Consider the following 41,089-nt stretch of genomic DNA (forward strand, 5'->3'; position numbering starts at 1 on the left):
CCACGGCTACAATAGCTAGGGTGGGGGGGATGGGGGGGGTGTTGGCGGTGGCGTTGTTGAGCGACACATTGCCACTTACAAAGGGTACACCAAGCACATGGCGTGCTTCTTTGAGTCCCAAACACATTTGTTGCAACACCCACGCCCCATGCCCATCCATCGCCCCCAAGTTGATCGAATCGCTAAAGCCAAGCACCTTTGCGCCCAACCCTTGTAGCTCTTTAGCGGCTTGCAAACATAGATTTTTGCTGTCCTCTTTGGGCTCTTGCAGGGCGGCAGGCGTGGAGCTAGCCAAAGCAAGGCATAAATGTTTGTTGATTTGGGGCAGCCAAATTTTAAAAGGGGGCAGGGAGGATAGCTCTACCTCGTGGGGGCTTAGGCGGGGCTCTTGTTTAGTGCTTAGTAGGGTGGTGGGGGGCTTTAAGGGCAGGGGCAAAGTTGCAAGCTCTTGGTTTTGATACAAGGCTTTAAGCACACGCTCTTTAGTCGCCACGCCCACCACCTGCGCCTCTAAGCCGTGCCTTTGTGCCACCTGCAGGGCTTGCTCTAGCTTGGCAGGCTCTAGGCATAAAAGCATGCGCTCTTGGGTTTCGTTGAGTAAAATTTCTAGGGGATCTAAATCCTGCACGCTTGGGGCATTCTCCAGCTCTAAAATCGCCCCAACTCCCCCACGCGTTGCCATTTCCACACACGCCACACCAAGCCCCCCCGCCCCCAAATCCTGCGCCCCGAGCACGCCTATATCGGTATAAATTTCTAAGCATGTGTCTATGAGCTTAGCTTGCAGGTGCGGATTGCCTGTGGGCACGCTCGATCTTTGCTCTTTTTGAAGTTCTTTGCTGCTCATGCACGCCCCATCCACGCCCACGCCCCAAGCCACGCGCCCAAGCAGCACAAACACCCCACCAGCGCGCGCGCTTGACCCCACTTGTTGCGCTAAAGGCACGAGCCCTAGACAAAAGGCGTTTACCAAAACATTGTGCGTAAAGCCCTCACTAAAGCCGCCCTCACAGCCTAAGTTTTGCGTGTGGGTGTGCTTGGCGTAGTCATTAAAGCCCGCTAGGGCTTCTTGGTGGTGGGGGGTGGTCTTAGCAGAACGCAGCAGGGCAAAGCAGGCTAGGGGTCTTGCGCCCATGCTCAAAAGGTCGCGCTGCACGCCGCCTAGCCCTGTAGCTGCGCCCTCATAGGGGTTTAAAAAGCTCGGGTGGTTATGCGATTCGATTTTAAACGCCGCGCCTAGCCCCCCGCCTAAATCCACCACCCCCCCGCTGTTATCTAAATCCACTCCAAAATCTTTTAAATGGGCTTTACTAGAGCGGTAGCTGCAATGCTCGCTCCAAAGAGCCGCCACTAGGGCGCGTTCGAGTGCGCTAGGCGGACGGTTTAGATGGGTGCTTAGGGCTTGTAAATCCTCTAGGCTTAGGGTGTTTGGCATATGCGTCCTTAAAGGTTTTGACCCACTTTAGCAAAGCCTAGCTAAGAAACGCTAGAATTACATTAAGGAGTTTGTATGGGTCTTTTTGTTTTGCAGTTTTTGGTCTTGTTGGTGGCTCTGTTCCTTGGCGTGCGGCTAGGGGGGATGGGGATTGGCTTTGCGGGGGGGCTTGGCGTGGTGGTGCTCACTTTGGGACTTGGTATGGACGCGGGGGCGATCCCATGGGATGTGATTTTGATCATCATGTCCGTGATTGGGGCGATTTCGTGCATGCAATTGGCGGGGGGTTTGGATTACTTGGTCTTGGTAGCAGAGAAGATTTTACGGGCAAACCCTAAATACATCAACTACCTAGCTCCCTTTGTCACCTACGCCCTCACGCTTCTAGCGGGCACGGGGCACACCTCGTTTTCGGTGCTGCCTGTGATTGTGGAGGTGGCAAAGGGACAGAAAATCCGCCCCTGCCGTCCCTTATCTTTGGCGGTGGTGGCTAGTCAAGTGGCGATCACGGCTAGCCCCGTGTCCGCAGCGGTGATCACCATGAGTGCCTTTGTAGAGCCCCTGGGCGTGTCTTACCCGCTTCTACTTGGCCTTATCATCCCCTCAACTTTTCTAGGTTGTGCACTCACGGCATTCCTTGTGAGCGCGTTTTTTCCCAGCCACTTAGAGGGAGCAGTAGCGGTGCGCTCTACAGAAAATAAAGAGCTACCAAGGGGCGCGCGTTTGTCGGTGTGGATTTTTGTGACGGGGATTGTGGCGGTGGTGCTTTATGCCACGGCGATTTCTAAAAATGTGGGCTGGATCACGCCTGTGCATTTGCCCCGCAATGGCGCGATCATGGCGCTTATGCTCACCATCGCCGCGTTTATTGTCTTTTTTTGTAAGCTTAAATGCAATGCGCTCGTGCAGACAAGCACCTTCAAAGCGGGGCTTAGCGCGTGTGTGTGCGTGCTGGGTGTGGCGTGGCTGGGCGACACCTTTGTAAAAGCCTACATTGAGCCGATCAAAACCCACGCCGCTGCTTGGATCACGCATTACCCCTTTTTGCTGGCAGTAGGGCTGTTTTTTACAAGTATGCTTTTATACTCACAGGCGGCAACCACAAAAGCACTCATTCCCAGCGTAATTTTAGCCATGGGACTCACCCCAGAACACCCGCACGGCGTGGCAACCATCATCGCCTCCTTTGCCGCCACCTCAGCCCTCTTCGTGCTGCCCACCTACCCGACTTTACTAGGGGCGGTGCAAATGGACGACACGGGCAGTACGCAAATTGGCAAGTATGTGTTTAACCACCCCTTTTTAATTCCCGGGACCTTAGCCATCGCCTTTTCTGTGGGCTTTGGGTTTTTATTCACCTCTCTTTGGCTGTAGCTGGTGAAGGGGTTAGCTGTTGGGGGTTTCGGAGGTGGGCTTCTTACTAAAGAGCGATTCAAGCATGCTAAGGCCCACTTTTTCGGGTACTCTAGGCGCGTTCTCTTTGGGCTCAAGCACTTCAAAATCTATATCAAAACCTGTGAGCATGCATGCCAAGCGCACATTCACCCCATTGCGCCCAATCGCCTTGCTCTTTTGATCGCCATAGAGGGTAACTTGAGCGTTTTTCTTGCCCTCTTCGGTTTCACTCAGTTTGATTTTAATGATTTGGGCAGGAGAGAGGGCATTGGCGATGTACATTTCGGGGATTTCATTATAATGCACGCAGTCGATGCTCTCGTTGCAAAGCTCTTTACTAATGGCGTTGATCCTAACCCCCTTCACGCCCACGGTCGCGCCGATCGGGTCGATTTGGTTATTGTGTGAGCGTAGAGCCAACTTAGCGCGATCGCCCGGAATGCGCGCGATCCCCATGATCTCTATCTCTTCATCGGCGATCTCGGGCACTTCTAGGCGCAACAATGCCTCTAAGAATTTGGGCGTGGTGCGCGAAAGCTCTAAGATTAAACCCTGTTTGCTAAAGCGCACATGCTTTAACACCGCCCGCACGCTATCACCCACCTTAAAGCTCTCCCCCTTAATGCGGTTTTTGAGTGCCAAAATCGCCTGCAAGCCATCGATCTCTATGTAGGTGTTTTGCTCGCTATCCACATCCAGCACCACCCCACTCACAATGGTGTTTAACATCGCCTTGTATTTTTGAAAATACTGGTCTTCTAGGCTCTTTTGTATGTTGTATTCAAGGTCTTTAAACAAGGCATTGACCGCCCCCCGTTTCATGTCCTTAAGGCTGATTTCATAGTGCAGCAAATCATCGGGCTTTAAAGTCGGGTCGCTCTTATGCGCTTGGCTAAGGGCGAGCGTGTTTTTAGGGTCGGTCTCTAGCCTCGGGTCGTCATCAGCACATACCTGCACCACATGCAAGAGCGTTAAATCCTTGTTCGAGTCGTCAATGACAAAATGCGCCTGCGCGTCCAAGCACTCCTTGGCAACTTTTAAAATGCTGTTTTTGACGACATCTTTAATTGTGTCTAAGCCCAAGCCCTTTTCATAGGCAATCAGCTCGACTATGTCTAGTATTTTCTCCATTAACATCCTTGGGTGATTTAAATCGGGGGTAAGGTGCCATTATAGCAGAATTTCTTTTTAAAACTTAGGCAAAGGCACTTGGGTGGCAAAATTAAAGTGCATTTCGCCAAGCCCGTCTATCTCCATATCCATTTTTGCGTCCTGCTCGGAGATATAATCCAGCTTTTTGAACGCGAGCAGGTAGCCCCTTGCGTATTTGTTCGTGGTGTAAAGGATTTTGTCGTATTCGTCCTTGTCAATGGGGCGCACCCACATGGGTGTGTATTCTTTGTTGTTCGAGCCATACAGCACATAGCTAATGCCCCCGTTTTTATACACGCTTTTATCTTGGGCAAACAGCTCCACAAAGAAAAACTCCCTTTGGTGGTAGGTGACTGGATCCACATCGTTTAAATGCGTGATAAAGACGCTTGCCACGGGGCGCAGGTTTTTAATGATTTCGCCCTTTCTAGTCGCCTGTGTGCGCTTTTCTTCAATGTAATTGGGCATGTAAGCCGTATCAAAGCGCTCTTCACACCCGCTAAACAACACAAAAAAAACCAAAAACAACCAACGCATGCCCTTATTTTAGCCCAAAATCTTATAAATTTACGCCCTTTGCCGATTTAGCCCCTATGGACTATAAAAGCGTGTTTCAAAAAAACGGAGTCTTTGTCCCTTTTGTGGTGCTGGGCGATCCTTGCTATGAAGAGAGTTTTAGGATTGTTAAAACACTCATAGACGCGGGAGCGGACGCTTTAGAGCTGGGCTTTGCCTTTAGCGACCCTATGGCCGATGGCGTGGCGATACAGGCAAGCCACTTACGCGCCCTAAAGGCGGGCGCAAATATGCAAACAAATTTTGAACTCTTGGCGCAAATCCACAGCTACAGTCCGCAAACGCCCCTCGGACTCTTGCTGTATGCCAACTTGATCCACCGCTATGGCGTGAAGAGTTTTTACGCCAAATGCGCGGATTGCGGGGTGGCAAGCGTCTTGGTTGCCGATTTGCCCCTAGCCGAGAGCGCGCCTTTTATTGCAAGCGCAAAAGCGCACAACATTGCCCCCATTTTCATTGCTGCCCCGCACACAAGCCATAAGGATTTAGAGCAAATCGCCAATCTTACCAATGCCTATGTCTATGTGCTGGCGCGCGCGGGCGTTACGGGAGCGGGCGAGAGTTTAGGCACGGACGCAAAGGGCGTGATCGCTCAGCTTAAGTGCGTTAAAGATGTGCCTTGCTTGCTAGGCTTTGGCATTTCTAAGCCCGCCCACGCCAAAGAGGCTCAAGACATGGGGGCAAATGGAGTCATTTGTGGCTCAGCGGTGGTGCAAATCTTAGAGCAGGATTTAAACAATCCCCCCCAAATGCACGCCAAATTAATGGACTTCGTGCAGGGCTTTAAAGCTTCGTGTTGAGCCGTTTATAGTAGTGCATGGCGATCGCCATTAGGGTTAAAAAAGGTCCTAGTACCCCCGCTTCGGGCAAGAACACCCCTGAGATGCTAAACTTTCCCATGGCAAAGAACAGCCCCCACAGTACCAACGAGAGTAGGATGAATTTTAAACTTAGCAGGGCGAGGTTTTCATAGCGGGCGAGTTTGGGCGTGTGGTAAGCGATGAGAATCGCGGTTAGGGGCACGAAAAAGGGCAGTAGGATCGACACATATAAAAAGCCCCGGATTTTCTTGGTGTCCGCCTTTTGGCGATAAAGCACATGCAAGGAGCGCAGTGCGTCCGTGATGGACACGGCGGGTTTGTTTTGATAAATTGTGTCAAGCACTTTGGGGCGAAAGCCCTTAAGCGTCTTTAGCACGGGCAGTTTTTGTACCTTAAGCCCCTTGGGACCTAGCACAAAGGGGTTAGGCAGGGTTAAAAAGCTCACGCCACGCAAAACCCAAAACTTGCCTTCAAAGTTGGCACTTGGGGCTTGGGCGAAGGTTTTGAGTTGCTTGTTTTGCAGGGTGAAGATTTTAACATTGCTCGCGCTCTGCAACAAAGGGTTGATCTTACCAAAATAGACATAGTCGTTGTTGTATTTCACCAAAAGATTTTGGGAGATGTTGCCCGCATTGTCTTTATAAATGATCGCTTCGGCTTTCTCCTGCATATAGACAAAGGGCGTAGCACTCAGTCCAACGAAAATGATGATGAAAAGGGCGTTGATGGCGAGCATGGGTTTTAGGATTTGCTTGATGGGATAGCCAATGGAGAGCAGAGCGGTGTATTGGTTGGAGTGGATGAAGGCGGTGTAAAAGAGCACAAGGGCTAGAAGCAGGGATAAGGGCAGAGTGTAGTTGAGTGCATATAGCCCGTCATAGACAAAAAAAAGCAAGAGTAAGTTAGCAGCGGTGGGGAATTTTTCGGCGTATTGCAGGCTGTCGATGCCGATGAAAAAGAACTCAAGGGCACATAGAATGATGCCAAAATATTTGAGGTAGTAAGAGCCCACAAACACCCACAAGCGCATGGGCTAGGCTCTGCGGGTGAATTGGTTTTGCATGGCGTAAAAATCGCCCTTTTCTAGGTAAAAGAGCAGGGCTTCTTTGGCGTGTTCTAAAATTTCGTTTAAAAGGGGCCGCTCTTCTAAGCTAAAACGCTCCAAAACATGCGCAATGACTCCGCTCTTGCCCCGGCCGATCCCGATTTTCATTTTATAAAAGGGGTGGGTGCAATGCGCCATGATGGACTTGAGCCCATTATGCCCCCCACTGCTCCCCTTGGCTTTAAAGCGCACCGCCCCCAAAGGCAAGTCCAAGTCGTCATGCACCACTAAAATATTTTTGACCCTGTGTTGAGACAAAAAGGCTTGCACGGCTTGCCCGGAGTTGTTCATGTAGGTGGTGGGCTTTAATAAATAGGCTGTACCTATCTTGGTGTAACTGCCTTGATAAAGTTTGGAGTGTTTAAAGTTTACATGGAAGCTTTGCGCCAGCAAGTCCAAAATATCAAAACCCACATTATGGCGGGTATGGGCATAGGTGGCTGTGGGATTGCCTAGCCCCACCAAGAGCATTACTTCGCCTTAATGACCCCGACAACGGCGTTATTTGGGTTTTCTAGCACCTTCACATGGGCGGGCACTTGTAAATCCCTGATTAAAATCGCATCCCCCACATCCAAAGCGGACACATCCAGCTCAAAATGGGCGGGCAAATTCTCAGGCATGCACTCCACTTGCACACGGGCTTTGGAGAGCATTAAAATGCCCTTGTTTTTTAAACCCACGGGGGTGCCGGTGGTTTTAACGGGGATCAAGAATTTAGACTTCAAGCCCTTTTGGAGCACCAATAAATCCACATGGATCAAGGCGCTAGTAACGGGGTCTTTTTGGTAGGCCTGCACCACGACATTGTAACTGGCTTGCCCGATTTTCACCATAAAGTCTAGATTGGGTTTATGTTTGACAAAGCGGATAAAGTCGTTGATCTTAAAAGTGGCGTGGACATTCTCCATGCCCTTGGCGTATAAATTCGCCATCAAAACACCTTCTCTACGCAACGCTTTTTTGGCGGATTTACTAAGCGCGCCCCTAGCTTCACCTTCTAACATGGCTGTCCTTCTGCATCAAAGATTTAAGCGTGGATTACCCACAAGAACAAGCGAGAATTTTAATCTTAAACAACTTAGACAACGCTTATATGCAACACATATGCCCGTTTTTTGGCTTTAAAATGCTAGTATGTGGCATGCCAAATCGGGTTTTCAAATATTTTAGCATCCACAAAAAGCGTACCCTCGCATGCGCCTTTTTCATGGCAATGACTCCTCTTAAATCTAAGAACTTAAGCTACATGTCTTCGGCTTTTGAAATTGGCATGGTTTATCTCAAACCCTTAAACACCAACAAGCCCATGCAGGGAGCTTCCATCACTTGGGGCTATGAGATCAATCCCAAAAACTCGTGGCTTTATAGCCGTTATTATATTTTCCTAGACTATGGCAATGTCTTGCTTGGGCAGGCTTCCAAACAGGCAAATTTATTCACCTATGGCGTGGGTGGAGAATTGATGGTATCTTATAACAGAAACCCTATCAACTCATGGACCATCTTTTTTGGCTTGCAACTGGGGGCAAATTCGTGGGTGACCAACAACAGGGTTTCGGATTTGATTGAGAACACTTGGAACTCATTTAAGGATTTTTCGTTTAAGCCTGCATATTTTCGGGCAATGGGGACTTTCGGGGTGCAGTTTCGCACCATTGTAACTTGGCACATTGTGGATGTGGAAGTGGGCATGAAGGTGTTTTTAAACCCCGAACCCCAAAGCCCTTTTGAAAGGAATCTTTTGTTCTTCATTTCGCACGCTTGGCACTTTTAGCCTCGCGTGATGCTAGCAACTCAAAAGTGGTTAACCTTAGATTAACCACTTGAGATTAACATCCCGAAGCGTCTCCAAATTTTGAAGGAAGAGCAGAGTAGCAAAACAACAGCAACAGCAAAGGTCGCCTTCTCCAACAGCTAAGAAGACAGCCCGTTTCGTAGTGCTTAGGCCTTCTAGTTTATCGCATGCTAGGTGCTTAAAACACGGGCACGATTCTACAATAAATATATGTTTTTGTCAAGTTTCAAGGGATTTTTTGCCAAATAATACGCTTTTTTGGGTATTTAATACCCAAAAGATAAAAATTAGACAGATTTTAAGCCAAAACCCTAAGCACACCCCCTAAAGCACGATATAAGCCCCCTAGCAATCTTCCTAGCAAGTCCCGCTAAAACCAAACCACGCTTGAAATAGAGCTCTTGTGTAAAGCCCAAAACCCCATAATAAGTTACACAAGCCCCTATAGCCAACCCCTTTAGCAAGCCATGTCAAGTTCTACAACCAAATATTTGACAAGATAGTCCCCGAGAGCCATTAAAACCCCTAGCCCAAAAGTTTTAGGGATGGAAGAAACAAAGTGCTCTACGCCCATACACAGAACAGAAGAGCGCAACAAAAACGCTATGTACTCGGGTAAAACCCCGCTTTATTCATCCTTTAGCGTGTAGGCGATGGGGATTCTTAGGCGCACGCTTTGTTTGGGGATGGGAAAGAGCCTTGAAGCCTCTTTAACAGCTTGCAGAGCAGCGTGGTTTAAGATGTCCGAGCCTGAGCTCTTAGAGATTTTAATGTCCGTGGTGGTGCCATCGGTATTGAGCACAAATTCCACCAGCACCTCGCCCTCAATGCCTCTGATCATCGCCATGCGTGGGTAGCGGTTCTTAGAGGAAATCGCCATTTGGATTTTCATCAAGAAGGCATCGCTCACGCCTTGATTGTATGCCATGGAGCTGGTTTTTGCACCTTGGGAAGTTTGGTTAGACGCTTGGGTCTTTTTAGGCTCTTTCTTGTTTAAATCCTTGTCTTTTGCCTTTGCCTCTTCTTTTTTGGGTTCAGGCTTTGCCTCTTCTTTTTTGGGTTCAGGCTTTGCCTCTTCTTTTTTGGGTTCAGGTTTGGGCTCTTCTTTGGGCTTGGGCTCAGGTTTAGGTTCTGGTTTTGGCTCGGGCCTAGGAGTGGGTTTGGGTTTAGGCTCTGGCTTTGGTTTAGGCTTGGGTCTATGGTGGGGGTGGGGTTTTGGCTTAGGTTCTTGTTTGGGGGTTTGTTTGGGTGGGGTGGGGGCTTGCTGAGTGTGTTCAAGATGGGCGGCGTGCGTGTCGATACTCGCAAGGCTCATTGTGATGCTTCTATTGCCCGATTGAGCTAAGTTTTCAATATGGTCCGGGAAACCCACAAGGAAAATCCCAAAGCCCAGCGCGTAGACCACGCTTGTGATGACAAAGCTTACACGGGTGGAAGACCTACTTTTTTTCTGTAGAGATGGAGAAATTTTCATGGTTTAGGTCTTTGAGAATGTCGATGATTTCGATAAAGGTGCCAAACTTCGAGTCTTTATCGCTGCGCAAATCCACCAAAGTTTTGGAATCCAGTGATTTGATGAGTGCGCGCAGCTCCTCCACGCTTTTGGGCTTATCGTCCACAAAAATCCCATCGTTTTTATCCACCACAATCGTAACTTTCTTCTCTTGGGGAGGAGCTTTTTGCGCGCTGCTCGCACTGGGTAAATTAACCTTAATTTTGCCCTCGGCAATGAAGGTAGACACGCTCAACACCAACGCCAACAACACCAACATCACATCGATGAAAGGCACGATGTTGAGCCCATCGCCCCTCCTTAGTTTAGAACGCATTAGGCACTCTTTTTAAGGCTTAAGCGGAATTTTTCGGACAGCACATCGCTTTTGCGTAACATGGCGTTGTAAACCACAAGCGTGGGGATCGCCACAACGAGCCCAAAAGCGGTCGCCTTCAGAGCTAAGGATAAGCCTAGGGTGATGGCTTTAGCATCTAGTCCCGTGGAGCTGGTGCTCATATCATAAAATGTAACCATCACGCCCAGCACTGTACCCAAAAGCCCGACATAGGGGGCGTTGGAGTAGACAATATAAAGGGTCGTTAAATTCTTGCTCAAGTCCAAATCAAGCTTGTCTGGGTCGTCATATAGGCTAAAATCCAACTTGCTATAAAAAATGATCCGCTCAATGGTAAACCACATCGCCACAAAACTCATCACTCCAAGTGCCATAAAAATGCCAATATCCACATATTCGCCAATCAATTTAACAGATAAACCTGAGATCATGTAATCCCCTATTTACGGAAGTTTTAAAAATGTGGATTATATTCACTTAGTAATAAAATGTCAATAAAAATATTTTCCAAATAACAACAATAATAAGTATGATTTTGGATTTTGTTTCGTAAAAAACGCAACAAATCATAGAAGCAAAACCCACATTCTGAATCGCCTCTAAAATTGTGGGCTCATGGATGTTGCCCCGGTGTTTGCCGGGGGTGGGGGTTAGCCTTGGTGCTCGTCCCCGTGGTGGTGATGGTGGTGGTGATCACCGCCGTGATGGTGGTGATGGTGGTGGTGATGCCCACCATAGTAGTGATGATGGTGATGGTGGTGGTGATCACCATGCCCTTCGTGATCGTGGCAACATCCACCTTCATTGTGATCATGACAGCATTCGTCGGCCATAAAATCCTCCAAAAATAAAATTACTCTAGATCTCTCTAGGTGGCTCCATTTTACATTAGAAAAGCCACTTTTTGGTAAATCGCGCAAAAACACCATGCACTCTTTTTCAAGAGTGTAAAGGGAATAACGTAGGGTTTTAAAGCTTGGAGTTTGGGGGTTTGGGGGCATTAAGTATTTAAAGCATTCTTCAAGTACCCGTGCGCTCTCTTGCGCCCTCTTGAAGTTGGCTTGTAGCATGCTTAGGCTTGAGGGGTCCTTGGGGGGGGTATCGTGGGCTTTTAAGACATCGCTTTGGCTATCTCTCTCAGCACAAAGCCATGAGAAATTAATGTTGTGTTGGGTGAAAACCTCGGTAGCTTGGTGGCGGATTTGTTTTAAACGGAGGGCTAAATCTCGATGGTTGTATAGATAGCGTAAGATGTCTTCAACCACCCGCACCCCCTCCTTAAAGCGGTTTAAATTCGCGTCTAAAAGACGGCCGATTGGCTCAGTCGTTGCGCCCCCCCATAATGCCTAGGATTTGCAAGAGAGACACAAAAATGTTTAAGAAATCCACATACAACGCCACCGCCGCTTCTACAGGACTTTCATAAAGCCCGCGGATAATGTTTTGGGTGTCGTAAGCCACAAAGAGGCTAAAGAGCACCACGCATACACCCGCAATCGCTACTTGCATCATGGGTGAACCCAAAAAGAGGTTGATGAGGGAGGCCACCATCACCACAATCACGGCAATGAAAAGCATTTTGCCCATGTTGGCAAGGTCGTTCTTAGTTTTGATGGCATAAATGCTCATTACACCAAAAACAATGGTGGTCATGCCAAGGGCTTGCCAAATGGCTGCTGCGCCTGATTTGGCGATCACAAAGCCCAGCAAGGGCACTAAGGTGATGCCTGATAAAAAGGCAAAAGCAAAGAGCATGAGCAAATTCACCGTGGGCATGGTACGGGTGAACATCAAGCCAAAGAAGGCAGCGATTTCGCCGATGAAAAACGCCCACTTATATTGTACAACCACCTGAAAATGCATCATACCAATGAGCGCACCGATGGTGGCTAGAAGTAGACTAGCTGCAAAGAATTTATAGGTGGTTTTGACAAAATTGACCAGAGCGGTGTCGCTTTGCTGGGCGTAAGAGGGCGCACTTTCATGCGCTTGCGACCTATCGTACAGAGAAGCCATATAAATCTCCTTTTATAAAAAGTGGCAAGATTCTAGCCAAATCCCCTTAATACCTTGCTTAAAATGTCACTTGTGGGCTGTGTCAAATAAGGGGTTTAGCAAACTTAAAGACAGCTTGGTGGGGCAGTGTTCTTAAAATGTACTAAAAATTGCTAAAATAGGGGCTGTTTTGCTTAAGTCCTAGCAAAAAACAGGGCTTTAACTTACGAAAAGGGGCGTTGCTTTGGTGGTTGCGATCAATGGGTTTGGGCGGATTGGGCGTTGTGTGGCGCGCATTTTATGCGACAAGCATCCCGGGGCGTTAGTGCTGATCAACGACCCTGCAAATTTAGACATCTTATCCTATCTTTTCAAATACGACAGCGTACATGGGATTTACCCTAAAGAGGTGCAAAACCAGGAGGGACGGCTCTTGGTGGGCGCGCAGAAAATCGCCTTTAAGGCATGCAAAGACCCCAAAGATTTAGACTTGTCTGGGGTGGATGTGCTTTTAGAAACTTCGGGGTATTTTTGCGCTCCAAAGGCTTTAGAGGTGTTTTGCCAGCAGGGGGCAAAAAAAGTTCTTTTGGGTGCACCCTTTGAGCCACACACCGCCTTTCTTGCTAGAGAGGCAACTTTTGTTTTAGGAGTGAATCACAAGAACTACCAAAACCAGTCCATCATTTCTAACGCTTCTTGTACTACGAATGCCCTAGCCCCCATTTGTATGCTCTTAGATAGGCATTTTGGTATTGAAAGCGCGCTTCTCACCACCATACACAGTTACACCAAGGGGCAGGCCTTGGTAGATGGCGCACTAAGCAACGACAAACGCCGCAGCCGTGCCGCGCACAATATTGTCCCTACCACCACGAGGGCGGCCAAAGCCTTGTACCTTGTGTTGCCGAATTTGGAGGGTAAGATGCATGGGCGCAGTGTGCGCGTGCCAACCATGGATGTGTCCATGGTGGATTTGAGTGTACAATTAAACGAGGAGGCGAGCACGGAGGCACTCATAACCCTGTTTAAGAAGGCGAGTCAACAGGAATTAAAGGGCATTTTAGAAGTGGATAGCCACTATCAAGTGAGTGGCGACATTATCGGCAATGCAGCAAGCTGCGTGGTGGTGGAGGACATGCTTTTTAGCTTAGGCAAGCATGCTAAAATCATGGCGTGGTACGACAATGAGTGGGCATATGCCAAACGCCTCGTGGATATGGCATTTTATATCCACGGCGTAAATCTTTAGCCCCAAACTAGAGGGTGTTGAGGCTCTCCATGATGGAGGGGTGGGTATAGATCATGTCTTTGAGGATGAAAAAGGGCAGGTTTTGGTTGATGGCAAGGCTAAAGAGGTTGATGTATTCGTAAGATAAAGGGCAGTGTAAACTCGCGCCCAAAATGCGCTCTGTGTGTTCTTCTACGAGGACTTGCAAGAGCCCCGTAGTGTCTTCTAGCACCCTTGCTCCCGGGATGGCCGCCGTTTTGAGGCTGTGAGTAGAAAACACCTTGTCTTTCACTTCGTACGCCCTTAAGCCTACATGGCTGTAGGGGGTTTCAATGTAAAGCACTTCGGGCAGGACATGGCGGTTTTGGGTGGAGCGTCTTTTTGCACCATAGAGGTGGTCATAAACGATACGGAAATCATCGAGGCTCACATAAGTGAACATAGGTCCACCCTTGACATCGCCGATAGCGTAGATATTGCCTTCACCTTGAGGGTTTGCCACCAAAAACTCATTGGTTAAAATCTCTTGTTTATCGCCTAGAACAACGTCCGCGCGCTCAAGCTGCAAAGTGGCGGTGTTGGGTACGCGCCCCGTGGCCAACAAGATCGCATCGGCTTTAAGGGTCTTTGCCTGCTTGTCTTGGGTGTAATGCACGCAATTGTCTTCAATGGCGTTTAAAGTGGTATTTGTGATGATTTGCACCCCCTTTTGGCTTAGGGATTGGTGGATGCTTTGGCTAAAAATAGGGTCTTCCTTGGGGAGAAATTCCGAGCCACGCACCAGCACGCTCACCTTGGTGGTGTGTTTGCTAGAGGTGCGCCCAAATAAGTTAAACATGCTCGCAAACTCCAAGCCAATATAACCCCCGCCCACCACGACTAAATGCGCGGGTAAGTTTGCCAGCTGCATTAAAGAGGTGCTGTCATAGACTTTATCAGAGTGGATGGGCACTCTAGGGATGGTTGAGATTGAGCCCGTGTTGATGACAATGTACTGTGCGCTGATTTCTTGACAACTGTCGTTATGATAAAGCATTAAGGTGTGGCTGTCTTTGAAGCTTGCCATGCCGTCAATGACTTGCACCTTCGCATCCAGCAGGGCTTCATAGTTCTTTTGGCGCAAAAGGGCGGTCAATTTGTTCTTGGCTTCTATGGCTTCTTTGTAGCCTGCTTGCCCCTTTTTGTGGGTGGCTAAATGCAAGAGGGTTTTAGAGGGGATACACCCGACATTGATGCAAGTCCCGCCGTACATGTCCTTATTGGCTTCCACGAGGGCGACTTTTTTGCCTAGCTTGGCGGCAGCGACGGCTAGAGTCTTGCCCCCTTTGCCAAACCCGATCACCACTAAATCATATGCAAATTGCATCGAAGCTCCTTTGTTTTTACAATGCTAGCATGCTTATTACAATAGCCAGGCTTTTGTCCACCCCCTTTCTATATTGTTAAAAACCCTTAAATTGTAATATCTAGCACATGGGGATCGACAAGTTGCTCGAGTTCTTCGGTGTTCTCTACCGCTCTTTCTAGCTCGCTGTCGCTGTAATAATGCCCGTGGTAGCAATGTTTCTTGTCCTTGCCTTGTTGGCAACGGTCATCGGCGTTCTCTTGGGGGGAGCCTTGCTCTTGCGATTCTTGTTGCCCTTGATTGGTGGGATGGTGGGGGGGCTCTTCCTTATCTGGGCTCACGGCCTTGTTTTCTTCCAAAGCGCGGGTGGCTTCGACTTTTTGTAGCCGTTCCAAAAAGACTTGTTGGTCAATCTGCGAGATTTTAGGTAGGGCGTTTTGATTGACAATGGAGCTGTAGGGGGCGTTTTGGTTGATGTAGGTGAGGTTACCCGGGATGGATACAGGCATGCAAACTCCTTTAACTAGGCCACACCTAGTTGGCTAAAGCCTAGCCTTATATCGGCAGTTTGCTCTAGCGGTGGACTTTGCGTAGGATGAAGTTGAGTAAATCGTAGCTGTCTAAAGATACGGTGAAATACACTTGGTAGGAGGATTGCGTGGTGTGGTAGTTGCTCATGGTGTTGTAGACAAATTGGGTTTTAATGCTCGCAAAAGAGCTCCTAAATTCATAGTAGATGTCAAAGCGGTTATACAAGGGGGCTTGGAAAAAGGCGACTCCGCGGTAAATTGGCGTGGGGCAGTAGTTTTTAGAGACCATGCAAATGTTGTCTATGTAGGTGCTGTTGTAGATATGTTCGTAGGCGTTCTGCCCGTATTTACTCGCAAAGAATAAATCAGTGATTCCAAAGCCCTTAAATTGCATGTTGGCTTGGGTGAAAAAGCCATTGCTTATCCTAAAATCGCTGTTCATCTCCATTTTACGTAAACGCTCTAAACTCGCAAGCACCCCTATAGAAAAATCCAATTTATCCATGAAGGGGGCGGCGTATAAAAGGTCGCTCTTGGCGTAGAATTGGTAGTAGAGGCGATCAAGCAGGTAATGCCCGCCACGGGGGATATTGCCCGAAGTGTTGGGCCAATTTAACAAGAATTGGTCTTCCACATGGAAGTACTCGGCATTGCCCCCTAAGATCAAAAACCCCTTTAAGGTCTTTAACTCGCTATAGCCCATAAAACTAAAGCGGTCCATGCCATTGCCTAGGGCGTTGTGCCCGAATTTACAGGTGTAGCAGTTGCCCCCAAACCAATCGAGCATGAACTCGGCTTCTAGGTGGGTGGATTTGAAGGGGTTTTTGGGCGGACGGTATTGCAGCAAAAAGCCCCGTGCATTCGGGTCTATGAACCAATAATAGGGCGCAAAGACATTTAAGGGATAGTGTCCATTGAGGTATTTTCTAGGGAAAATCCCCCCATAGAAGTTAAAAGAATGCCCTCTTGCTTGGTAGTAGAGTGTGGGGCCCCATTTAGAGGGGAAATTCATTTGGTAGGTGTGGATGTTTTGAAAAAAGAACGCCCCCACCATGAGCTTTTGCTCCACACCCCTGGTGTTGAAGGCGAAACCAAATTCAGGGGTCAAACGGGTGTTGAGCGTGGTGTTGGTGTTTGGCCAATAGGTCGTGTAACCCTCGTGGTCCATGATGAAGAGATTAAAGCCCAAATTGTAACGCAAATGCTCAGCGATGCCAGAGGCATGCAGACTAAAGCACAGGAAAGTGTAAAACAACCAAAAAATGCGGGATTTTAGGGAGAACATGGCAATCCTTTAAGCCGATAAAAGGCGCATTATACTATAATGATTAACTTTATTAGAAAGGAGAAACGGATGTTCCACGAGTACCGGGAAGAAATCAAGGAGCTCAGCAACAAAAACCCCCACTTCCACAAGATTTTTGAGGAACACAACGCTCTAGACGATGAGATCAGCACTTTAGAGGCGCACAACACCGATGAGCTCAAAGTCGTTGCTCTCAAAAAGAAAAAGTTGCATCTGAAAGATGAAATCTACCGCATGATTCAAGAACACAAGGGCACCAACTAGAGGTTCTTTAGGATTTTATAGGCTTCCATCACTTCCAAGAAGCGTTGCTTGCGTAGGTTGTGTTGGGGCTTTTTGGAGGGGGTGGTATCTGGGTGGTAGAGTTTGGCTAGCTCTAAATAGCGGTGTTTGATTTCTTCTTTAGAGTGCATCACCCCTAAGCCTAGCGTACGCAAGGCTTTTAAGATCAATTCTTCTTGTTTTGTTAAAAAAAGTTTCTGTGTGGGGTAGATGAATTGAATATAAGCGTGCTTGAAATGCGGGTTTTTCAACGCCATCAACACCTGCAACGCGTCCAAATGGGCGTGGGTTTCGTGCAAGAAATCCCTTTTATTGCCCTTGTCCTTAAAGGGAGTTTCGAGCAAAATAAAGGGGGCGAACAAGCTATGCAAGAACTCTCTAGCCAAAAAATGCGTGTAGTAAAACACCAGCCGAGAGTGCATGTAAATGGTTTGGATTTCTACTTTAGGCACAAGGGTCAAGAGGGGTTTAGTCCTGATTTTTGGGATATAGCTCTCTTTAAACACCACGGGTAAGTGGGCGTTGCTTAAGATTTTTTCAAGCAAGAGGTTAAACATTTCGGGGGAGTTGAAGGGGTGCATGGCGTATTCGGCATAAAAGAGGCGGTTTAATAAATAGGCTTTTTTGAGGCTTGTTTGTTCTAGCAAAATCAAGGTGTGTTTAAATTTGACATGCTCAGAGAAATGTTTTTTAATGTAAATGCTCGTTTTGGCATACAAGGAGGGGTCTAGACACACTTCGATGAACTGATTAGCAGGTGTAGCTCTTTGGGGAGCGGATAGGGTTTTTGCTAACTTCGTTTTGATTTGCATGGTGTATTATAACATATTTTTTTAATGTAGTTTTCGTGAAATGTCCCACGCTTGATCTCGTAGCGCACCACAAACGCTGCCACAATCAAGGCCAAAAATTGCGAGAGTGGGTAGGCGATCCAAATGCCTTGAATGCCCATTAAACGACTGAGAATCGGCAACAAGAGCGCGATGAACACGATCGTTTCGCAAATGGTGATGAGAAAGGAGCTCTTGGTGCGCTGGATGGACTGGAAAAAGATTGCAGAAAAGAGGTTGACTCCTAAGAAAATATGCCCAGCATAGAAAATATTCATCGCACTCTTGGTGTCTTGTAAAAAGTTTGGATCATTGGCCAATTGTTCCACTCCCACATAAAGGCGGATCAAATAAGTGTCCCCAAAATAAAAAATCACATACAACCCCAAAGCCACGCAAAGAGAAGCCTTGAGTCCAAAGAGAAACACGGCTTTGACGCGATCGATATGGCCCGCGCCGTAGCTAAAGCTGGCGATGGGCTGAATCCCCTGCCCGATGGCGAGCAAGGTTGTCCAAAACACAATCCCATTGTAGGCGACGATCGCATAGATGGATACATCCCGTTCATTAGTGGTGTGCATGATGGTGTGGTTAAACAAGAGCATCACAATCGCCGCGCTGAGCTCAGATACACTTTGGGGCAGGCCACTCTTGGCTGAGGAAATCACGCTCGCCCAGTTGAAACGGCGCACAAAGTATAATTGCCCCTTTTTCAAAAGAAAATGCGAGAATAAGACAAAGAATCCCACTGCATGCCCGAGCACCGTGGCGATTGCGCTCCCGCATATACCCACTTCAAAGATATAGAGCAAGAGGTAATTCAAGAGCACATTGGTGAGAGAGCCCACCAGCATGGCGATCATCGCCAAAATGGGGCGTTTGTCGTTCACCACAAAGACATCGGCGAGCGGGTGCAAGACCATAAAAACCGCTCCTATCAAGATCACCTTGATATAAATGGACACCATTGGCAAGAGCAAGTCTGAACTGCCCAGCATTTTGGCAATTTTGTCGCTAAAGGGCACCAGTGCCCAGCTGACGATTAAAATGCTGATGGCAACAAAATAAAAAACCGAGCTAAAAACCAAACGGGCGCGTTTAATGTGGTCCTTGCCTAAGAAATACGAAGCGATCGAGGCCGCCCCCAGCCCAAAGAGCAATTCATAGGCAATCAGGGTGGGGAAAATGGGCCAGCACACCCCCACAGCAGCCAAAGCATTCTTGCCTAGCTTGTTGCCCACAAACATGCCATCAATTATGGAGTAGGTGGAGAGCGAGATCATCGAAAAGGCGAGGGGGATAAAATAATAGAAAAAAAGCCTGGGGATCGGCGTGGTTTTTAGATCAACAGCCACACGCCCCCCTTGTGTGTTCCCTAGCGTTTAGAGAATTGTGGGCTACGGCGCGCCTTGCGTTTGCCATATTTTTTACGCTCCACAACACGAGAATCCCTAGTCAAAAGCCCCTTGGGTTTTAAAATAGCCCTAAAAGCCGTGTCGTAAAGATTCAACGCCTTAGAAATGCCATGCCTTAAAGCTTCAGCTTGGGCACTGTAGCCACCCCCAAAGACCACCGCTTTCACGCTCACCAAGCCCTCTTGTTTGGTGAGTACCAAGGGTTGCATGACCTTCATTTTGATGGACTCATGTCCGCCTAGCCATGTGTTTAAATCCATGCCATTGATGTCTAGTTGCCCATCCCCATGCGTGAGCCAAACCTTGGCGATCGCGCTCTTTCTTTTGCCTGTAGCGTAAATTTTTGCCATCTACTTAATCCTTTTTGCCCACTTGAGCCGTGTGGGGGTGTTTTTCATCTTTATAGACTTTCAGCTTTTTAATCATCGCGCGCCCGAGTTTGGTTTTAGGCAGCATGCCCCGCACTGCTAGATAAAAGAGTTTTTCGGGGTTTTTCTCTAGCATTTCTTCTAGGGTTTTACTCTTGGTGCTGCCAAAATAGCCGGAGTGGGTGAAGTATTCTTTATCCTTGAGCTTACTCAAGCTAGAGAACCTCACATGGCTAGCATTGACAATCACCACAAAATCCCCGCAATCCACATTGGGGGTAAAGCAAGGGCGGTGTTTGCCCCTAAGTAGGGTCGCCGCTTTGGTGATTAGCCGCCCAAAAACTTGGTTTTTTGCATCCAGCACAACCCATGCGCGCTTGATGTCTGTATTTTTCATGGACTTAGTCAGTTGCATCCCGTATTCCTTGTCGAATATCAAAAACGCCCATTCTAGCCTTTTAAACTTAAGAAAACTTGAATTTAAGTAAAGTTAAAGCTAAGCCCTTGCCACACAGCACACGCTTTTTAATAGGATATTTTCTTTTATAAAGTGTAAGCTATGTTAATCTTTGTGCTCTTTTTTCCACACCACATGCCCATTCATGCCATGCTTTTCATACACGCTTAACACCTCCTCTAAAAAGGCGACAAGCTCTAACTCGCCCGCCTCTCTTGCGCTCTCTAAGAGGCGTAAAAACATTTTCTTGCCCGTTTCTGTTTGATTGAAGTTCTTTTTTAAGAAATTATGTTTGGCGCATAGGGTTTGCCCATTTTCTAAAGTGGCTAACCCGCCTAAATCTTTGGGTTTGATGTGATCGACATGCAACTCCATGCCCTCCTTTTGCCCAGCTCCACAGATCACGCAAGCATAGCCGTCCCGCTCTAAAATTTGCTTTTTTAAAGCGGGGCTAAAGTCCTCCAAATGTGGGTACGCCACAAAATCAGGGTCGTAACAATACACACCCTTAGAAACTTTGATGAGTTTGCCCTGCTGGTGCAAGCTTCTAATACCTCGATCCGGGTCCCTAAACACCTTGCCTGTGCGCTTTTTATATTCTTGCACCACCCAATCCACCACTTGCGGGTGGGCGATGTCTTGCTTAGGGTGCGCTTTAAAAAACTCCATGATTAAATCTAATTGCCCCATAAACTCCTCTCTTTAGCCACTTCCCTTAAAAACCGCTCTTTGGCTAGGGCACAATAGCTTTGATCCAGCTCTAAACCCACAAAGGCGCGTTTGTTAAAATGAGCTTCTAGCATGGTCGTCCCGCTCCCGCTAAAGGGGTCGCAAATGGTGTCGCCCACAAAACTAAAGAGTTTGATGCAGCGGCGGGGCAACTCCCTAGGGAAGGGGGCGGGATGCCCTATGCGCTTCTTAGACTCCCCATTAAACTGCCAAAGCCCATTTGTCCAAGCCATAAATTCCTCTTTAGAAATGTCGCTAAGCCCTTTATGCGTCTTGCGCCATGTGCGCTTGTATAAAAGCACGATGAGCTCCACGGGGGCGATGACATAGGGGGCGGACGCGCTAAGCCAGCTGCCCCACGCCGTGCGCCTAGAGATATTGCCTTCGTTCCAAATAATGGTGCTGTGGTAGCTCCACCCCACTTTTTTAGCCAAAGTGATTAAATCCGCCCCCACGCTCTGCTGTCCGCCCTTGTTCTTGTCTAAGGGGATGTTTAAACATAACCGCGCACTGTCCTTGCTCCATAAATAGACATTTTCTAGCCACGCGGCGTTGAAGTCCACATACTCTACATAGCTTTGGCTATCTTCATTGCTGCTATAGGCAATGCCCACATTGTAGGGTGGGGAGGTGATGGTGCAATCTAGACTTTCTTGTTCTAGGGCTTTTGTGTCTAGGGCATTGGCGTGGTGTAAAGAGATGTTTTCGTGGCTAAAATAAAGGCTCATAGATTGTTTAAAAAGGCTTCTACTTGGATTTGCAAGTGCTTTAAATCCTTGGAGTTGTCTAAGATGTAGGGGCTTAGGGCGCGCTTGGTTTCAATATCCATTTGGGCATCTAGGCGCTTTAAAATTTGCTCGTGGCTTAGTTTGTCCCTCTTAGCCACTCTTTGGATTTGTGTCTCTTTGGGCGCATAGACCAAGACGATTTGCGCAACGCCATAAGTCTTTTGCCCCTCGATCTCAAAATACAGCGGGATGTCTAAGAAATAGGGCTTTTGGCTTGTCTCTAGATTGTGGGCTTGTTGCAGTAAATCTAGGCGGATCTTAGGGTGCAAAAACGCCTCAAGCTTTGCCCTCTGTGTCGGGTCACTAAAAACAAGCGCACCCAGCTTAGGGCGTGAGACTTGCCCCCCCTGGCTAATGCCCTCGCCAAAAATTTCAATCAACTCCTTTGCGTGCTTTTCTAACAAGGCATGGGCACTCTTGTCTGCGTCTATGATGGTATGCCCGTGCAAGGCAAGCAGGCTAGCGGCCGTGCTTTTGCCCGTGCCAATCCCCCCGGTGAGTACAAAGGCGTGTTTGAGGCTCAATTTTTAAACAGTCCTAAATGGTCTTGGTGTAGCCATTGAGGCTGGGCAAAGGCGGCGGTGTGGATGTCCTCGTTGTAGTGGCTAAGGCCCTCCAACATATCCACGCGTTGCAAGATCAAATCCGCTAGAGGGTGGGCCTGCTTGGAGGCAAAGAAATAATGCGTGCTAAAGGGTGTGTAGGGGCTAGAAAATGGCATTAACACGCTAAAGTGGGGGGCAAGTTCTTGCACGCCCTGTTTAAAGGCTTGTGGCTCTAAAAGGGGATTTGGTGCACTCGCAATTAAAATCCCCTCAACGCCGAGCATGCGCTGCAAACCATCAATTTGGTGGGCGTTTAGGGGGTTTAAAGAGAAAATCAAGTCGTATTTTTTCACCTCCAGATCTAGGATTTTAGAAACTTGCTTAAAGTGGGGGTTGGCTTTGAGTGTGTCCAAGTGGGGCAAGAAGTCTTTTAGCCCCTCTAAGAGCTCCCCCTCTTCTTGCACGAAATCCACTTTTAAGCCTTCATGGCGCAACAACTCAAAGGCGATCTCGGTGTTAAAGCCCCCTAAAATCAAGGCTTCTCTAGGGCGTGGATGCGTGCAACCCGCTATGTGTGCTAAAAGCTCGGCCTCCAAATGGGGGTGGGCTTGCAAGAGCAGTCCCCCCTGTTGCCCCGTAATGTGGGCGATTTGCCCCATTGTTGAATGGTAAAAGGTGGCTTTACAACTCTTGCTCTCTAGGGTTTTGATTGGCTCAAGTGCAAACATTAAAACTCCTTGCGGGGGTCGTGTGCGCCATACATCATGTGGCTTGTGGAATTGATGACAATCGCGTTTACATCACCCATCACGGGTTTGACCACAATGTGGTAGCCCATTTTTTCTAGATTCTCTTGCACATCTTTAGCCATGCCATAAGGTTCTGTGCGGATTTCATCAGGTAACCATTGCATGTGAAATCGTGGTGCGCTCACAGCCTGAGAAATGTCCATTTTATGATCGATGACATTGCTGATGACTTGTAACACCGTGGTGATGATGCGCGCCCCCCCAGGGCTGCCCACCACCATAAAAACTTTATTGTTTTTAAGCACAATGGTGGGGGACATGGAACTTAGTGGGCGTTTTTTAGGTTCGATGGCGTTGGCCTCTCCGCCCACAAGCCCGTAAAGATTGGGTGTGCCCGGTTTAATGGAGAAGTCGTCCATTTCATCATTCAACAAGAAGCCCGCTCCATTGACAGCAGCCGCACTGCCGTAGTAGTTGTTGATGGTGTAGGTGATGCTCACCGCATTGCCCCATTTATCCGCTACAGAATAATGCGTGGTGTTCTTGCCCTCGTGCAACTGCCCGAGCCCGGGGTCGATTTGGCTACTTGGGGTGGCTTTGTCTGGCTGGATGTGCGCATAAATTTCTTTGGCATATTCCTTGCTGGTGAGCTTGTCTAGGGGGATGGTGATGAAGTCGGGATCGCCCATATACACGGAGCGGTCGGCGTAGGCTTGGCGCATCGCTTCTGCCATGATGTGGATGGTTTGGCTAGAACCAAAGCCGAGTTTGTGCAAGTTGGCGTTTTCTATGGTGTTTAAAATTTCAATCACATGCGCGCCACCTGAGCTAGGGGGACCCATAGAGATGATTTTATAGCCTCTATAGCTGCCAACTACGGGCTTACGCCACACAACATTGTAGGTGGCAAGGTCTTTTTTGGTGATGATCCCGCCATTTTTGCGCATGTCTTCCACGATCAAATCTGCAATTTTACCCTTATAAAAAGCATCTATCCCTTGCTTTTTAATGAGAGTCAAGGTCTTGGCAAGGTCTTTTTGTACAAACAAATCCCCCTCTTGGTAGGCCACCATGCCTTTTTTTAAAAAGTATTTGCGGCTGCTGGCATACTTGGCAAAGCGGGGCTTGTTATCCAACATGGTTTGCCCCTGCCTTTGAGTGAGCCTAAAGCCGTTTTGGGCTAGGTCAATGGCGGGTTGGATAAGGGTGGCAAGTTTACGCGTGCCGTATTTTTTACGCAACGCCTCCAAGCCCGCCACGGTGCCGGGCACACCCGCAGCCAAGTAGCCATCGGTGCTTAGATTGGGTACGACATTGCCCTTTTTGTCCAAATACATGTTCTTGGTGGCTCTTAGAGGGGCTTTTTCTCTAAAGTCTAGGGTGATGTTTTCCCCATTGGCTAAATGCACCACGGCAAAGCCCCCCCCCCCCAAATTGCCCGAAGAGGGGTGTACCACCGCCAGCGCATAACCGATCGCCACTGCCGCATCGATGGCATTGCCCCCCTCATCTAAAATCTTTTGCCCAACCTTATCAGCTAAGGCGTGGCTGGTAAGAGCCAACGCTCGCCCCTTAATGGGGGGGTAGGCTGCCCCAAAAACCAAACTTACATTGACGATTGCAACTGCGCATAAACGCATAAAGACATGCATGCTTGCCTCCAGGAGTTAAAATAAAACGGCCATTTTAGCATAGATTGTTTGATCTAAGCCCTCATGCAAATTAGGCTATAATGGCGTATCCATTTGAAAGGATGCCCCTTGAGTCTTGCACTGAAATACCGCCCCAAGCATTTTAATGAGTTGGTGGGACAAGAGAGTGTCGCTAAAACCTTGAGTCTTGCCCTGGAGAATGGGCACTTGGCGCACGCCTATTTGTTTAGCGGGCTTAGGGGTAGTGGCAAGACGAGCAGTGCGCGCATTTTTGCTAGGGCTCTGCAGTGTGCCAAGGGGATTAGTTCCACGCCTTGCGATACTTGCCCCTCTTGTGAGCAGAGTTTACAAGGATCGCATTTAGACACCATAGAGATGGACGGCGCGTCTAATCGACGCATTGAAGATGTACGCGGGATCATTGAGCAGAGCAAGTACAAACCCTCGTTGGGGCGTTTTAAAATCTTTATCATTGATGAAGTACACATGCTTACCAAAGAGGCCTTCAATGCCCTATTAAAGACCCTAGAAGAGCCCCCTGCTCATGTTAAATTCATTTTAGCCACCACCGACCCCTTCAAATTGCCCGCCACCATTTTAAGCCGCACGCAGCAATTCCACTTTAAAAAAGTCCCCATGAAGGCGGTTGTGGCACATTTGAAGTTTATTTTTGAAAAAGAGGGTGTGGGCTATGAAGAAGCTGCCTTAGAAATGCTTGGGCGCAGTGGAGGTGGGAGTTTGCGCGACACTTTAACCCTGGCCGAGCAAGCAATTAGTTTCTGTAACCAAAGCGTGGACGCGCTAGCCACAAGCCAAATGCTCGGACTTGTGGATACAAAAGTTTTAGAAGAGTTTTTTAATGCCCTAGTAGCCGGGGCAAGTGTAGAAAACCTTCTACAGACTTTAGCCGAGTATGACACCGCAATGGTCTTAGAGGAGATGGCGCGTTTTTTAAAAGAGGCCATGCTTGGCCAAAAGTTGCCCTTAAGTGTGCTCGAGCCCTTTATGAGCGCGATCGCCCAGGCACAACCCCTGCTTAACTATGGGGCGGATGGGGATTTTGTGCTCACATTGAGTACACTCAAAATGCAAGCCAGTTTGCAACAGAGCACGCCCCAAAGTCTAGCTCCCACTCAAAGCCCCACGCTAAAAAGCACCCCCCAAGCTCCCCAAACCGCCCATAAAAGCCCGGCCCAAACCACGCAACCCCCACAAGCCGACCCTAAGGAGTTGTTTCAACAACTCACCGCCAAGATAGAGAGCGCAAATGCCAAACTGGGTAGGGTGTTTCGGGAGCTTTTGGTGTTTAAGTCCTTTGATCAAGGCGTTTTATCCCTGCACTCTAACGCTGATGAGAGTGCAAGTTTGCTCTTGCGCGAGCATTATAAAACCTTGATTGTGCCCTGTTTAAAAAAAGTCTTTGGGGCAAACGCGCGCATAGAAACCGACAAATCTAAGCCAAGGCCCCTAGAGCAGTTTAAAGAAAACAACCCCTCCTTAATGCAGGCGATGCAAGACAAGCTGGGAACCACCGATGGCAAGGTGGAGGACTGCTAAATGCTAGACATGCACGCCACGCTCGAACAAATTCCCCAAGTGGTGCAAGCCCTGCAAGCGCATTTAAGCGCGCATGCTTTGGTGTGCTTGCAAGGGGATTTAGGCAGTGGCAAGACCACTTTTGTGCAGTATTTTTGTAAAACCTTAAGTGCCCCCCCCGCCACTTCGCCCACCTTTAGCTTACTACACTTTTACAAAACCCCCAAGCTTTGCATTTACCACTATGATTTTTACTTAAAAGGCTTTGAGGAGCTGCACGCGTTGGGGGTGTTGGAGAACTTGGAGCAGGAGGGGGTGCATTTCATTGAATGGGGGGATTGTTATTTTCTCTCTTGGCTTAAATCCTGCGGCTTTAGCCCCCTAATCTTAAGCCTTGAGCGTAGCGATGAAATCTGCCATTACAAGCTTACCCATGGATAAACTCAAAGCCGAAAACTTAAGTAAACAAATTAAAAAGACCAAAATCGTGCATGATGTGTCTTTAGAAGTGGAGAGCGGACAGGTGGTGGGGCTCTTAGGGCCCAATGGGGCGGGCAAGACCACGACTTTTTATATGATTTGTGGCCTTTTGCAACCCAGCGGAGGCAAGGTGTATTTAAACGATATTGATTTGTCTAGCTACCCCCTGCACCAACGCTCGAATATGGGGATCGGTTATTTGCCCCAAGAATCGAGCATTTTTAAGGATTTGAGCGTGCAGGATAATTTGATGCTCGCCGCGCAAACGACCTTTAAAAGCAATAAAGAGGCGCTTGAGCGTATTGAAGAGATGTTAAACGCCTTTAATATCCAAGCCATAAGAGAACGGCGGGGCATGTCTTTAAGCGGGGGAGAGCGGCGGCGTGTGGAAATTGCACGGGCTTTAGTGAAAAACCCCAAATTTATTTTGCTAGACGAGCCCTTTGCCGGAGTCGATCCCATCGCCGTTTTAGACATACAAAAAATCATAGAGCATTTGGTGGAGATGAATATCGGGGTGCTGATCACCGACCACAATGTGCGCGAAACCTTGAGTGTGTGCCACAGGGCGTATGTGATTAAAAGCGGGGCTTTGCTCGCTAGCGGGAGCGCCACGCAAATTTACGACAACCCTTTAGTGCGTAAATACTACTTAGGGGAGAACTTTAAGGCTTAAAATGCTACGCGCCCGCCCCAATCTCAAAAATAAACTCTCAGCGACCCTGAAAAGCTGGCTGCCTATTCTACAAAGCGACCCTTTAGAGATTGAAGAAACTTTATTAAACTGCGCCAAAGACAACCCCTTTGTACGGGTGCAAAGCGGCATAAGCACAGATTTTAGCAGCCACAAGTTCTATAAGCCTCCTAAAAACGCCCTAGGCGATCAAATCGAGCGCCTGAGTGTCCGCCAAAAGAGCCTACACGAAACCTTAAACGAGCAGCTCTTACCCCCCCTCTTTCCCACCCCCATGTCCTTAAAAATTGCCGGCGACATCATCGAGAATTTGAGCCCAGAGGGGTATTTTGAGGGCGACACACAGGCGCAGGCACTCAGTCTAGGCGTGGAAGTTGCCGACTATGAAAAGGTGCGCCAACGCTTTGCCTATTTAGACCCCCCGGGTGTGGCTGCGCGCGATTTGCTAGAAAGTTTTGCTTTTCAGCTCACCCAGCACGAGGAGCTAGACATACCCACCTATGAGCTGTGCGCTCAAATCCTCAAAGATTTAGAGCAACACCAACAGCACCGCCAACACCCTCTATATGCCAAGGCGATGCAAGTGATCACCTCTTTTAAAAACCCCCCCGCCCTAGATTTTGCCGAAAGTCTGCCCCCCATTGTCCCGGACATTTTGGTACTAGAGGAAGACGGCGGCATTAGCGTGCAGCTCAATGAGGGCTATTACCCTAAAGTCGTGCTCGAGCAGGGCAAAATCGCCGCAGACAATGGGTATTTAAAAGAAAAGCTTAAAGAAGCACGGGACTTGGTGGATGCGTTGCAAATGCGCCACCAAACAATCCAAAAAATCGGGCTCATGCTCGTGGAGTACCAATACGATTTTTTCAAGGGCGGGACGATCAAGCCTATGCGCTTGGTGGATTTAGCCGAAGAATTTGGCTACGCCGCCAGCACCATTTCGCGCGCGATTTCTAATAAATATTTGGCGTGCAATCGGGGGGTCTTTGCGATTAAAAGCTTCTTTGCCACCGCCTTAGAGGGGGATGTATCTAACGCCGCCATTAAAGAGTTCTTACTGGAGCTTATAAGCAAAGAGGACAAGCAGCACCCCATGAGCGATTTAAAGATTTTAGAGCTTGTGGAAAAGCAATTTGGGCTTAAAATGGTGCGCCGCACGATTACGAAGTACCGCAAGCTTTTAAATATCGCCAGCTCCACCGAGCGCAAAAAGCTTTATGGCATGGCCTTGGATTTAACATAGCATGCTAGAATCACCCCTCGCAAAAGGAGTTGCATGTCCGCTGGATTGGATTTAAATTTGAGTGATGCCGCCTTGTTGGAGTTGTTCAACGCTTACAATGGATGCGGCAAGAGGCAGGCGGCGGGGGTGGCGCACATGCACTTTTGCCCGCATAGCGTGCAGGACTATTTGAGGGCATTTAGCCTGTATAAACAGATTGTGCTCGGCCATTGCCGCAACGGGCAGGTCTTCCATCGCCTAGCCCAAATGTATGAAAAGGGGCAGGGCGTGGTTAAGGACATACAAAAAGCCCTGTCGTGCTATCAGGGCGTGGTGCAGGTGGGGGTGAAGACGCAATGGATTTATATCCACGCCCTAACAAAACTCATTGCGGCTTATGAGATGGGCGATGGCGTGGAGCAGGACTTGCAAAAAGCCCTGCACTACCAAAACAAGTTGAGCGAGGCGAAGTTAGAGGTTACCAAGTCCTATTTGCGCCTTTACCTTAAAAAGCCCAATCCCAGAGCAAAGCGCAGACTCTCTTTTTGAACTTGAAATAAGGATGCCCATGCTAGAGGATTTGTCCCATTTATCTTTGCACTTGAGTGATGATGCTTTGTTAGATTTGTTTAACCAATACAATGGGGAGCTGTGCGGTGCGCCCCACATGGTGCAAGAGTATTTAACAGCATTTGAGTACTTTTGTAAAATCGCTCGCAAGGAAAACGACTTCGGCTATGAGTTCTATGCTCTTGGCAGAATGTACGAATTGGGGCAGGGCGTGGCGCAAGACCAGAAGAAGGCCAGGGGGCTTTACACAGAAGCGATCAAGCACTACCAAACCTACCAAGAGGGTGGACTCGAGAACAAGCACACCCAGGCCATGCAAGACTTGGAACAATGGCTTTAAATATCCATCCCAAAGCCCGAATCTGAATCCCCATCGCTGTGGCGCATGGGACGTTTGGTGAAGGCGGTGTCGTGGTGGGTGCGCCCACAGCCTAGCTTATGGTGGTCGTGGCGATGCCTCTGAGTGCTTAGGGAGTCTTGGTAACGCCTAGCATAAGTTTTATTGACTTCTTTTTTCTCGCGGTTTAAAGTCGCCACAAACGCCCCATCCACAAGGGGCATATTCACTTCAACGGGCTCGCCTGACAATTTTTGCAACACGGCGGGTTTAGGAGAGGTTTTAATGCCGGGCAAAACGGTCACAATTGCGCCAAATTTCGCCACCACTTGCTGGAACTCCCGCAGGTCTTCGTGTTTTAGTTGCCGTATCAGCAAATCCATGAGAGACTCCTTCCAATGAAATGCCTTATTTTAGGATACTAAAACTAATCAATGGTAATTTTAGTCTAAAGTTTTAGACTAAACGGGCGTGGTACTTCTCCACAAAAAACACGGGATGGTAGCCCATTTTTGCCTGCCTTAACCCCTCAATGCCTAGATCCTCTTCTCGATTCACATGCACACAATCAGCAAAGGCGTGAGCCAAGAGCTGTTGGTTGATCATTTGGTAAGCTCCCCTAACGCCCGGGTCTGCCTTTTCAATGTGAATTACCGCCATGTCTAGGTTTAACTTCTCCCCAAAGCTCATCGCCACAATGCGCCCCTCAGTCTTAATCACCCCGCCAAAGAGGGGCAAGCTCTCATAAATTTTAAGCACACTTAAAATTCCCATATGTTCGTGTGTGAGTCCTAAATCGCTAGGGTCGTCTAGCTTGTGCCACTCCTGTAAGGCGTGTATGAGCTCGGGGATATTTAAAGGACTGATGGGCTCGTAGCTGTAGTGGGGGTAGAGCTTTAAAAAAGCGTTGAGGTGGTTTTTCTTTTTATGGAACTTTTTGCCACTTAGGGCAATAAGCTCAGCCACACTGTAGACATAGTCAAAGCGATCCCGCTTAGCTTCATAACTAAAGGCATTGGGATAAAACTGCTCTAGCTCCTCTTTATGCGTGCTTTGTAGGGCTCTAAATTCCAAGACTTCTTGTTGCGCTTTGGCGTGGGCGATGAGTTGCTCGAGTGCTGCCCTTTTATCGCCCGCACCAATGGGGTAGAAGTAAAAGGGGGCTTCTTTGGGGTAGGCGGTTCTTATCACCACACAGCCCTCCACAAAGGCTAGGCTAATCTCTCTTGCGCTCTGCCACAGATATAAATTCGTAAAATTGACATCGCTCACAAGGAAATAGTCCGCTTTTAGGGCGGCATCGAGGCGGTCTTTTCGCGCCAAATTTAGGGGGTTAAACTCCACATGCTCTCCGTGTGTTGGAATAAGTACCTAAAACCATGGGCTGTAAGTGTGCGGGCAATTCTTGCGCCATATCCACTTCCAGCAAGCAACCCAATTTTGCCGCCACAAAGTGGGGGTTATTGCAGGATTTTAACAAGGCTTGCACTTCTTGGGTGTGTGCGGGCTCAAAGAAAAGTGCCTTGCGTGTAGGCTTGGTTTGTACCAAAAAGCCAAAACGCCCTATAAGCAAGCACCACGCCCCCCCCACTTTAAAGCTGTGCGCGACCTCTAATTCCTGTTGCTTGACGAGCTTAACCAGTGCTTTTAACCCCTCAGCATAGGCGCAAGTTTTACGCACCTCTAAAAGCCCATAATCCACCCTCTTAGATAAAATTGCCTGAAAGAGTTTTAGGGGGGTAAAAAGGCTTAATTTTGCCTGCTGGCCTAAAATGCGCCTAGCAATGTTCGTATGTGTGCTGATGCCCACTTGTTCGGGGAACACCAGCCCCCTAGACACACCCAAAATCTCAGTATAGACGCTCTCAAGCCGCCCCCCAACTTTGGCAAAAATTTCGGCTTCTCTTAGGGGGTTATAGATACTAAGCCCGGTTTGGTGTTTGTTTTTAGCAATTTGCGCGCTTAAAGCTAACCGGGCGTTTAAAAGTTGAACTAGGCTCGTGTCGATTTGGTCGATTTGCGCCCGTTTGGAGACGATGCCCTCCCCTTTTAAATGCCCCATTTCGTGTTTAATCAAGTCAAAAAAGTCTTCTCTCTCTTTGAGTGTGCGGACTTTACCCCCTTGAGTGCCTAGCTCTAAAAGATTGGGGCGGCTGTTGTAGTGGCTTGCCATGCTCGCCCCATAGGCCCCCACCTTTTCAAACACCAATAAATCCCCCCGCTCCAGCTTGGGCAATTCCACCCCCTTGATGAAACAATCCGCGCTCTCGCAAATGGGCCCGACCAAGTCATAAGCCACCAGCGCGTCCTCCTTGGGCGTGAGTAGACGCACGGGGTGGGTGGCTTGGTAGAGGGCGGGGCGCATAAAATCGTTCATTCCCAAATCCACAATGGCAAAATTCTTGCGCTTGTTGGACTTTGTGTATTGCACCTTGGTAACCAAAATCCCATGCTCGGCTACAATGCGCCGTCCCGGCTCGCAAATGATGGTTAAATCCAGCCCCTTTGTGGCTTGAAACAAGGCACTGGCATAACTCTCTAAGGCGATGGGTTCTTGCGTGGGATTGTAAGCCACGCCAAGCCCCCCACCAATGTCAAAGAATTTAAGCTCTATGCCGCTGGCGATTAAAAAGCGCGCAAAACTCGCCATTTTTGCAAAGGCTTGTTCTAGGGGAGCAAGTTGCAAGAGTTGCGAACCAATATGAAAATGCAAGGCGATGGGCTCTAAAAAGGCGGATTGCTTGGCAAACATGAACATTTGCACTGCCTCCTTTTCCTCTACGCCAAATTTATTCTCCCACAACCCTGTAGAGATATAGGGGTGAGTGGCCGGGTCAATGTTAGGATTGACGCGCACACTGATGCGGGCTTTTGTGTTTTGCTCTTTTGCGATTTGCTCTATGAGCCTTAGCTCCTCAAAGGACTCCACATTTAAGAATAAAATCCCCTCCTCTAGGGCTTCTTGTATCTCGCTCTCAAGCTTACCAACCCCACTAAAGATGATTTTATAGGGAGCAATGCCCGCTAAAAGCGCACGGTGGACTTCATAAATAGACACACAATCTGCCCCCGCCCCCGCCTTAGCTAAAATCTCCAAAAGGGCAAGATTTGAATTGGCCTTAAGGGCGTAGCAAATGAGCGATTTACGCCCCCTAAAGGCCTCCTTAAACGCCAAAAAGGCACTTTGTACGCCGTCTAAATCGTAGAGATAAAAGGGGGTTTTATCCGCCAAAGCGGCAATTTGTGCGGAGTCTAACACTAAGAGATTTTTCTTGCCGCAAGTACTTTTAATGCGTGGGCTTCGCCGATTTCAAAGGCTTTTTTATTCAGCTCCACCACCTTAGCGGGGACTTTAGAGGCCATGGTTTTTAAGACTTGTTCCTTAGCCACACAGCCTGTTAAAACGACCGTGATCGCCAACGCCACCACCGATTGTGTGATGATATTGCCGACCTCTTCTTTGGCAATGGTGATGATGGGAAGTTGGTAGAGCTGGAATTTCTCCATGTCTTCTTGGGTGGGTTGGACTAAATTAGGATCCACCACCACAACCCCCGCCTCTTTAATATCTTTTTTAAAGAGCTGGTAACTACTCTGGGCCACTGAGAGCATGAAATCAATCTCACCCTCTTGGGCATAGGGGTAAATGATTTCTGTAGGGCTTAAGATAATGTCCACCTTGGTGGGCCCGCCCCTCACTTGGCTCGTGTAGGTGGAGGTTTTCGTGCCAAAGCCCCCGGCCGCAATTTGCGCTTCGGCTAAGATTTCGCCCGCTAAAAGGACACCCTGACCGCCCACGCCTGTAAATCGTAATTGTGTCTGCATTGGGACTCCTTAGGCTTTTTTCGCTTGGGCTCTGTCGATCACGCCCTGATACGCTTGGCAATACTCTATTTTGGAGGCATCTTGTTTCAATATACCCGTGGGGAATTTGCCCACCCGCTCCTCTAGGGTCATTTCTTCATATTTGCGACGGCTCACCAAGCGCGACTCGATCCATTTTAAGGTCTGCGCCGCTTCGCCCATTTTGTTTTTGCGCCCTAGGTTAATGTGGCAGTTGCTGTGCACATCCACGAAGCTAAAGCCCTTGTGGCTAAAGGCATCGGCAAGGATGCGCTCTAATTTTTTAGGCTCTAGCACACTCTCACGCCCTACAAAGCTCGCCCCCGCCGCTATTGCGATTTCGCAAGGATCAAAGCTGTTGTCAATGTTGCCTCCCTGGGCAGTTACGGTCCACATGCCATTGGGTGTGGTGGGAGAAGTTTGCGAATTTGTCAAGCCGTAGATAAAGTTATCCACCAAGACTAGGTTTAAATCGATGTTGCGCCTGCAGGCGTGGATCGTGTGGTTACCCCCAATGGCAAAGCTGTCGCCATCCCCAGACACCACAATGACATGCTTAGTGGGGTTTGCCATTTTAATGCCCGTAGCATAGGCCAACGCCCGCCCATGCGTGGTGTGCACTGTATTGCAATTCACATACGAACTCATGCGTCCGCTACAGCCAATTCCACTCACAAAGCACACATCATCCATGTCCCAACCCAAAGTGTCAATGGCACGGATAATGGATTTTAAAATCACCCCATCTCCACAGCCCCAACACCATAAAGTGGGGGTTTTATCTACCCGTAAATAAGTGTCGTAGTCAAACGCCATCAAAACTCCTTGATTTTAGCCATGATTTGCTTGGGTGAGAAGGGGCGGCCATTGGCCTGCAGCAAGGCGGGAACTCTGCGCCCTAAAATGTGCTCGATTTCTTGCAGATACTGCCCCTTGTTAAGCTCCACCACCAAGATATTTTTAAACTGCTTGCCCAGCTCCTCTAAGCGTTTTTTGGGGCTAGGCCATAGGGTGAGCGGCCTAAAAAAGGCCACTTTTTTAGGATAATTCTCGACCTTGAGCTCTCTTAAGGCCTCTTTAATTGCCAATGCGCTTGAGCCATAGGCGATCACTAACAAGTCCGCCCCCTCAATACCCATCTCCTCATTGACACAAACCTCATCAAGCTTGGAGTCGATTTTATTAAAGAGCCGGTCCATCAATGCGCCTCCAATTTTTGCGTCCTCAGTGGGAAAACCAATGTGCCCGTGGTGCAAGCCCGTGATATGGTAGCGATAGCCTTTAAAGAAGGGGTTTAAAATGGCGGGCTCGTCACCGGGCACACCATAGGGCTGGTAGTCCTTAGGATCGCCCTCAAACACCCGCCGATTGACAATGTCTAAATCCTGCAAGTCGGGTAGGGACACCTTGCCGTACATATGCCCCACGGTTTCATCCAAGAGCAAGAAAACAGGAGTCATCAATTTCTCCGCCAAGTTGAACGCCCGGATTGTTTCGGTGTAGGCTTCGGCTAAACTTCCCGGGGCCAAAGCCACGGATTTAAAATCCCCATGCGTGGGATGCTTTAAGAAATTGACATCGCCCTGGGCCACCCGTGTGGGCATTCCTGTAGAAGGCCCTGAGCGCATCACATCCACAATCACTAGAGGCGTTTCCGTCATAAACGCATAGCCCATTTGCTCCACTTTGAGCGAAATCCCCGGCCCTGAGCTTGCCGTCATCGCCTTCACCCCGCTCATGCTCGCGCCCAGTGCCACAGAAATGCCTCCGATCTCATCCTCCATTTGGATAAAATGCCCCCCATGGACAGGCAACAATCCACTCATCGCATGCATAATGTCCGAGCTTGGCGTGATGGGATAACCCCCAAAGAAGCGGCAACCCGCCTCGATCGCCGCCTTTGCGACTAACTCATTGCCATCAGAGATCACCTCTCTCATTTGCCCCTCCCCTCTTGCACGCTTTCTTCTAAGAGCATATAGTTGTTCGCCCGCACCCTGTTCCCCCTCTCCTCAGCTTCTTTAGACACTTTTGCAAATTTAAACTCCTTCTTCTCTGCCACATAAATGGCAAAATCGGGGCAACCCAGTTCGCATTTGCAACACCCGATACAACTCTCAGGGTAGGCTACCTTGGCGACTTTACCCAAAATGTGCGCGGGCTTCAAGCCCATCCCCAAAACCCCCGCAGGACACACCGAAACGCATAAATCACAACCCTTACAACGGACTTCGTTGACCCAAACAGGCACGCCCTCAGGGGCTTGCATTTTCGCCATTTCATCTCCTTAAAGACCCTTAATGAAATCCGCCCAAGATACTAGCATTAAATATCTAAAGCAAAACTAAGTTAAGGCTAAAACTTTGGGATCGCCCGGACATGCTCTTTGTAATTCACGCTGAATTTATGTGTCCCCTCTTTGGTTTTGACAAAGTATAAAAAAGGCGTTTTGGCCGGGAATAGGGCGGCCTTAATCGCCTCCAATCCCACACTGCCTACCGGCTCTTTAGGCAAGCCCTTATGCTTGTAGGTGTTGTAGGGGCTGTTGTCGGTGGCGATGCGCTCGTGGGTGATTTTGGTATGGGAGTACTTCCCATAGTTTAGTGTCCCATCCATTTGCAAGGGCATGCGCCTTTTCAAGCGGTTGTAAATCACCCCAGCAATTAAGGGCATCTCTGCAGCATTGGCCGCCTCTTTTTGGATAATAGAGGCCACAATTAGGGTTTGTTGCCACTTCTTGGGGTCGTAACTGCCAAGTAATTGCTTGCTTAAAGCTTGGTAGTGTTTTTGGCTGTGTTGTATGAGATAGTCTATGAGAGTTTGCGCCGAAATGCCTAGGGTGAATCTATAGGTGTCGGGGACAATTGCCCCATCAGCCCAAAGGGCTTTTTCATTGTAGACCTGCTCTAAATCTTGCACCTTGAGCGCAAAGGTCTTCGCCAAGTGTCTTAGAAAAAAATATAAGGTTTCTCCCGGGATTAAAGTGATGTCTTGATACACTGCCTTAGACAAGCTTAAAGCGTGCAAGAAGTCCCCCTTGGCGATGGTGTTATTCGGGCTTACAGGGATTGCCACATATCCCTTTTTAGGCATGTGCCACAGGTGCAAGACAGACATGAGGCGTAAAATCCATAAATCTAGGCCATTGACTGCGGGCGTGGGGTTTTCTAGGGCATGCAGATGGCTTAGAGCACTTTTTAGCGTACCCTTGGGTATGTAAATAATTGCGTAAGATTTTATGGGTATACTTAAGTAAAACAGCAATGAAAGCGTAATGATAAAAGCCATCTCCAAGAGGATACTACGCCCCCTTTTTTCTGTTGGGCTTGTGGCTGTTTTATTTGCCATTTTGTTTCTTGTGTTAAAAAACGGAATTTATATCTCCTCCATGCATTTTGGTGGGCTCAAAATAGAGCGATTCTATCTAAAACTGAATAATAAATTCTTGCTAAGGGTGGGGCAGTTAGACATCATCGAACTCGTCAAGCACAAGCCCAATAGAAGACCCCCCACCATCGCCACCATTGTGCGCTACATCCAATACGGCATGTGGGCGGTGGATTATTTTGAAAACATCACCATCCAAGAAATCGACATCAAGCCCAACATCAAAGCCCATGTCTTTTTTAACGGACACCGCTATGAATTTACCTTCCCCGACATGGTGAGCGGGCAGTTTGACCTACAAGAGAAAGGCCGCCAAGAATTGCACCTAAACATTAATTACTTAGACTCCGAGCCCTACCATGTACATCTTATAGGGCAGGCAACCTATGCTAAACGCACGGAACAATTAAACTTTAAGCTGCAAGTCTCCCCAACACCCATCCCAAATATTAGACCCTCAAAATTAAAAATTTCCGTGCAGGGTTTGACCGATTTTAAGTCCGTGGCTCTTAGGCTTAGCTCCAACAACATCAAACACATCGATTTTTTAAAGCCCTACTTCAAGCCCGACAAGCACCAAGCACTGCAAAAATGGCTCTTTAGCAACATCTCCTTTGGCGGCTTTTTCATCAAGGACGCGAAACTCTCCTTAAACTTCAAGGATAAGTACATCTTAAAGAGCTTGCAAAAGAATCTGAGTGTGCAAGCCATGGTGCAAAACGCCCATGTCATCTACAATCCTAAACTCCCCCCCATTTTGGCTAAGGAAGTGGAACTGGAGTATAAGGATAGCCAGCTTGTCATCACGCCCAAGCACATCACCTACCCATCCATGCGCCTAGAGGGCTCGCAGGTGGTTATGAGCCACTTTGGGCCAAACTCTAGACTCGTGGCGAGCATTAAAAATGCCCCAAGCCCCGCCTTTGTCCCCGTCAAAGACATTTTAAAAGCCTACAACATCAATTTGCCCCTAAGCCACTTCAAGCCCGCCTTCGGGGCGGATATTCTGCTCACCATGCAATTCATCCCCCATGCCAAGCCCCTCTTATTCGTACAGGGCAGTGTGGATATTGCCGCGGGCAGCTTTGCGCTCTACAACATCCCCTTGAGCAACCAAAGTGCGCAGGTGTTCTTAGACATCAGTCCCACGAATAAAGTCGTCTATGTGAGCACCACCCACACCCGCTTTCAAAACATGGCTGACACCGACAACCGCGTTACTCTAGACTTCACCCACAAGAGCCTCACAAGCCAAGCCATCATCCATAAAATCCAAATCAACACTAACCCCGCCATCAACAACAGCCCCTTTGAAACCAGGCGCACCATTTTATCCAAGAGCACCCCCATTTTGCGCCTAAGCACCCTGCCAAGCTTGCTTGCTAAGGGCGTGGATACTCTCGCATTTAAAAACAAACTGCGCCAAATCATCCAAGCCCAAAACGCTGAGGTGTTCAGTCAGGACATCATCTACGCCACTGAAGACAACCTACCGACTTTAAGCTGTGATTTGGACTTCTCTAAAGAAAAGCACATCACCTTTAACATCAAGGAGTTAGAGATTGAGGGAAGCATTGCCAAGGACTACAGCCTGCATTTAAAAAACATTGCCAAACTCGCTGCCATCTCGCCCCTTGCGCACTACTTTGCCATCAAAAAAGGCGCGCTTAAAATCACCACCAAGGATTTAAAAAACTTTGAGTTCTTTGGGACAAACTTAGACCTTGAGTTGCCTTTATACCGCAACGATGGGCGACGCTTCAACGGCTTTTCTGTGCTGGGCACTTTTGGGACTAGGGGCTTGGAGTTTTTCACCCCCGATAAAGCCATTATGGGGCGCATCCGTGGCGGGGAGAAAATCATCTTTGCCAATGACATCAATTTCAACATAGATGACTTCTTAAAAGCCAAAGTGCCCGCGATTAAAGAGCTCTTAAACCCCAGCGGTAAACGCCCAACCAAGGAGCAAATCAAGGACGAAACGATTTTTATCAGAGAAAAACAACGCTATGAAAAAGAACATAAAATCTCCCTAAACCGCCTCATCATCCAAGCCAAAAATGCTGTCATCACCTTTAAGGGCTTTCCCTTTGCCCTAGAGAACATCCTAGCCACCATGCGCGATGGGTGCTTTAGAGCGGACGCAAGCTACCACCACGCCTCGCTTGCTTTTGACATGGCGCATGGCCAACTCACCCTCAAGGCCAATAATTTCAGCGGGGATTATTTAAACATGGTGCTGCAATCTATCGCCACGCAAAACATTATCCAAGGGGGGCTTTATAGCCTCATTGGGGGCTATAAGGACAATGTGTTTAGCGGGGAGCTTAGGCTGCAAAACACCACGATCAAGAACTTCAAGCTCTTGCAAAATGTGATCAATCTCATCAACACCATCCCCTCACTCATCGTGTTTAGAAACCCCCGCCTTGGGGCCAATGGCTATGAGATTTCTAGAGGTAAGGTGGTTTTTGGAGTCAATACAGATTACTTGGGGCTAGAGCATATCCAGCTCACGGGCACGACCCTAGATGTGGATGGCAGCGGGATCATCGAGCTTGCCAAGCGTCGCATTGACATGTCCTTAAACATCGCCACGATCAAGGGCTTTGCCAATGTCATCAATAAAATCCCCATCGTCAATTACTTGATTTTGGGCGGGGATGGCAAAATCTCCACGCATGTAAATTTAAAGGGCAGCTTAGACAACCCTAAGGCCAATGTAACCCTAGCTAAGGACATTTTCCAAGCCCCCTTTAGAATTTTAAGGCGAATTTTCACACCCATTGATATTATTATTGAAGAAATTAGAAAAGGAATGAAAGATGAGCCTACTCGAGTGCCAAAAAAACAAACGATACACCATCCTTGACATCACCACCCCCGATTTGGACTTGAAAGAGCGCCTCATGTCCTTTGGGATTGCCACGGGTGTGGAGTTTGAGCTATTGCAACACTCTTTAAGAAAAGCCACCTTTAGCATCGCCATTGAGCGCGCCCAAGTCGCCCTACGCTCCAGCGAGGCCAAGCACATTCTAGTGCGCCCCCTATGAGTGCAAGCGCCATTAAAGCAAGGCTGCTCGCCCACTTTGAACACCCCAGCACGGAGCTAGAGTACAAAAACCCCTATGAGCTGTTGGTGGCGGTGCTCTTGTCGGCGCAATGCACGGACAAGCGGGTAAATCTCACCACTCCTGCTTTTTTTGCCAAATACCCTAATGTGTCAAGCCTAGCCAACGCTAACTTGCCCGAAGTACAAGAGTGCATCAAAAGCATCTCCTATCCTAACGCCAAGGCCAAGCACTTAATCACCATGGCTAATCAAGTTGTGCAAAATTTTCAAGGGCAAATCCCACAAACCCAAGCCGAACTCAAAAGCTTGGCAGGCATCGGGCAAAAGAGCGCGAATGTTGTCATGTCTGTCGCCTTTGGGGCTAATCTCTTGGCTGTAGATACGCATGTTTTCCGCGTGGCACATCGCTTAGGGCTTAGCACAGCTAAAAGCGCAGAGCAGACAGAGAAGGATCTAAGCGCGCTGTTTGTGCACGATTTAAGCGCGCTGCACCACGCTCTCATCCTCTTTGGACGGCGTATCTGCATGGCACTAAGACCCAAATGCCACAGCTGTTTTTTACAGGATTTTTGTAGGAGCCGGGCGAATTTCAAACCGCGCTAATGTAAATCTAGTATAATGGTACATTTTCTATTTGTGGGTTTTAAGTTGAGCGTGAGAAAGCGAGATTTGTAATGGATAACCAAGGGAACAACACAAGTACGAACAAAGAAGGCAATGGCGGGGTGAATATCCAATCCAACCCCACCCTCGCCAATTTGCCCTCTGTCAATCCCAAGTTCAAGAAGCAACCCGCCCTAAACCCTAGGGAGTTGGAGCTCACCACCTACTTAGAAGAGCTCATCAACGACTACAAGGGATTATTGGACATGGAAGTTACTTTCATGGCAGAGCTGGGGTCCACACAAATCCCGCTAAGAGAAGTTTTGCGCTTTGAAAGGGGCTCTGTGATCGATTTACAAAAGCCCGCAGGTGAGAGCGTGGATACCTTTGTCAATGGGCGGGTGATCGGCAAGGGCGAAGTCATGGTGTATGAAAAGAACCTGGCCATCCGTTTAAACGAGGTGTTAGACTCGAACGCTATTGTGTATTACATTGCAAAGGATATGTGAGCCTTGAGAGCCATTGCGTGTGTCTTTTTCATCTTAGGCGTGTTGTGGAGCAACTCTTTTAACCAGCTCACCCACATCCAAGTCACCCCCACCCCCGATCACAAGGGCGTACTTTTGGAGTTGCTCTTTCAAGAAGCCCTACACCAAGTGCCTAAAATCTCGCCCACGCAGACCATCACCCTAGCAAACATTGCTCCCTTTGCCCCCCGCTATGAGCACTTCAGCAGCACCATTTTAAACCAACTCGAAGTGCATAACCAAAACAACACCCTCTACATAGTACCCAAGAGCAACGCCCTATTTAAAGTCAATGCCAAACTTTCGCAGGACAAACGCTTTTTGCGCCTAGAGTTTGTGCCCTTGTTTGCCGCCTTAACCCCCGCCCTCCTTGCCACACAGACACAGGTACAAACACAAACCCAACCCAAAGTTACACAGACCACACAGCCCCAAGCCACCCCCACCGCCAAGCCCCTGCCCGTTT

At 48.5% G+C, this 41,089-nt stretch carries 46 protein-coding genes and 3 pseudogenes; 16 read left to right on the forward strand and 33 right to left on the reverse strand.

All coding sequences use genetic code 11. The features are described from left to right. A partial coding sequence (locus tag AOG36_RS02395; protein ID WP_238374874.1) for an AIR synthase-related protein occupies positions 1–1,435 on the reverse strand: 1,435 nt, incomplete at its 3' end. A gap of 75 nt (positions 1,436–1,510) precedes the next feature. Between AOG36_RS02395 and AOG36_RS02400 the strand changes: the two genes are divergently transcribed. Next, positions 1,511–2,809, forward strand: coding sequence for an anaerobic C4-dicarboxylate transporter (locus AOG36_RS02400; protein WP_053825430.1), 1,299 nt, complete (start codon positions 1,511–1,513; stop codon positions 2,807–2,809). Positions 2,810–2,821: 12 nt separating this feature from the next. Here AOG36_RS02400 and nusA read toward each other — a convergent pair whose 3' ends face one another. Next, positions 2,822–3,961: a transcription termination factor NusA gene (gene nusA / locus AOG36_RS02405; RefSeq protein WP_015106230.1), complete on the reverse strand. Its 1,140-nt coding sequence runs from the start codon at positions 3,959–3,961 to the stop codon at positions 2,822–2,824. Positions 3,962–4,018: 57 nt separating this feature from the next. Continuing rightward, the gene (locus AOG36_RS02410) at positions 4,019–4,519 is read right to left on the reverse strand and encodes a hypothetical protein (RefSeq protein ID WP_053825431.1); all 501 of its coding nucleotides are present in this window, start codon (positions 4,517–4,519) and stop codon (positions 4,019–4,021) included. Positions 4,520–4,575: 56 nt separating this feature from the next. Here AOG36_RS02410 and trpA point away from each other — a divergent pair, with 56 nt between their 5' ends. Next, positions 4,576–5,358, forward strand: coding sequence for a tryptophan synthase subunit alpha (trpA, locus tag AOG36_RS02415; RefSeq protein WP_015106232.1), 783 nt, complete (start codon positions 4,576–4,578; stop codon positions 5,356–5,358). Here the strand turns inward: trpA and AOG36_RS02420 are convergent. From AOG36_RS02420 to AOG36_RS02430, 3 genes are read right to left on the reverse strand one after another with little or no spacing between them, the layout of a single operon-like run. Continuing rightward, positions 5,342–6,409 carry an LptF/LptG family permease gene (locus tag AOG36_RS02420; protein WP_015106233.1) on the reverse strand — a complete coding sequence of 356 codons (1,068 nt, stop codon included), beginning with the start codon at positions 6,407–6,409 and terminating at the stop codon, positions 5,342–5,344. The genes trpA and AOG36_RS02420 overlap by 17 nt on opposite strands. Positions 6,410–6,412: 3 nt before the next feature. After that, positions 6,413–6,955: an aminoacyl-tRNA hydrolase gene (gene pth / locus AOG36_RS02425; protein WP_015106234.1), complete on the reverse strand. Its 543-nt coding sequence runs from the start codon at positions 6,953–6,955 to the stop codon at positions 6,413–6,415. Beyond that, positions 6,955–7,491 (reverse strand): 50S ribosomal protein L25/general stress protein Ctc, encoded by a 537-nt coding sequence (locus AOG36_RS02430; RefSeq protein ID WP_015106235.1) that lies wholly within the window; start codon positions 7,489–7,491, stop codon positions 6,955–6,957. Before AOG36_RS02430 ends, pth begins: the two co-directional genes overlap by 1 nt. A 203-nt stretch (positions 7,492–7,694) precedes the next feature. Here AOG36_RS02430 and AOG36_RS02435 point away from each other — a divergent pair, with 203 nt between their 5' ends. Next, the gene (locus tag AOG36_RS02435; RefSeq protein ID WP_053825556.1) at positions 7,695–8,261 is read left to right on the forward strand and encodes an outer membrane protein; all 567 of its coding nucleotides are present in this window, start codon (positions 7,695–7,697) and stop codon (positions 8,259–8,261) included. Between the two features lie 649 nt (positions 8,262–8,910). On the opposite strand, the gene AOG36_RS02440 is transcribed toward AOG36_RS02435, so the two are convergent. The 6 genes and pseudogenes from AOG36_RS02440 to AOG36_RS02460 all read right to left on the reverse strand — a co-directional run bounded on the left by AOG36_RS02440 (position 8,911) and on the right by AOG36_RS02460 (position 12,148). Next, the gene (locus AOG36_RS02440) at positions 8,911–9,756 is read right to left on the reverse strand and encodes an energy transducer TonB (RefSeq protein WP_173380395.1); all 846 of its coding nucleotides are present in this window, start codon (positions 9,754–9,756) and stop codon (positions 8,911–8,913) included. Further along, positions 9,722–10,111 carry a TonB system transport protein ExbD gene (gene exbD, locus AOG36_RS02445; protein WP_015106240.1) on the reverse strand — a complete coding sequence of 130 codons (390 nt, stop codon included), beginning with the start codon at positions 10,109–10,111 and terminating at the stop codon, positions 9,722–9,724. The genes AOG36_RS02440 and exbD overlap by 35 nt, the downstream gene beginning before the upstream one ends. Then, positions 10,111–10,563 carry a TonB-system energizer ExbB gene (exbB, locus tag AOG36_RS02450; protein ID WP_015106241.1) on the reverse strand — a complete coding sequence of 151 codons (453 nt, stop codon included), beginning with the start codon at positions 10,561–10,563 and terminating at the stop codon, positions 10,111–10,113. The genes exbD and exbB overlap by 1 nt, the downstream gene beginning before the upstream one ends. Before the next feature lie 182 nt (positions 10,564–10,745). Next, positions 10,746–10,946, reverse strand: a complete 201-nt coding sequence (locus tag AOG36_RS08945; RefSeq protein ID WP_053825432.1) for a hypothetical protein — start codon at positions 10,944–10,946, stop codon at positions 10,746–10,748. 130 nt (positions 10,947–11,076) lie between these two features. Continuing rightward, a pseudogene (locus AOG36_RS08950) lies at positions 11,077–11,448 on the reverse strand (thiamine-phosphate pyrophosphorylase); the annotation flags it as partial. A gap of 4 nt (positions 11,449–11,452) precedes the next feature. Beyond that, positions 11,453–12,148: a Bax inhibitor-1/YccA family protein gene (locus tag AOG36_RS02460; protein WP_015106242.1), complete on the reverse strand. Its 696-nt coding sequence runs from the start codon at positions 12,146–12,148 to the stop codon at positions 11,453–11,455. 223 nt (positions 12,149–12,371) lie between these two features. On the opposite strand from AOG36_RS02460, the gene AOG36_RS02465 reads away from it, so the two are divergent. After that, a complete protein-coding gene (locus tag AOG36_RS02465; protein WP_015106243.1) occupies positions 12,372–13,376 on the forward strand; it encodes a type I glyceraldehyde-3-phosphate dehydrogenase in 1,005 nt (334 codons plus the stop codon). Between the two features lie 7 nt (positions 13,377–13,383). Here the strand turns inward: AOG36_RS02465 and AOG36_RS02470 are convergent, their stop codons facing one another. From AOG36_RS02470 to AOG36_RS02480, 3 genes are all read right to left on the reverse strand, one after another. Beyond that, positions 13,384–14,721: an FAD-dependent oxidoreductase gene (locus tag AOG36_RS02470; protein ID WP_015106244.1), complete on the reverse strand. Its 1,338-nt coding sequence runs from the start codon at positions 14,719–14,721 to the stop codon at positions 13,384–13,386. Between the two features lie 86 nt (positions 14,722–14,807). After that, positions 14,808–15,209 carry a hypothetical protein gene (locus AOG36_RS02475; protein WP_015106245.1) on the reverse strand — a complete coding sequence of 134 codons (402 nt, stop codon included), beginning with the start codon at positions 15,207–15,209 and terminating at the stop codon, positions 14,808–14,810. A 64-nt stretch (positions 15,210–15,273) separates the two neighbouring features. Then, entirely contained in the window at positions 15,274–16,515 is a 1,242-nt protein-coding gene (locus AOG36_RS02480) for a hypothetical protein (protein WP_015106246.1), read from the reverse strand. A 69-nt stretch (positions 16,516–16,584) separates the two neighbouring features. On the opposite strand from AOG36_RS02480, the gene AOG36_RS02485 reads away from it, so the two are divergent. Next, complete coding sequence (locus AOG36_RS02485; RefSeq protein ID WP_015106247.1) at positions 16,585–16,800, forward strand: HP1242/YdcH family protein; 216 nt, start codon at positions 16,585–16,587, stop codon at positions 16,798–16,800. On the opposite strand, the gene AOG36_RS02490 is transcribed toward AOG36_RS02485, so the two are convergent. The 9 genes from AOG36_RS02490 to ggt all read right to left on the reverse strand — a co-directional run bounded on the left by AOG36_RS02490 (position 16,797) and on the right by ggt (position 24,351). Next, the gene (locus tag AOG36_RS02490; protein WP_173380396.1) at positions 16,797–17,630 is read right to left on the reverse strand and encodes a J domain-containing protein; all 834 of its coding nucleotides are present in this window, start codon (positions 17,628–17,630) and stop codon (positions 16,797–16,799) included. The two genes, AOG36_RS02485 and AOG36_RS02490, sit on opposite strands and share 4 nt — an antisense overlap. After that, a complete protein-coding gene (locus AOG36_RS02495) occupies positions 17,609–19,003 on the reverse strand; it encodes an MATE family efflux transporter (protein WP_015106249.1) in 1,395 nt (464 codons plus the stop codon). Before AOG36_RS02495 ends, AOG36_RS02490 begins: the two co-directional genes overlap by 22 nt. 20 nt (positions 19,004–19,023) lie before the next feature. Beyond that, complete coding sequence (rpsI, locus tag AOG36_RS02500) at positions 19,024–19,413, reverse strand: 30S ribosomal protein S9 (RefSeq protein ID WP_015106250.1); 390 nt, start codon at positions 19,411–19,413, stop codon at positions 19,024–19,026. Between the two features lie 4 nt (positions 19,414–19,417). Further along, positions 19,418–19,846: a 50S ribosomal protein L13 gene (rplM, locus tag AOG36_RS02505; protein ID WP_015106251.1), complete on the reverse strand. Its 429-nt coding sequence runs from the start codon at positions 19,844–19,846 to the stop codon at positions 19,418–19,420. A 147-nt stretch (positions 19,847–19,993) separates the two neighbouring features. After that, complete coding sequence (locus AOG36_RS02510) at positions 19,994–20,578, reverse strand: HNH endonuclease (protein ID WP_015106252.1); 585 nt, start codon at positions 20,576–20,578, stop codon at positions 19,994–19,996. Further along, positions 20,566–21,345, reverse strand: a complete 780-nt coding sequence (locus tag AOG36_RS02515; protein WP_015106253.1) for a DNA-methyltransferase — start codon at positions 21,343–21,345, stop codon at positions 20,566–20,568. Before AOG36_RS02515 ends, AOG36_RS02510 begins: the two co-directional genes overlap by 13 nt. After that, the gene (gene coaE / locus AOG36_RS02520) at positions 21,342–21,929 is read right to left on the reverse strand and encodes a dephospho-CoA kinase (protein ID WP_015106254.1); all 588 of its coding nucleotides are present in this window, start codon (positions 21,927–21,929) and stop codon (positions 21,342–21,344) included. The genes AOG36_RS02515 and coaE overlap by 4 nt, the downstream gene beginning before the upstream one ends. After that, positions 21,926–22,678 (reverse strand): spermine/spermidine synthase domain-containing protein, encoded by a 753-nt coding sequence (locus AOG36_RS02525; RefSeq protein ID WP_015106255.1) that lies wholly within the window; start codon positions 22,676–22,678, stop codon positions 21,926–21,928. Before AOG36_RS02525 ends, coaE begins: the two co-directional genes overlap by 4 nt. Continuing rightward, positions 22,678–24,351 (reverse strand): gamma-glutamyltransferase, encoded by a 1,674-nt coding sequence (ggt, locus tag AOG36_RS02530; RefSeq protein WP_015106256.1) that lies wholly within the window; start codon positions 24,349–24,351, stop codon positions 22,678–22,680. The genes AOG36_RS02525 and ggt overlap by 1 nt, the downstream gene beginning before the upstream one ends. Before the next feature lie 108 nt (positions 24,352–24,459). Between ggt and AOG36_RS02535 the strand changes: the two genes are divergently transcribed. Genes AOG36_RS02535 through AOG36_RS02560 form a run of 6 tightly spaced genes read left to right on the forward strand, consistent with a single transcriptional unit; the run spans position 24,460 to position 29,193 of the window. Then, complete coding sequence (locus AOG36_RS02535) at positions 24,460–25,908, forward strand: DNA polymerase III subunit gamma/tau (protein ID WP_231679172.1); 1,449 nt, start codon at positions 24,460–24,462, stop codon at positions 25,906–25,908. Next, complete coding sequence (tsaE, locus tag AOG36_RS02540) at positions 25,909–26,328, forward strand: tRNA (adenosine(37)-N6)-threonylcarbamoyltransferase complex ATPase subunit type 1 TsaE (RefSeq protein ID WP_015106259.1); 420 nt, start codon at positions 25,909–25,911, stop codon at positions 26,326–26,328. It begins immediately after the preceding gene. Continuing rightward, positions 26,321–27,043 carry an LPS export ABC transporter ATP-binding protein gene (gene lptB, locus AOG36_RS02545; RefSeq protein ID WP_053825434.1) on the forward strand — a complete coding sequence of 241 codons (723 nt, stop codon included), beginning with the start codon at positions 26,321–26,323 and terminating at the stop codon, positions 27,041–27,043. The genes tsaE and lptB overlap by 8 nt, the downstream gene beginning before the upstream one ends. A gap of 1 nt (position 27,044) precedes the next feature. Continuing rightward, a complete protein-coding gene (locus tag AOG36_RS02550) occupies positions 27,045–28,304 on the forward strand; it encodes an RNA polymerase factor sigma-54 (protein ID WP_015106261.1) in 1,260 nt (419 codons plus the stop codon). 33 nt (positions 28,305–28,337) lie between these two features. After that, the gene (locus tag AOG36_RS02555; protein ID WP_015106262.1) at positions 28,338–28,832 is read left to right on the forward strand and encodes an SEL1-like repeat protein; all 495 of its coding nucleotides are present in this window, start codon (positions 28,338–28,340) and stop codon (positions 28,830–28,832) included. 19 nt (positions 28,833–28,851) lie between these two features. Beyond that, on the forward strand, positions 28,852–29,193 hold the full coding sequence (locus AOG36_RS02560; RefSeq protein ID WP_015106263.1) for an SEL1-like repeat protein: 342 nt from the start codon (positions 28,852–28,854) through the stop codon (positions 29,191–29,193). On the opposite strand, the gene AOG36_RS02565 is transcribed toward AOG36_RS02560, so the two are convergent. The 9 genes and pseudogenes from AOG36_RS02565 to mltG all read right to left on the reverse strand — a co-directional run bounded on the left by AOG36_RS02565 (position 29,190) and on the right by mltG (position 36,381). Next, positions 29,190–29,573 carry a hypothetical protein gene (locus tag AOG36_RS02565; protein ID WP_015106264.1) on the reverse strand — a complete coding sequence of 128 codons (384 nt, stop codon included), beginning with the start codon at positions 29,571–29,573 and terminating at the stop codon, positions 29,190–29,192. The genes AOG36_RS02560 and AOG36_RS02565 overlap by 4 nt on opposite strands. 73 nt (positions 29,574–29,646) lie before the next feature. Then, positions 29,647–30,534 carry a DUF2156 domain-containing protein gene (locus tag AOG36_RS02570; protein ID WP_053825435.1) on the reverse strand — a complete coding sequence of 296 codons (888 nt, stop codon included), beginning with the start codon at positions 30,532–30,534 and terminating at the stop codon, positions 29,647–29,649. Beyond that, positions 30,524–31,252 (reverse strand): chorismate mutase, encoded by a 729-nt coding sequence (locus AOG36_RS08955; protein ID WP_231622472.1) that lies wholly within the window; start codon positions 31,250–31,252, stop codon positions 30,524–30,526. Before AOG36_RS08955 ends, AOG36_RS02570 begins: the two co-directional genes overlap by 11 nt. Then, a pseudogene (gene lysA / locus AOG36_RS08960) lies at positions 31,235–32,482 on the reverse strand (diaminopimelate decarboxylase); the annotation flags it as partial. The gene AOG36_RS08955 and the pseudogene lysA, both read right to left, overlap by 18 nt. Beyond that, positions 32,449–33,015: a 2-oxoacid:acceptor oxidoreductase family protein gene (locus tag AOG36_RS02580; protein ID WP_015106267.1), complete on the reverse strand. Its 567-nt coding sequence runs from the start codon at positions 33,013–33,015 to the stop codon at positions 32,449–32,451. The gene AOG36_RS02580 and the pseudogene lysA, both read right to left, overlap by 34 nt. A gap of 9 nt (positions 33,016–33,024) precedes the next feature. Then, on the reverse strand, positions 33,025–33,849 hold the full coding sequence (locus tag AOG36_RS02585) for a 2-oxoglutarate ferredoxin oxidoreductase subunit beta (protein WP_053825436.1): 825 nt from the start codon (positions 33,847–33,849) through the stop codon (positions 33,025–33,027). After that, complete coding sequence (locus AOG36_RS02590) at positions 33,849–34,973, reverse strand: 2-oxoglutarate synthase subunit alpha (protein ID WP_015106269.1); 1,125 nt, start codon at positions 34,971–34,973, stop codon at positions 33,849–33,851. Before AOG36_RS02590 ends, AOG36_RS02585 begins: the two co-directional genes overlap by 1 nt. Next, positions 34,970–35,311 carry a 4Fe-4S binding protein gene (locus AOG36_RS02595; protein ID WP_015106270.1) on the reverse strand — a complete coding sequence of 114 codons (342 nt, stop codon included), beginning with the start codon at positions 35,309–35,311 and terminating at the stop codon, positions 34,970–34,972. Before AOG36_RS02595 ends, AOG36_RS02590 begins: the two co-directional genes overlap by 4 nt. Before the next feature lie 77 nt (positions 35,312–35,388). Then, on the reverse strand, positions 35,389–36,381 hold the full coding sequence (gene mltG / locus AOG36_RS02600; protein ID WP_082334106.1) for an endolytic transglycosylase MltG: 993 nt from the start codon (positions 36,379–36,381) through the stop codon (positions 35,389–35,391). Between mltG and AOG36_RS02605 the strand changes: the two genes are divergently transcribed. The 5 genes and pseudogenes from AOG36_RS02605 to AOG36_RS08665 all read left to right on the forward strand — a co-directional run. Next, the gene (locus AOG36_RS02605; RefSeq protein WP_053825437.1) at positions 36,308–39,292 is read left to right on the forward strand and encodes a DUF3971 domain-containing protein; all 2,985 of its coding nucleotides are present in this window, start codon (positions 36,308–36,310) and stop codon (positions 39,290–39,292) included. The two genes, mltG and AOG36_RS02605, sit on opposite strands and share 74 nt — an antisense overlap. Then, positions 39,246–39,473, forward strand: a complete 228-nt coding sequence (locus AOG36_RS02610) for a FeoA family protein (RefSeq protein ID WP_015106273.1) — start codon at positions 39,246–39,248, stop codon at positions 39,471–39,473. The genes AOG36_RS02605 and AOG36_RS02610 overlap by 47 nt, the downstream gene beginning before the upstream one ends. Continuing rightward, entirely contained in the window at positions 39,470–40,096 is a 627-nt protein-coding gene (gene nth / locus AOG36_RS02615) for an endonuclease III (RefSeq protein ID WP_015106274.1), read from the forward strand. Before AOG36_RS02610 ends, nth begins: the two co-directional genes overlap by 4 nt. 71 nt (positions 40,097–40,167) lie before the next feature. Beyond that, the gene (fliN, locus tag AOG36_RS02620; RefSeq protein ID WP_015106275.1) at positions 40,168–40,605 is read left to right on the forward strand and encodes a flagellar motor switch protein FliN; all 438 of its coding nucleotides are present in this window, start codon (positions 40,168–40,170) and stop codon (positions 40,603–40,605) included. Positions 40,606–40,608: 3 nt separating this feature from the next. Continuing rightward, positions 40,609–41,089, forward strand: a pseudogene (locus tag AOG36_RS08665) (hypothetical protein); the annotation flags it as partial.

Origin of the sequence: Helicobacter heilmannii (assembly GCF_001283065.1) — a bacterium.
Classification (GTDB): domain Bacteria; phylum Campylobacterota; class Campylobacteria; order Campylobacterales; family Helicobacteraceae; genus Helicobacter; species Helicobacter heilmannii.

What these genes read in the sequence shown, in the direction of transcription:
- AOG36_RS02400 (WP_053825430.1), top strand. Translation starts at nt 1,511, where the DNA reads ATGGGTCTTTTTGTTTTGCAGTTTTTGGTCTTGTTGGTGGCTCTGTTC.
- nusA (WP_015106230.1), bottom strand. Translation starts at nt 3,961, where the DNA reads ATGGAGAAAATACTAGACATAGTCGAGCTGATTGCCTATGAAAAGGGC.
- AOG36_RS02410 (WP_053825431.1), bottom strand. Translation starts at nt 4,519, where the DNA reads ATGCGTTGGTTGTTTTTGGTTTTTTTTGTGTTGTTTAGCGGGTGTGAA.
- trpA (WP_015106232.1), top strand. Translation starts at nt 4,576, where the DNA reads ATGGACTATAAAAGCGTGTTTCAAAAAAACGGAGTCTTTGTCCCTTTT.
- AOG36_RS02420 (WP_015106233.1), bottom strand. Translation starts at nt 6,409, where the DNA reads ATGCGCTTGTGGGTGTTTGTGGGCTCTTACTACCTCAAATATTTTGGC.
- pth (WP_015106234.1), bottom strand. Translation starts at nt 6,955, where the DNA reads ATGCTCTTGGTGGGGCTAGGCAATCCCACAGCCACCTATGCCCATACC.
- AOG36_RS02430 (WP_015106235.1), bottom strand. Translation starts at nt 7,491, where the DNA reads ATGTTAGAAGGTGAAGCTAGGGGCGCGCTTAGTAAATCCGCCAAAAAA.
- AOG36_RS02435 (WP_053825556.1), top strand. Translation starts at nt 7,695, where the DNA reads ATGGCAATGACTCCTCTTAAATCTAAGAACTTAAGCTACATGTCTTCG.
- AOG36_RS02440 (WP_173380395.1), bottom strand. Translation starts at nt 9,756, where the DNA reads ATGAAAATTTCTCCATCTCTACAGAAAAAAAGTAGGTCTTCCACCCGT.
- exbD (WP_015106240.1), bottom strand. Translation starts at nt 10,111, where the DNA reads ATGCGTTCTAAACTAAGGAGGGGCGATGGGCTCAACATCGTGCCTTTC.
- exbB (WP_015106241.1), bottom strand. Translation starts at nt 10,563, where the DNA reads ATGATCTCAGGTTTATCTGTTAAATTGATTGGCGAATATGTGGATATT.
- AOG36_RS08945 (WP_053825432.1), bottom strand. Translation starts at nt 10,946, where the DNA reads ATGATCACAATGAAGGTGGATGTTGCCACGATCACGAAGGGCATGGTG.
- AOG36_RS02460 (WP_015106242.1), bottom strand. Translation starts at nt 12,148, where the DNA reads ATGGCTTCTCTGTACGATAGGTCGCAAGCGCATGAAAGTGCGCCCTCT.
- AOG36_RS02470 (WP_015106244.1), bottom strand. Translation starts at nt 14,721, where the DNA reads ATGCAATTTGCATATGATTTAGTGGTGATCGGGTTTGGCAAAGGGGGC.
- AOG36_RS02475 (WP_015106245.1), bottom strand. Translation starts at nt 15,209, where the DNA reads ATGCCTGTATCCATCCCGGGTAACCTCACCTACATCAACCAAAACGCC.
- AOG36_RS02480 (WP_015106246.1), bottom strand. Translation starts at nt 16,515, where the DNA reads ATGTTCTCCCTAAAATCCCGCATTTTTTGGTTGTTTTACACTTTCCTG.
- AOG36_RS02485 (WP_015106247.1), top strand. Translation starts at nt 16,585, where the DNA reads ATGTTCCACGAGTACCGGGAAGAAATCAAGGAGCTCAGCAACAAAAAC.
- AOG36_RS02490 (WP_173380396.1), bottom strand. Translation starts at nt 17,630, where the DNA reads ATGCAAATCAAAACGAAGTTAGCAAAAACCCTATCCGCTCCCCAAAGA.
- rpsI (WP_015106250.1), bottom strand. Translation starts at nt 19,413, where the DNA reads ATGGCAAAAATTTACGCTACAGGCAAAAGAAAGAGCGCGATCGCCAAG.
- rplM (WP_015106251.1), bottom strand. Translation starts at nt 19,846, where the DNA reads ATGCAACTGACTAAGTCCATGAAAAATACAGACATCAAGCGCGCATGG.
- AOG36_RS02510 (WP_015106252.1), bottom strand. Translation starts at nt 20,578, where the DNA reads ATGGGGCAATTAGATTTAATCATGGAGTTTTTTAAAGCGCACCCTAAG.
- AOG36_RS02515 (WP_015106253.1), bottom strand. Translation starts at nt 21,345, where the DNA reads ATGAGCCTTTATTTTAGCCACGAAAACATCTCTTTACACCACGCCAAT.
- AOG36_RS02525 (WP_015106255.1), bottom strand. Translation starts at nt 22,678, where the DNA reads ATGTTTGCACTTGAGCCAATCAAAACCCTAGAGAGCAAGAGTTGTAAA.
- ggt (WP_015106256.1), bottom strand. Translation starts at nt 24,351, where the DNA reads ATGCATGTCTTTATGCGTTTATGCGCAGTTGCAATCGTCAATGTAAGT.
- tsaE (WP_015106259.1), top strand. Translation starts at nt 25,909, where the DNA reads ATGCTAGACATGCACGCCACGCTCGAACAAATTCCCCAAGTGGTGCAA.
- lptB (WP_053825434.1), top strand. Translation starts at nt 26,321, where the DNA reads ATGGATAAACTCAAAGCCGAAAACTTAAGTAAACAAATTAAAAAGACC.
- AOG36_RS02550 (WP_015106261.1), top strand. Translation starts at nt 27,045, where the DNA reads ATGCTACGCGCCCGCCCCAATCTCAAAAATAAACTCTCAGCGACCCTG.
- AOG36_RS02555 (WP_015106262.1), top strand. Translation starts at nt 28,338, where the DNA reads ATGTCCGCTGGATTGGATTTAAATTTGAGTGATGCCGCCTTGTTGGAG.
- AOG36_RS02560 (WP_015106263.1), top strand. Translation starts at nt 28,852, where the DNA reads ATGCTAGAGGATTTGTCCCATTTATCTTTGCACTTGAGTGATGATGCT.
- AOG36_RS02565 (WP_015106264.1), bottom strand. Translation starts at nt 29,573, where the DNA reads ATGGATTTGCTGATACGGCAACTAAAACACGAAGACCTGCGGGAGTTC.
- AOG36_RS08955 (WP_231622472.1), bottom strand. Translation starts at nt 31,252, where the DNA reads ATGGGGCATTTAAAAGGGGAGGGCATCGTCTCCAAACGGGCGCAAATC.
- AOG36_RS02580 (WP_015106267.1), bottom strand. Translation starts at nt 33,015, where the DNA reads ATGCAGACACAATTACGATTTACAGGCGTGGGCGGTCAGGGTGTCCTT.
- AOG36_RS02585 (WP_053825436.1), bottom strand. Translation starts at nt 33,849, where the DNA reads ATGGCGTTTGACTACGACACTTATTTACGGGTAGATAAAACCCCCACT.
- AOG36_RS02590 (WP_015106269.1), bottom strand. Translation starts at nt 34,973, where the DNA reads ATGAGAGAGGTGATCTCTGATGGCAATGAGTTAGTCGCAAAGGCGGCG.
- AOG36_RS02595 (WP_015106270.1), bottom strand. Translation starts at nt 35,311, where the DNA reads ATGGCGAAAATGCAAGCCCCTGAGGGCGTGCCTGTTTGGGTCAACGAA.
- AOG36_RS02605 (WP_053825437.1), top strand. Translation starts at nt 36,308, where the DNA reads ATGATAAAAGCCATCTCCAAGAGGATACTACGCCCCCTTTTTTCTGTT.
- mltG (WP_082334106.1), bottom strand. Translation starts at nt 36,381, where the DNA reads ATGGCAAATAAAACAGCCACAAGCCCAACAGAAAAAAGGGGGCGTAGT.
- AOG36_RS02610 (WP_015106273.1), top strand. Translation starts at nt 39,246, where the DNA reads ATGAGCCTACTCGAGTGCCAAAAAAACAAACGATACACCATCCTTGAC.
- nth (WP_015106274.1), top strand. Translation starts at nt 39,470, where the DNA reads ATGAGTGCAAGCGCCATTAAAGCAAGGCTGCTCGCCCACTTTGAACAC.
- fliN (WP_015106275.1), top strand. Translation starts at nt 40,168, where the DNA reads ATGGATAACCAAGGGAACAACACAAGTACGAACAAAGAAGGCAATGGC.